This window comes from Lacinutrix iliipiscaria (assembly GCF_042686125.1).
Lineage (GTDB): Bacteria > Bacteroidota > Bacteroidia > Flavobacteriales > Flavobacteriaceae > Oceanihabitans > Oceanihabitans iliipiscarium.
On record NZ_JBHUOV010000001.1, the window covers coordinates 577,920 to 635,590 of the forward strand.

Consider the following 57,671-nt stretch of genomic DNA (forward strand, 5'->3'; position numbering starts at 1 on the left):
AAAAAACACCATGGAACTTTTGTGTTACGTATTGAAGATACTGACCAAAACCGTTATGTTGAAGGTGCAGAAAAGTATATTGTTGATGCTTTAAATTGGTGTCAAATTCCTTTTGATGAAGGTCCAGGAAAAAACGAAAAATTTGGTCCATATAGGCAAAGTGAACGTAAACATTTATATAAGCAATATGCAGATGAGTTGATTGCTTCTGGAAATGCATATTATGCTTTTGACACTTCAGAAACTCTTGATTTTCACCGAAAAGATCACGAAGCTAAAGGCAAAACATTTATCTACAATTGGCACAACAGATTAAAACTAAGCAATTCTTTATCGCTTTCTGCAGAAGCGGTTCAAGCCAAGCTTGATGCTGGAGAAGATTATGTGATTCGTTTTAAATCACCTCAAGATCAAACCTTACATTTAAAAGATATGATTCGTGGAAACATCACAATAGACACAAACATTTTAGATGATAAGGTGTTATTTAAAAGCGATGGGATGCCAACCTATCATTTAGCAAATATTGTAGATGATCACCTTATGGAAATCACACATGTTATTCGTGGCGAAGAATGGTTGCCTTCGTTAGCATTACACCAACAACTATACGATGCCTTTGGTTGGCAAGCGCCAGAATTTGCACATTTACCATTAATTTTAAAACCGACAGGTAAGGGTAAATTAAGCAAACGTGATGGTGACAAATTAGGGTTTCCTGTATTTCCTTTAGAGTGGACAACTCCTGAAGGAGACGTATCTAGAGGTTACAAAGAAGATGGTTATTTTCCTGAAGCAATGGTGAATTTTTTAGCCTTTTTAGGATGGAACCCAGGAACTGAACAAGAAGTATTTAATTTAGAAGCGTTAATAAGCACATTTGATTTAGAGCGTGTAAATAAGTCTGGAGCGCGATTTGATCCTGATAAAATTAAATGGTTTAACCATCAATACATGCAAGAGCAAGATAACGAAATGTTAGCTCAAACCTTTCAGCAAAGGCATTCAGAATTAAAAGATATAGATGTTAATTACATCACTATGGTCGTTGGATTAATAAAAGAACGCGCCACTTTTGTAAGTGATTTTTGGGACTTAAGTGATTTCTTTTTTATTAGTCCAAAAAGTTATGACGAAAAAGCCTATAAAAAGGCCATGAAAGAAGGTACTCGTGAGCTTATGACCGAACTTTCGGTGTTAATACATGCTATTGAAGATTTTGAGTTAGACCAAATAACAACAACAATTAAATCTTGGATTACTAATAAAGAGATTGGCTTCGGGAAAGTGATGATGCCTTTGCGCCTAGCTTTAGTTGGTGCTTTACAAGGCCCAGACGTTTTTGATATTATGTATATGATTGGCAAAGCTGAAACTATAGAACGTATAGAAAACTTAGCCACAACGGTATAATATAAAAGTGCGCTTTTTGTGTTTTTTTAAGTCTTTTACAGTGTTATCATTAAGGTAAAAACCATCATAGATTGATTTCCTTTAAACTTGTCTGTGTTAGTGCCAACGCTTAAATCGTTTTTATTCAACTTATTAAGCATATTGGTAAAACCGTAAATATACTGCGCCTTAAGTCTAAAATGACTAATTCCAGCAGAAAGGCCAATGGTTCCATTAAAATTTAGTTTAGAGATATCGGAAACATCTTCTGCTAATAAGGCATCATAATTATTTATGAGATAGCCTTTATATTTATCCTCTTTCAACTCTAATTCGCCATTGTACTGAAGCATAGGTCCGACGTCTAAAGTCAGATAGCTTTGAATAATTTTAACATGTGCTTTAAGCATGATTTGAGCAGTAAACAACTTATAATCGATAAACTCGTTTGTGGTCGCTAAATCAAAAGGTCTCGCGGATATTCCAACTGTATTTTCTGACAGCTGAATCGTATAACTTATGTTGTACCATTTATGAGGAATATCTACAGTAGCAGATGCTCCACCTAGCCAACCGTTTCCTCTTTTAGTTTCAAAATTATCTGTAAGAATATCAAATTGTGTAATTCCGCCCTCTATTCCAATACCATTTTTTATAGGAACAATACCATGTGGGCGTCTTTGTGCATGACTAACTGTAACAAAACCTATTAAAAGGACTACTAATATTATAAATTGAGTTTTTTTCATTTGTTATGCGTTTGTGAGCAAATATAACTTAAATTAGTAATTAATTATTTTCTAACCTTTTATTTAAATTTGTTATGGGTTCCTTTGTATTTATTCCTATTGTATTTATTAGCTTAATTATATTTATTTCGGCGTTTTTTATTGTTAAACAACAAACCGCTGTTATTATTGAACGTTTTGGTAAGTTTCTTAGTATTCGTCACTCAGGTTTACATCTTAAAATCCCTTTAGTAGATAGGATTGCTGGGCGCTTAAGTTTAAAAATTCAGCAACTTGATGTTATTATAGAAACAAAGACTTTAGATGATGTTTTTGTCCGTTTAAAAGTCTCTGTGCAATACAAAGTGATTAAAGACAAAGTTTATGATGCCTTTTATAAATTAGATTATCCGCATGATCAAATTACATCTTATGTCTTTGATGTGGTACGTGCCGAAGTTCCAAAAATGAAGCTTGATGATGTCTTTGTAAAAAAAGACGATATTGCCTTAGCAGTTAAAGCTGAATTAAATGATGCGATGTCTGATTATGGTTTTGATATTATTAAAACCTTAGTAACAGATATTGATCCTGATGGACAAGTAAAACAGGCGATGAATAGAATTAATGCGTCTGAACGTGAAAAAATTGCGGCTCAATTTGAAGGTGATGCTGCGCGAATCTTAATTGTTGAAAAAGCAAAAGCTGAAGCAGAAAGTAAGCGCTTACAAGGACAAGGTATTGCAGATCAACGTCGCGAAATAGCACGAGGATTAGAAGAATCTGTAGAAGTATTGAATAAAGTTGGTATAAATAGTCAAGAAGCTTCTGCTTTAATTGTTGTTACACAGCATTATGACACACTTCAGTCTATTGGTCAAGAAACGAACAGCAATTTAATATTGCTTCCTAACTCACCTCAAGCAGGGAGCCAAATGTTAAACGATATGGTTGCTAGTTTTACAGCTAGTAATCAAATTGGTGAAGCCATGAAAAAAGCAAAAAATAAGAAAATCGAATAAACTATAATAACCTTATTAAAAACCCTAAGCACTGCTTGGGGTTTTTATTTGTAATGCTTTATAAGGTTCTTTAAACTCTCTAAATAATTGTCTAGTGCTTTATCATTTACCTCAGGATGTGGACTATTTGCAAGTGTCAATGGATTCTCGTCTAGGTGTTGATACACTTCTGGAAAATTCGTTTCTATTTCCCGAGTAAGCTCTGAAATTTCTGCAAGTAATTGTTGGGTTGTTTTCATAATACCTTAAAAATTAATGATTTAAACAACCAAATCAAAAATATAATCGTTAAAGATTGGTTAACATTTTATTTAAAAGGATGCCGTTCTTGCCATTCTCTTATAGGATTCATGTACTTTACAATAAACTTTAGAAGCGTATTAGCAATAAAATTATTTGTATGGTTTAAGTAGATGTGCATGGTGTGTGGTTTTGCACCAATCGAACTTTTAATTTCCATAGCAGTTCTAGCAAATACAATCGTTTTAAATTTGTTTTCAATACCATAATTAACCATGTCATACAACATATTTAAATACATTTGATACTTGTGTTGTAACTCTTGGTTATATCCTAAAAAGTATGTTTCTAATTCATTATTATTAATAATCAAGGTGTAAAAACCTACCAATTCATTATTTAAATAATATCCAAATACTTTAAAATCATCTTTTAGGTGTACTTTCAAGCTGTAAAAATGATCTGGAGAGAGTTTAAAGGAGTTTACGCCTGCGTTGTCTGAAACATTCTCATAAAGCTTGTAAAGTGTATTAGAATGTCTTTTTATTGCCTCTAAGTCTAATTCTTTATACTGAAGTATTGCGCCCTTTTTTCTAGCGCGTTTATATCGATCTCTATACTTTTTTGTAAACGCGGAAATATAATCTTCTTTCATGGTCCACGTTGAAGGAATAGAAAACAACATATTGGGTTGAACCTGCACTTTGAATAGGTTGTGTGCTTTAAAAAAGTCTAAGTTTGAGTGTATAGGGTCATGTTCAAAATAATCTTTAAACGCAATAATTCTAATTTTTTTATTGAACGTCTTTTTAATGTCTTTAGACAGTTTTTCAATAGCTAAATTTACCTGATTCAAAAAAAGGCCTTGCGTAATTTCTTCAGCAACAAAAAACAAACCATGTTGTCCTGTGTGCATTAAATTACCAACGATAATAGCATTTCCTTTTACAATTTTTGCAATTAATTGTTTAGCCATTTGCATCAATCGATGATCTGACGTTTTTCTAAAAATATCATCAGCATACATTTGAACGCGTTGTAAGATGGCAATACCAATAAGTTTATTTTTATTGAAAACGCACAAATAATAAGACGTAATATTACTTGGTGATGATGTTTCTAAAGCTTTTAAAAAAGGGGTTTTTAAGAAAACATCTGGTGTTGCTAATGTATTCCATGCTTGTGGAAGTTCGTCAATATTATTATAAATATTAAAGTGTATCAAATGAAAAAATAAAAAAGACTGAAAGTTAAATCTTTCAGTCCTTAATTATATTAAAACATTACAAAAATTATAAACCACAAAGCAATGCGCCCATTACTGCTAAAGTTAAAATCCAATAACCAGCGTTAATAAAAATATACTTCGCGCTTTTTCGTTCAAATAAGGCGTTTGTGCCAAGAATAGGTAAAGCACCAAGTACACCAAATATGGTTCCGTGTAAAGCACCATGCTTAAAGGTTCTAAACGCATTTCCATAGTCAGCCATAAAACCATCAAAAGACGGCTTTGCCAATGCAGGGTCTCCTCCTATCATTCCCATTGCTCCCCATTGATGGTTTGTAAATTGCATAAGAAGTACTGCTAATAAGGCTGCAAATAATAAAGCAAGACCAAATATTTTTGCCATATTTCCACCTTTCATTTTCTCTTCGGTCATGCCAGACTCTCTCATCCAAGCATTTCCAAAGACTTTTGGGTTGTACCAGACAGCTCCAATGACTAATGCTGCTACTGCTGCAATAGGGATTGACCAAGGGTTAATTGCTAATTCCATAATTTAAAGTTTTATAGTTAGTGCTTTAAATGTACGGAAAAAACCATAAAATAAAACTTTACAATTCTCATTTAACACTAAAAAACAACATCTATAGCTTTTTAGCTTCAGCAACTAATAGCTCATTTTTATCTTCAAGCGCTTTGTCTATAAAACTTGTAACAGCCTCGTTTTTTTCTAAGCCATTGCGCAACAAAACACCTAATACAAGCATCGCAGCAATACGTGTGCCTGCTTTTTTAACAGCAGTTGCAAACAGAGGTTCAAGCTCTTCATAAGACACCTCTTTTGCTAATTCTTGAATTTCTGCCTTGACTTTTATTTGTTTTTCCTCTGGAAGATTTGTGTATTTTTTTCCTAATTGTTGAATGACACTAATAGCTTTACGTTGCGATTGTTGTTGTGGTTTGGGCTGATTTTGATTGGTATTATCTTTAGGTTTTTGTTTTGCCCAAGAATCACGTAAACCGACCGTTTTATTAAACACTAAGTGCTCTGGAGTGCTATCATCATCTACATTAAAATAGCCTAAGCGTTGAAACTGAAACTGCTCTCCTACTTTTGCTTCAGTCAAACTAGGCTCCACAAAGGCATTAATAATTTTTAAAGAATTTGGATTGATAAATGCCATAAAATCCTTTTCGGGGTGACTGTCTGGCGCTTCATTACTAAATAATCTGTCATATTCTCTGACCTCAACTTGAACAGCATGTTTTATAGACACCCAATGTAATGTCCCTTTGACTTTTTTGTTGGTGTCTTCTGAATACGTACAATGAATTTCTGTAACCTTTCCATCTACATCTTTTACGACCTCATTTGCTTGAATGATATAGGCATTTTTTAATCGAACCTCTCCTCCTAGTTTTAATCGGAAAAACTTATATCCTGCTTCTTCTTTAAAGTCGTCTTTTTCAATATAAAGTTCGTTTGAAAATGGCACTTGTCGCGAACCAGCACTTGAGTCTTCAGGGTTGTTTTCAGCTTCAAACCATTCCTCTTTATCCTCTGGATAATTAGTGATAACAACTTTAATAGGATCTAATACAGCCATGACACGAGGCGCTTTCTTATTTAAGTCTTCACGAATACAAAACTCTAATAAAGACACATCAATAACATTTTCGCGTTTGGCAACACCTACTTTTTCTATAAATTGACGAATTGAATTTGGCGTATAACCTCGTCGTCGTAATCCTGAAATGGTTGGCATACGAGGATCGTTCCAGCCAGAAACAATGCCCTCTTCAACCAATTTAAGTAGTTTACGCTTACTCATTATCGTGTAGCTTAAGTTTAAACGTGCAAACTCGCGTTGTTTTGGTAGTAATGGATACTCGTTTGAACTATAAGGGTATACTTGCTCTTTAAACCAATCATACAATTTTCTATGAGGTTTAAACTCTAAAGAACATAAGGAATGTGAGACTTGTTCAATGTAATCACTTTCACCATGTGTCCAATCGTACATAGGATAGATACACCAATCGTTTCCTGTTCTGTGATGATGTGCATGCATGACGCGATACATAATAGGATCACGCATGAGCATATTAGGATCTTCCATGTCTATTTTGGCACGAAGAACGTGAGTTCCTGCAGGAAATTCGCCATTTTTCATCCTCTGAAATAAATCTAAGTTTTCTTCAACGCTTCGGTCTCTAAACGGACTGTTTGTTCCGACTTGAGTTGGCGTTCCTTTTTGTTGAGCCATAGCCTCACTAGATTGAGAATCGACATAAGCTTTATTATCTTTTATCAATTTTACAGCCCAATCGTAGAGTTGTTGGAAATAATCTGAAGAATACAATTCATTTTCCCATTGGTAACCTAGCCATTTAATATCTCGTTTTATAGCGTCGACATATTCCTGCTCTTCTTTAGCTGGATTCGTATCATCAAAACGAAGATTCACAGGTGCATTGTATTTTTCACCTAAACCAAAACTAATGCCAATCGCTTTAGTATGACCTATATGTAAATACCCATTAGGCTCAGGAGGAAACCGAAAACGCAAATGGGTTTTAGGCATTCCATTTTTTAAATCTTCCTCAATAATGTGCTCTATAAAATGGAGCGATTTGCTTTCTTCAGACATAGTTATTATTCATTCTAAACAGAACTGCAAAATTAGGTAAATTATAATAACATTATAATCATACCTCATGATAAAGTTTGTAACTTGTTCTAGTAATTTGATACTTATAAATAAAACTCATTTTTATGAAACAAATGAACTATAAATGTCCAAAATGCTCAAACACCACTTATGACATTGACCGAATGCAGGCTACTGGAGGAACATTCACGAAACTATTTAATATTCAAAATAAAAGTTTTACTTCTGTGACTTGTAAAAAATGCACTTATACAGAATTCTTTAAAACACAATCAAGTAAAATAAGTAATATCTTTGATTTCTTTACAAACTAAGACAAATTAATGGGAATAATTAAAGTTGAAAATATTCGTGTGTTTGCGCATCATGGCTGCTTAACCGAAGAAACAAAAATAGGTAGTGATTATCGAGTAGACTTAGAAGTAAAAGCTAATTTACAGCCATCTGCTAAAACAGATATGTTAAGCGATACCGTTGATTATGTCTTCTTAAATAAAGTCATACGAGAAGAAATGGCTAAACCTTCACATTTATTAGAAACAGTCGCTAAACGGATTTTAAAACGGATTTTTAAAGAAGATCATTTGGTTAAAAAAGCAACGGTTTGGGTTAGTAAAGTCAACCCTCCAATTGGTGGTGATGTTGAGATGGTTACGATTAAGATGGTACAAAAGCGAAAAAAGTAGAAGTAAATAGCGTAAAAACTATATTTTTTTTACATTTGTCACCTCATTAGGAATAATGAGATGCCTTTCTCTAAAGGTACTAAAGGGTGTCGTGGCCGAGTGGCTAGGCAGTGGTCTGCAACACCATCTACAGCGGTTCGAATCCGCTCGACACCTCTAAAAACCTTCAAGTGTAGACTTGGGGGTTTTTTTGTTTTAATTTTTAAAGAAATGTAATGTGCGCTTAGTTAACGATACCTTTTTAATTGAAAGGCTCTAAATCTGGCGCTATGAATTGCTTTTTAGCAGTTACTGACTCGAAAATATTGGTTTTATAGTGTGATGATAGCAAGCCCTTAAGGTTGTGTGCAAGTTGTTTATTCTCTTTTATAAATTGATTGAAATTACGAGTTTTTGATTTTTTTATAAAGTGATTCACCGCTCTGACGCTAGCAACAGTAACTGTTTCGTTGTATTTATCTTCTGCATCCAGTGCTTTTACATATTGTCTTATTAATGCTTTAACATTATTTACTGCTTTTTCAACACCATATTTTTCTATATGTATCCAAGCGAGTCTTAAATGTGCTTCATGAGAAAAAATACTAGGGTCTAGTGTACAATCGGAAAGCTTTTTTTCAAATTCAAAATCGGTTAACCCTAAATGACTCATGAAGATTTACCTTTTTATGGGATTAATTTGTTCTAATTTATCTTTAATAAGTTCTTTCTCTTCAGGGAAAAAACCTTGGATTAACAGTAATATTCCAAATCCTAAAATCACAAGTGCTACAATTTTTTTGGTTTTAAAAATTCGTCTAGGAGTCAATTTATTCTTTAATGTTTTTGCGGCTGCAATTTTTAATAAATCAACTAAAAAATATACTGTTAATATTGTGCCTAAAAACACCCAAAGTTCTTGTGGTGTTTCTGTTAAAGAGTTTCCTATAACAATAAAACCAAGCCAACCCAACAGCACACCAATATTAATAAAGTTGAGTAAAAACCCTTTTACAAATAGTTTTCCATAGTCTTTTTTAAACTCTACTCTATGGTATTCACGAACAATGTCTCGAAAGGATTTAGAGGTTTTAATGAATGAAATAACACCATAAGCTGTTAATAACACACCTCCAAAAATAAGAAAGCTTGGATCGTCTTTAACTTTTTCTAAAAGCTTACTTGTACTATAAAACGCTACAAGAATAAAAAAAGCATCTGCAAGAATAACTCCAAAATCAAAAATTAATGCGCTCTTAATCCCTTTAGTTGCGCTTGTTTCGAGTAGCACAAAAAAAACAGGTCCAATAGTGAACGATAAAATAATACCAAAAGGAATTGCTGTTAGAATAGCATCTAGCATGTAAAGATGTCTTTCTTACAAATTTAAGAAAAATGATAGGATTATTCTTTAATAATAATTTTTCCTCCTAAAACTGTGTTTTTATCTACATTTTCTGGGTTTCCATACACGTAAACACTTCCTCCTGCTCTTACTTTAGCCTCAACATCTTTAGTCGCATTAACATGAGCCACACCAGCAGCTTTAATAGTTACTTTTGTGTTTTCGGTGATAAGGTCTTCGCCTTCATAAGAACCACCAGTATTTATATCTACAGTTTGGTTTTTAGAATTTCCAGAAGCTTCAATGCTACCACCAGAAACCGCTTTAACTTCAAAAAATTTAAGGTCTTTTACGTTTAATCGCACCTTTCCTCCTTCTTGAGCTTTGACTTTTAATTCAAACTGTTCTATAACATCATTAGACTCAACTACAGCGCCTTCATTTGAATCGATGATTTCTAATGTGGTATAATACACTTTTACTGTGGTTTCATCACCATCAAAAGCTTCTTCTAAGGTCATTCTAATTTTTAGAATATCCTTTTTATGAACGATAACCAGATCCTCAGTATTTTTTCCAGAAACAACAACTCTATTTTCATCAGATTTTATGAGTTGAACTTCGATACGATCGTAAACTTTAATTTCTTTAAACTCTCCAACAACTTTATCTTGATCGTTTTGAGCTGAAAGGGAAATGGTTAGACAGAATAATAATAGTGAATACAGGGTTTTCATCGTTTTATTTTTTTAATTAAGCTACTTTTACTGCAGTTCCTGTTAAAGAAACGGTTACATAATTTGCTGCTGTGAGTTCTATATCAACTTTAATGCCAACCACAGCGTTTGCCTTTAAATTTAAAGCATTTGCTTTAAGGTTTTGAAACGCCATTTCCTTTACTTCGGCAATACTTTCTCCAATAGCTTTATAATATTTTTCTACGTTGAAAGTTAATTTTGCTTTTTGGCTATTTACACCTATTCCAGAAACGAGTCCTAAATAATCGTGTATTTTATGACCTTCGATAGTATTGGTTGTGGTTAAAATCATGCTTTATTTTTTCGAATTGTAAAGTTACAGAATTTGAAATACTATAGCAATGCCTTTTTTAGATTTTGATTAACTCTTAAATTTGTTTTTGCGATTTGCGTTAAGGATTGCAGTGGCATCCTTTTTATTCTGGATTCCTGCCTACGCAGGAAAGACAGCATAAAAAGATATAGCGGAAAGCCTGACCAAGACTTGAAGTCTTGGTAACGCCCAAATTAAAATAATACTAATCTTCTGGTTTTCCTACAAGTAAGAAATCTAGATGTTTTTTGGCTAAATCTGCATTTTTCACCTTAACAAGCACCTCGTCGCCGAGTTGATACATATTTTTAGAATTTCTTCCTATTATAGCATATTGTGCTTCATCAAATTCGTAATGGTCGTCTTTAATATCGCGCATTCTTACCATGCCTTCGCATTTATTAGATATGATTTCGACATAAATTCCCCAATCTGTAACGCCAGAAATTACACCTAAAAACTCTTCATCTTGGTGGTCTTGCATAAACTTAACTTGCATGTACTTTATTGAATCGCGTTCTGCTTTAGTGGCTAGATATTCCATGTTACTGGAGTGTTTACATTTATCTTCATAAACCTCTTCGCTTACAGATTTACCTTTATCTAAATAATGTTGTAAAAGGCGATGCGCCATAACGTCTGGGTAACGACGAATAGGCGAGGTGAAGTGACTGTAATAATCGAATGCCAGTCCGTAATGTCCAATATTATGCGTTGTGTATTCCGCTTTAGACATCGTGCGAATTGTTAATGTATCGACTAAATTTTGTTCTTTTTTTCCGTTAACCTCTTTTAGTAAATTATTTAAAGATGAGGCTACATTTTTTCTATCCTTAAAATTAAGTTTGTACCCAAATCTTGAAACTACACCTTGTAAAGCCGCGAGTTTAGATTCGTCTGGTTCGTCATGTACACGATAGATAAAGGTTTTTTTAGGGTTTTGTTTTCCAATAAATTCGGATACTTTTCGATTTGCTAAAAGCATAAATTCTTCAATAAGCTTATTCGCATCTTTACTTGTTTTAAAAAATACACCTATTGGATTAGCATTCTCATCTAAGTCGAATTTAACTTCAACTTTATCAAAAGAAATTGCACCAGATTTCATGCGCTTTCTTCTCATAATCTTTGCTAATTCATCTAATTTTAAAGTAGCATAAGCAATTTCTGGAGACGTTTTATAAGCTACACCAGTAAGTGAAACTTCCTTAGGAATTGTATTATTTATGTGAGACATCTCGACTGCGCTCGATGTGACATTTATTGTCGCATTTTGTTCAATGATGGCTTGTGCTTCTTCGTATGCAAATCGTGCATCAGAATAGGTTACGGTTCTCCCAAACCATTCGTTTTTTATTTCGGCTTTATCATTGAGTTGAAAAACAGCAGAAAACGTATATTTTTCTTCGTGAGGTCGTAATGAACAGGCATTATTAGATAAGACTTCTGGTAACATTGGTACGACGCGATCTACTAAATACACTGAAGTTGCACGTTCATAAGCTTCATCGTCTAAAACAGTGCCTTCTTGTAGATAATGAGAGACATCTGCTATATGAATACCAACTTCATAGTTTCCGTTTTCGAGAATTTGAAAGGATAAAGCATCATCAAAATCTTTAGCATCTTTAGGGTCAATAGTAAAGGTTAGTACCTTGCGCATATCACGACGTTTTGCTATTTCTTCTTTAGTAATAGAAGTATCTATTTTATTAGCAAATTCTTCAACTTCATGAGGAAACTCATAAGGTAATCCGTATTCTGCAAGAATAGAATGGATTTCAGTATTGTGTTCACCAGGTTTACCAAGGACTTGCAATACGCGTCCGTTTGGTGAATCTGATTTTTCTGGCCAATCATCTAGTGATACTAAGACTTTATCGCCATCTTCAGCCTTGTTGATTTTATTAATTGGTACAAAAATATCTTTGTACATCTTGTTAGAATCTGGTATAACAAAGGCAAAATTTTTCTTGTCGTGAATTTGAATCACACCAACATATTCGCTTTTAGCACGTTTAATAATTTTGGTGATTTCGCCTTCTAATTTGCCACGTTTTCGGCGTTTATACACGTATAATTCGACTTCATCGCCATTAAGTGCTTTGTTAATATTATTTGATGCTATAAAAATATCGTCATCAAAAGCATCAGAAATGACATAACCAGAACCTTTAGCTGTTAAGTCTAAAATTCCTGTATGATATTCTGTGTTTACTATAGCTCGAAACTTACCACGATCAACTTCTTCAATTTCCTGTTTTGCTTTAAGTTGATGTAGTTTTTTTATAATTTGATTTCTGCTACTTGCGTCGTTAACACCAAGCTTAGCAGCAATTTGTTTATAATTAAAGGTTTGGGTTCTATCTTTTTTTAAAATACTTAGAATGGTATTTGTAAGGTTGGAAATCTTATTATGTGATGATTTCCTTTTTTTCTTTTTACTCATGTAATTTTTAGAATGTATTGAATTTCTAAAGTTATGAAATTCGGTTAATTATTTAGGTAATAGAGAAGAAGCGTAGGTATTACCTTGGGACAAAGCTACGGTTTTAAAATTAAATAATGTTAAGTGACTGTTTATTAAGTATTAAATTAAATATATAATATGATTTATTCCTTTTTAAAATTAAAAATAAATGTTATCCACATATATATACATAATTATCTTTTTCTTTTAAAAATTTAAAAAAATAATGATAGTTATTATAGTATGTTTATAAGTGGTATAACTTTTTTAACTTTTAATATGATAACTAATTTATAGCATTCTATTAACAAGTTATTAGAGTATTAAGTCTTTGATTAATAAGCAATTTAAATTTACTATTAACTATTGTTTATAAGTCCTATTAACTATTAAATTTTAATAAATATTTTATTTTTTATGTTAGTATCTAAGCTATTTTTGTTTCATAAGTTCACCAAAAAAAACGGTTATTTTTTTAGGTAATTTCATCGTAGTTTTTGTTTGAAAAATTAACTGGATAATCCTAATTAAAGTTTTAAGAAAATAGAATTAGATATTAACAACTTATGAAACCATTTTAAAGAGTTGTTAAACAAAATGATTTAGTAAACCTAAATAGTATTAATTTAAAATAAGTTATTTTTTTTGTTTATATTAGTATTAGCATAATCTCCTCATTTTTTTCTGTTAATAGTTTTAGCTGAAAAGCTGCACATAAATTATTATCTAATTTTAATTTTAACAGATGAAAAATTTTCACTTTTTTAGACTTACTTTTTTATTAGTTCTCTTTTTTAATATAGAAGTCAATGCGCAATACACAATAATTCCAGATGTAGATTTTGAGCAATATTTAATTGATCAATTTATTGATAGTGAAGGCTCTTTAGATGGTCAAGTATTAACAAGTGATGTATCTAGTATCATTTCATTAGATGTATCATCTACAAGTATTTCTGATTTAACAGGTATACATGATTTCGTAGCACTAAGGACTTTAAAAGCTTCACAAACTAATCTATCTAGTATAGATGTGAATGGTTTAACTAATTTACAGGATTTAGATCTATCTATGGCAACATCTTTAACTTCATTAAATGTTGAAGGATGTACAGGTTTATTAGATTTAGATATTCGTTTTACCAATCTAAATACTTTAGATTTAAGCACATGTACCTCAATATCTACTATTGATCTTTATAGAAGCTTTAGCTTACAACAATTAGATGTAAGTGGTAAAACATCTTTAACGAGTATTATAGCTGATGAATCTTCGTTACGGACTTTAAATGTTTCTGGTTGTACATCTTTAAGTACTTTAAGAATTAATGAAACATCTATTTCAACTCTAGATTTAAGTCACAATCCTTCATTAATTAACTTTAGTGTCTTTGATTCAGGTATTCAATCTATAGATTTATCAAATTGTATTAATCTTGAATCACTTTCTTTAACACAATGTCAGAACTTATCTTCTTTAAACCTTACAAGCATCAACACTATAAAAAGTATTATTTTAAATGAAATCAGTTCTCAAATAATCAGCTTAGATATAAGTAGTTTTAGTGATCTTGAGAGCTTGTATATAGTAGGAACAGCTATTAATAGTATTGATGCGACCAATAGTTTAAATTTAAATTCAATAAGTATTTATGAATCGAGCTTAAATAGTCTTGATCTTAGAAACGGAAATAATAATAATATCACAGAATTATATGTTTCTGAAGTTAATTTAAATTGTATTAGTGTTGATGATGAAGATTACTCTACAACAAATTGGACAAACATTGATGATGATATCTTGTTTAGTAACGATTGCTCAACATTAAGTTCTAATGATTACACCCAAATAGACTATACTTTATATCCAAATCCTAGTACTGATTATATTTATGTTTCAGGTTTAAAACAACACACAAAATATCAAATTTACAGTATAGAAGGAAAAGCTGTAAATTATGGTATATGCACTGCTAATAAACCAATTGAAATTTCTAATTTAGCCTCAGGAATTTATTTTTTAAAGTTGGACGCATTGAAAACAATAAAGTTTATAAAAAAATAAGAACTCATTTTTATTTAGATATTAAATAGTCTCTACAAAGAAGTTTCCTTAACTTTATAGTCATATTTTTAACTCTAATTTTATGAAAATTTCTATAGGAAACGATCACGCTGGAACCGATTATAAGTTTGCTATCCTTAAGCATTTAGAAGCAAAAGGTTTTACAGTAAAAAACTATGGAACAGATACTAATGAAAGTGTCGACTTTCCAGATTATGTACATCCTGTGGCTCAAGATGTTGATAACAAGCGAGTAGATTTTGGTATTTTAATTTGTGGTAGTGCCAATGGTGTTGCTATGACAGCAAATAAATATCAACATGTGCGAGCAGGTATTTGCTGGATGAATGAAATCACTCAGTTAACCAGGCAGCATAATAACGCAAACATTATGTGTATTCCAGCACGTTATACTGCTATTCCACAAGCAATTAAAATGGTAGATACGTTTTTAAATACCGCTTTTGAAGGCGGACGACATGAAAAGCGCGTGAATAAAATTCCTGTTAGTACTTGCTAAATGAGTGGTTCACATTCACATAATCATACACATCATCATGGAGAATTAAGAGGTCGGAATTTACTTTTTTCAATCTTTTTAAATATTCTAATTACAGCTGCTCAAGTTATAGGTGGTGTAGTTTCAGGAAGTTTAGCCTTATTAAGTGATGCCCTTCATAATTTTTCTGATGTTATTTCTTTAGTGGTGAGTTATGTGGCGAATAGATTAGCAAAAAAAGAAGCTTCTTTACAAAAAACCTTTGGTTATAAACGCGCAGAAATATTAGCGGCTTTTATTAATGCATCTACTTTAATTATTGTTGCTGTATTATTAATTATTGAAGCGATTAAACGTTTTCAAAATCCAGAAGCGATTGAATCTAATTTAGTGATTTGGTTATCGTTTATCGCCATATTAGCTAATGGTGTTAGTGTATTATTACTAAAGAAAGACGCAGAAGCCAATATGAATATGAAGAGTGCTTACCTACATTTATTTACTGATATGTTAGCAAGTATTGCTGTATTAATAGGTGGTTTATTGATGAAATATTATCAGTTATTTTGGGTAGATAGTGTATTAACATTAGCTATTGCTATATATTTGATTTGGGTAGGCTTTGATTTACTAAAATCCTCGACAAAAGTCTTAATGTTATTCACACCAGATTCTATTCCTATAAAAGATATTGTAATAGAAATTCAAAAAATTAATAGTATTAAAAACGTACATCATATTCACGTTTGGCAGCTTAATGAAGATGAAGTTCATTTTGAAGCTCATATTGATTTCCAAGACGATATCACCTTAACTCAATTTGATGTTATTTTAAATCAAGTTGAAGCGTTATTGTATCATAAATTTAAAATTAACCATGTTAACATTCAACCAGAGTTTGGTAAATCAGATGTTAAAGATATTATAGTTCAAGACTAAGATATATGCTGAATATTTTAATAAAAACTTTTTCAGAATTAACCACACAAGAGTTGTATGGTTTATTACAATTACGAAGTGAAGTTTTTGTGGTTGAACAAGATTGTGTGTACCAAGACATAGACGGAAAAGATCAAATAGCACTTCATGTGTTAGGGTTTGCTGATGATCAATTGGTGGCTTATACACGCGTGTTTAAACCAGAAGCTTATTTTAAAGATGCGAGTATAGGTAGAGTAGTGGTGAAAAAGGAAGCGCGTCTATTTAAGCATGGATATAGTATTATGGAAGCGTCTATTAAAGCTATTGCTACATATTATAACGAAACAACAATAAAGATTTCTGCGCAAACCTATTTAAATACATTTTATACCAATTTAGGATTTAAAGCAATAGGAGAGGAGTACTTAGAAGATGATATACCTCATATTGCTATGGTTAAAAACTAACGTTTTTCTCCAATGTAGGTAATTAAAATTTCTACTCGTCTATCAAATTCAGGTTTGCCGCCAAGAGGAAATTTTCGTCGCATTCCAACATATTTCATACGTCTTTTATTCACTCCTTTTTTAATAAGATAATTATAAATAAACTTTGCTCTGGCTAAAGATAAATTACGTTGATTGGTTTTTCTGTTAACAGCATCTCTTGAGTTTTGTGTACAACAAACATGACCTTGAATAGTAAAATATAAGTTATCTTCTTTAACTAATAAGTCTGCGATATCTTCTAAAATAGGCTTTGATTCTTTAGTCAGAATAGCATAACCTGTTTTAAAATAAATTTTATCTAACCTAATTTTATCACCTTCCTTTATGTTTCCTGTAGCAATATCATCAGTTGTTTTTAGGTTTTTAGGCATTGGAACCGTTTGCACCACCACCTTTTTTTCTTTAGGCTTAGGTGTTTTTTTAGTAACAATAATTTCAACTTTACGATTTAAACCTCTAATTTGATCTATATCATCTTCTTTAATAATTTTAAGTAAAATTTCACCTTTACCATCAACATTACTTATTAAAGATTCATCAATTTCATTATTAGAAAATACAGTTTTTATAGCTTCTGCACGTCTTTGAGAAAGTGCTAAATTATAGTGTTTGCTTCCTCTATCGTCGCAAAACCCATAAATAGATATTTTTTCAATATTCACACCATCTAATCCTGAAATAAACAGCAATAATCTATTTTCTTCAGTAGATAATACATGAAAATCGTCTGTTTCAAAATACACTTCATGCTTCAGGTTGTTTTGTCCTAAAACATAAATTGGACATATTAAAAGGATGATATATAAAAGTGTTTTTTTCATTTTTTAAGCGAAAAAAGAATTAAGTGATTATCTTAAATAGCTAGCGTATGTTGAAGGATTAGCTAAAATTTCTGTAGCTTTTTTTATTTCTAAATTGTGTATTTTTTTATATTCATATAAACCTTCTCTATAAACATGTTGTTTAACAATTTCATCAGTTAATAAACCTAAAATTTGAGATTTATTTTGATCAATTGCTTTACTTTTAGATTGGCTTAAGTTATGTATTAAGGTGTTATAATCATTTTTAATAGCTTCATCTAGTTCTTCTTTTTTAGCATGCTCTAAAACCTCGGTTAATGATTTTTCAGTTTCAGTTTCAAAAGTAAAATCAGTAGTATTTAAATAGTTTTTAAAATTAGCAAAATCTTTATCTGTTAACTGAAAGTTATTAATGTCTTTTAAGCTATTCTTATAATAATAATCTGTAGCAAAATTAAAAATTAAAAAATCGTTGTAAATAGCATTTGTGATTGGAGAGTTTTTAGTAATTGCTAAATCTTCGTCAGGAAAAACACCACCACCATCAAAAACACTTCTTCCGTTTTTGGTTTTAAAGGTATTATAATTTTCTTGTTTAACGCGAACAGCATTTCCTTGTTGATCTCTATTCCAATAATCAAGGGCTTGAATGCAACGTCCAGATGGTGTATAATATCTTGATATAGTGACTTTTAGTTGTGTGCCATAAGTTAATTTTTTAGGTCTTTGTACAAGGCCTTTCCCGAAGCTTCTAGACCCAACAATGACTGCACGATCTAAATCTTGTAAAGAGCCAGAAACAATTTCACTAGCAGAGGCACTAGAACCATTAATTAAAACCACTAAAGGAATTTCTGTATCTATAGGTTCTTTGGTGGTGAAATAGGTTTTATTGTATTTTTTTACTTTAGATTTCGTGGTTACCACTAATTGCCCTTTAGGGACAAAAAGGTTGACAATATTTACAGCTTCATTTAACAATCCTCCAGGATTCCCTCTTAAATCAAGGATCATACGTTCTGCGCCTTGTATTTTTAAATCTTTTAAAGCGCGTGCAGTTTGCAAAGATGCTTTACCATTAAATTTACTGAGTACAATGTAGCCTGTTTTTTCATCAATCATTGAATAATGAGGAACAGCATTAATTTCTATTTCAGATCGTGTAATTGATGCTGTATTTTCCTTTCCTTGGCGCAAATAAGTTACGTTTACAGAAGAATTAGGAGCGCCTTTTAATAAATTACCAGCATCGTCTTTATAATTAGCGATAGATGTATTATTAATTTTTATAATCTCATCGCCTGCTTTTAAACCAGCCTTATCGGCAGGATAATCTTTATATGGCTCAATTATTACTAATTTATCTTTTAAAGTCCTAACATTAGCACCAATACCTGTGTAATCACCTGTACGTCTAATTCGCTCAGCTTCTACATCTTGTTCATTATAAAATTGAGTATAAGGATCTAGATTGGTAAGCATATTTTTAATGGCAGAATCCATTAAATCAGCAGGATTAGTTTCATCAACATAATTCATGTTGAGTTCCTTAAAAAGGGTTGTGAAAATTTCTATTTGCTTAGCAATTTCAAAAAAATCATTATTAAATGCACTTCCTGTAAAGAAAATGGTTGCTGCCAATACAGGAATAAGAATTCTTTTTTTAAGTCTAGTTTTCATCTGTAACTATTTTTTGTTTTTCTTATTAAGCCATCTTTTAAATAGAAAGATGCAAAAAATTAAAATAAGTATAAAAGGCCAAATGTGTAATAGGCCTAGAAAAAATAAAGATATACCATTAAAACCAGATTTAATAGCATTAACCATTTTTGTACCGTAAGAAACCGTCACACCATTTTCTGCTGTGAGTTTATAGAATTCAATATTTAAGGTACTTAGTGATACTTTATTTTGTAAATATTTTAAACGCCCTTGTTTGGCTTCTATTTCTTCTCTAATAGAGGAAAGTTCACGTTCTATTTCTAAAATTTCCTTTACATTTTTTGCTTTAGAAAGTAGTTCTAAATATCGCGCCTCTAATGTTTTTTTAGCTTTTAAACGCGCTTCTATATCAATAAATTCTTCGGTTACATCTTTAGAAGAAATGCGTTTGGTGTCAAAGTACTCAACATGATTACTAATGGAGTCTATAGTTTTTTGAAAACTAACTGAAGGCATTCTGATAATTAAGTTTCTCGAAAGTCTATTATAAGATTTGTTAGAATTATCATCTTGAATAAAACCATTGTTTTGTTCGACATATTTAATAATGTGCTGGTATGTTTTGTCTAAATCTTGAGTTTGAAAACGTAAAAATGATTCTTTTATAAGTTTTTGGTCTATGGTATTATTTTGAAAAGAAACACTAGACTGAGAGTTTGAAACCTCTTCTAAAGCCATTTCTGAAGAGGCTTCTGTTGCATCATAAGACCCCTCATTTTTACTACTATTATTAGAGCAGGCTAAAGGAAGAATAAGAATAAAAAGAGTAACTAAATATTTCATTTATTTGTTTTCAAAAATTTTTCAAATAGCTGTTTTATAGCTATATCTATTTCAGAAAAAGAGGTTTTTTCTTTACCAATGTACAAAATCATAAACGCATATTGTGTTGTAATGTTGTTAAAAAGCTCATATTTATTGAGTCTATAAGCCTCTCGCATTAAGCGTTTTATTTTAATACGATCTACCGCTTTTTTAAAATTTCTTTTAGGAACCGAAACACCAGATTTTATAGAAATTCCATCAGAAAAGCTTGATTCTATATAAACAAGGCGCAAAGGGTATGCCGAAATAGATTTTCCGTTAGAAAAAAGTTCGCCAATTTGCTTTTCGCTTTTAAGTTTTTCTGATTTGTTATAAGTGAATTTCATATTTGATGATAAGTATACAAAAATAGCAATTACAAATCATTACAGCCTTTTAATTAAAGTATGATATTCATCAAACATTAAAAATATAGAGGCCATAGATGTGAAGATCTTATAGGTTTAAAAGCATACAAGCCTTAAAAAAGAAAACCGCTTAACTTATTGCTAAACGGTTTTATATATAGAATAGATATACTTTATTTATTTTTTGTTATTTTCTTTATCAATATCTGCCATCATTTCTTTAGGGTCTATTTGAACACTACTAACCTCTTTTGAAGTTTCAAAAGTATAAGTTGGATATGCCCAAGCCCAATCAGCTTTAATCGTTGCGTTTGTTGGTTTTTCTCCACGCATCATCTGCAATGGAATATAGATGTTTTCTGAAGTTCCATCTGCATATGTTACGGTGACATCTAAGGGCATTGGCATTAATCCTATACGTTCTAAAGTCACACGATTTCCATCGATAGATTTTACACCATAATCAATAGTATTTGTGGTTTGTGTCCAATCTATTAAATACCAATCTAATTCTAAACCAGAAACTTTTTCTGCAGAGCGAATAATATCCATTGGTTTTGGATGCTTAAAAGCAAAATCGTTAAAATATTTTTTTATGGTTTTCTTTAAATTATCTTCTCCAATAATGTAACCTAATTGCGCTAAAAACACTTCACCTTTACTATATGCCGAAATGCCATAAGCCTGATTAAAATTGTACCTATCTGCATGTGTTGTTTGTGGTTGTTCTTTTCCAGATTTCGCTAAATAGATATAACCTCTATAGGCATTTTCGGCTGGATTCTCTTTGCCGCTTTGATTTATTGTATTCATTGCGTGATCACTAATATAGCTTGTGAAGCCTTCATCCATCCATTCGTGTTTTGCTTCGTTTGTTGCTAATAAAAATTGAAACCAAGTATGCGCTAATTCGTGAGCTGTTACACCAACAAGACTACCAAAGTTACGTTTACCAGTTATTAATGTGCACATAGCGTATTCCATACCACCATCACCACCTTGAATAACTGAATATTGGTCATAAGGGTATTGACCTATATTTTCAGAGAAATATTGCATTAAAGCCACAGTTTTAGGCTGTAGTTCTTTCCAAAATTCTAAGTTTTCAGCAGGCAAATCATTTTTGTAATAGAAATGAAGCATTGGACCATTAGGAACTTGCATGGTGTCATGTATATAATCTGGATCTGCTGCCCAAGTAAAATCATGTACATTAGGAGCTTTATAATGTAGCGTTTTTTTATTTCCAGTTACTTGTGGTTCGCCTTGCAGGTAACCTGTTCCACCAACGACATAGTTTTTGTCAATAGTTAGTTTGATGTCAAAATCACCCCAAACACCATGAAACTCCCTTGCAATATAAGGATCTGCGTGCCATCCTTCATCGTCATATTCAGCAAGTTTAGGATACCATTGCGTCATAGAGAGTGCGACACCTTCTTTATTGTTTCTTCCTGAACGACGAATTTGTACAGGCACTTGAGCATTAAAATTCATATCAAAAGTTACGCTTTCTCCTGGTTGAATAGGAGTCGCTAAATCAACCTCCAACACAGTACCTACAGTTTCGTATTTTAATGGCAATCCGTTTTGCTTTAATGAAGCCACTTTAATGAAGCCAATTTCATTTGGACTTAACTTACTAATTCGATCTCCAACACGTCCGTCAGCATCTGCAATGGTACGAGAACGCACATCCATCTCACTGCCAGGTTGAAAGGCGTTAAAATATAAATGATAATAAACTCTATTTAAAACATCTGGTGAATTATTAGTGTACACTAAATTTTGTTTCCCTTGATATTGATAAGTATTAACATCCATATCGATTTCCATTTTATAATCGACATGTTGTTGCCAATACGAAGAGTTTGAAGTGGATTGAACTGGTGTTGTAGGTGTGTTAGGAGAAGAGTTGGTTTGTGTTGAAGCACAAGACACCAACACGATACTAAAAATAAATAAAAGAACCTTTTTCATCTGATGATTTTTTAATTAAAAAAGGCATCAATAAATGATGCCTTGTGTTTTTTCTGTAATTAATTAGATAATTGTTGTGCCATAATTAAAGCATTATAAGCATTTACCATTTTACCTGATTTTGATAAACCTTCAAAAGGTCTTACATCACTAGAATTACCACCTACAACAACTTTAGTTGCAACAGGAAGCCCTGAATCCATTAGTATTTGCTTCACTTGAGCGGCAGAAAGTTTAGGGTAATAAGAGCGTATTAATGCTGCAACACCAGCAACAGCAGGAGCAGCCATTGATGTACCTCCTTTAGTGTCGTATTCGTTTTCTGGAGTTGTAGAATACACTTTAGCACCAGGAGCAAATACATCAACATTTATTTTACCATAGTTAGAGAATCCTGCAACCATTCCAGAACCATATTTTGGTTCTAGAGCGCCAACAGTAACAAAAGTATTAGAAACCTCTGGACCATTTGCAACTTGATCATTTGGATAAACCGCTTTACTGTCTAAATCGATTCCTTCGTTTCCTGCAGCATTTATAAAAAGAACATCATTTTCGCCAGCATAAGCAATAGCATCTCTTACCCAATCACTATGAGGAGAGAAATATTTACCAAAACTTCCGTTTATAATTTTCGCACCATTATCCACTGCGTAACGTATAGCTAAAGCAATGTCTTTGTCGTATTCATCACCATTAGGTACAGCTCTTAAGCTCATAATTTTAACATTATTTGCAACACCATTTGCTCCTTTACCATTATTACGCTCAGCAGCAATAATACCAGCGACATGTGTACCATGACTTTCACTTTTCTTAACAGGTTTAACGTTTCCGTTTCCGTAACCAGGCTTATCATTTAAATCGTCTGGATTATCACCAGTAGTTCGTCCATTAAACTCTTTATTTAAATTGTAGTTAAGCATGTCGTTAATACTTTCTAAAGCATCACCAAGATCGTTTTTAGCGTCTGCAGTATTATCAAATCCAAAACCATAAATTTGCTTTATAATAGCAATATGTCTGGTTAATTCTTCGTCTGTAGTTTCAATAGAATTAACATCTTTTGGAGTATAATTTTTATTGTTTAAATGTTTAGAAATAGCTTCGTCTGCAGCGATTAAGCTTTGATAAATTTGCTCATACTGTGTTTTATAACCAGAATACTTTTGAAAATCTGAATCATAATCGGCTTGAGCTTCAGCACCACCTTTTCCTGCGGCTAATAATCTTGTTTTTTCCAATTGTTCGTTATAGGCATCGCCCAAAAAGTTCCAGCCATGAATATCATCTACATAACCATTATTATCATCATCTTTATTGTTCCCTGCTATTTCTTTTTTATTGGTCCAAATAACACCATCTAAGTCTTCATGGTCTATATCGATACCAGAATCAATAACAGCAACAATAATTGTTTGTCCAGACTTTCCTTTAAGAACCTCTGTATAGGCTTTATCGACACTCATTCCAGGTATTGTGTCTTTTACAAGATCTAAATGACCCCAAGTGTGTTTTTCGTTTTCAGTTAAATCAGCCTCCTTTAAAGGAATAGAATCGATGTTTTCTATAGGAGTTGATAAGATTTCTGCACCACCACCACAACTGGTTAGCATTAATGTGACACTACCTATGAGTAGTAGAGATTTAATAATTTTCATATAGTTTATTTGTTTATTTAAAAATATCATTACATGTAAAAATTTGATCAAGTCGCACGCCTTTTTCTGTATGTTTTACTGTAATAATTTCATTATGTGCGTCGTGTTCCAAAAATAAGTAATAATTATTATCTGCTGCTAAATTGAGGAATTTTTCTTTTTCATCTAAAGTTAACAAAGGCCTAGTGTCATAACCCATTACAAAAGGAATTGGTAAATGGCCAACTGTTGGAAGTAAATCAGCCATAAAACAAATGGTTTTCCCTTTATAGTTAATCATTGGAATCATTTGTTTTTCGGTATGCCCATTCGCAAAAAAAATATTAAAACCTAAGGCAGAATCTTTTAAAATATCACCATTAGGAAGTGCGGTAAACTTTAATTGACCGCTGTCTTGCATAGGCATAATATTTTCTTTTAAGAAAGAAGCTTTTTCTCGTTTATTAGGATTTGTTGCCCACTCCCAATGGTTTTCATTACTCCAAAAAGAAGCATTTTTAAATGCGGGTTCATAACCTGTTTTGTCTTTGTTCCACTGTATGCTTCCTCCGCAATGATCAAAGTGTAAATGGGTCATGAATACATCTGTAATATCATCACGTTGAAAACCATTAGCATTTAATGATTTATCAATCGTATCATTTCCCCAGAGGTGGTAATAACCGTAAAACTTTTCACTTTGCTTATGTCCCATTCCTGTGTCTATTAATGTAAGTCGGTTTCCATCTTCAATTAACAAACAACGTGCAGCAATATCAATCATATTGTTTGAGTCTGCAGGATTCGTTCTTGACCATAAAGATTTTGGGACAACACCAAACATAGCGCCACCATCTAGCTTAAAATTTCCTGCATTTATAGGGTATAGTTTCATAATTGATGCAAATTACTAAATATGAATCGGAACTTATAAAGTGTTAAGAGTATATTAAGAAATATTTTTTCTTACTTATTAAAAAACTATAATAGTATTATATAACTTTCATAATTGTAATTATTTAGTATTTTCACAAAAAACAAGACATGTTAGAATTAGCTGGAATTATCATTTTAGGAATATTAGCACAATGGGTTGCATGGAAATTTAAAATTCCAGCAATATTACCCTTAATTTTAATAGGTTTATTAGTAGGTCCTATTGCTGCAGAATTTTTATCTGAAGATGGCACCAAATGGATTGAACCTATATGGAATGGTACAAAAGGGTTGTTTCCAGGTGATGGATTGTATTATTTTGTGTCATTAGCGATTAGTATTATACTTTTTGAAGGAGGGCTAACCTTAAAAAGATCTGAAATTAAAAACATTGGACCAGTGATTACAAAACTGATAACGCTAGGTTCTGCGGTGACTTTTTTTGGAGCAGGAATGGTGGCGCATCATCTTTTTGACCTGAGCTGGGAACTATCGTTTCTGTTTTCTGGGTTAATAATAGTTACAGGGCCAACAGTTATTACGCCAATACTAAGAAACATTCCATTAAAAAAGGATGTCTCTGCAGTTTTAAAATGGGAAGGTATTTTAATCGATCCCATAGGTGCTTTAGTTGCTGTATTGGTATTCGAGTTTATTAGTGTTGGAGGCGAAGATGGTTTTACTAAAACCGCACTCATGGAGTTTGGTAAAATTATTCTATTTGGGACTACTTTTGGATTTACTTTCGCTCATGCTTTAGCTTTTGCAATAAATAAAAAGCTAATTCCTCATTATTTACTTAACGTTGTTTCGCTTTCTACTGTTTTACTTGTTTTTGTAGAGTCTGAAGTATTCGCGCATGAATCGGGCTTATTAGCAGTAGTGGTTATGGGAATGGTTTTAGGAAACGGAAAATTAGAAAACATAAAAGAACTGCTTTATTTTAAAGAGTCTTTAAGTGTCTTACTCATTTCTATTCTGTTTATTCTTTTGGCAGCCAATATAAATATTGATGATTTATTATTGCTTTATAGCTGGAAAACAGCTGCACTTTTTGCTATAGTTGTATTCATAATTAGGCCTTTAGCTGTTTTTCTAAGTACAGCAGGATCTAAACTTAAGCTTAATGAAAAACTATTTATAAGTTGGGTTGGGCCAAGAGGAATTGTAGCTGCTGGAATAGCCTCTCTTTTTGGAAGTAAACTAATTAAAATGGGTGTCTCTGGCGCAGAGTATATTACACCATTAGTGTTTATGATTGTTTTAGGAACCGTTTTATTAAATGCGACAACAGCTAGGTTGTTTGCTAAAATTGTTGGTGTGTTTTTAACAAAATCAGAAGGTATTTTAATTATTGGTGCTTCAAAAATTTCAAGGTTACTTGGGCATTATCTAGAATCTAACGGAAGACATGTCGTACTCATTGATAGTAATCAAGGCAATATCGCTAAAGCAAAAGAACTTGGTTTAGAAGCATTTGATACAAATATTTATTCCGATACATTAACTGATAATATAGAATTAAACGATGTTGGTTATTTAATGGCTTTAACAGGGAATTCCGATATTAATAAGTATGCTATTGATAAGTTTAGCGAGCAGTTTGGTGAAAACGGATCTTTCAGATTAGTTTCTTCGGAAGAAATGTTAGACGATAATAACAATCCGCAGGAAGGATTGTTTTCTCACACAGACGATTATAATTCGCTTTCAGAAGTCACTAAAAGCTATCCATCTATTCAAGAAATTCAAATTAATGATAAGGACCATTATAAATCTTTAATCGATATCACTAATAAAAATAAAAATATTATTCCGCTTTTTATTAAAGACGAAGATGGTGAATTAAAAATAATTTCTTCCTACAATACAGAAATCGATGAGATTGGCAAAAATTGGAAACTGGTTTATTTAGGCAAACCTTTTGATGTTGAAAAAACAGATGTGTAATTTACAGTTAGTCATTCAATTTTAACACAGCCATAAATGCTTCTTGAGGAATTTCTACATTACCTACTTGGCGCATACGTTTTTTACCTTTCTTTTGTTTTTCTAGAAGCTTACGTTTACGTGAAATATCTCCTCCATAACACTTTGCTGTAACATCCTTACGCAATGCTTTTGTCGTTTCACGAGCAATGATTTTTGCTCCAATTGCAGCTTGAATAGGAATATCAAATTGTTGACGAGGTATTAATTCTTTTAATTTTTCAGTAATTTTTTTCCCAATTGTGTGAGCATTATCTGCGTGAATTAAAGCTGAAAGTGCATCAACAGGTTGTGCATTTAATAAAATATCAACACGAACTAATTTAGATGGCTTCATTCCAATTGGATGATAATCAAATGAAGCATAACCTTTAGAAACCGTTTTTAATCGATCATAAAAATCAAAAACAATTTCAGCCAGAGGCATATCAAAACTTAGCTCCACACGTTCGGTAGTTAAATAGGTTTGATTTGTAATCATACCACGCTTTTCAATACACAAGGACATGACATTCCCTACAAAATCAGCTTTAGTAATAATGGTTGCTTTTATATAAGGTTCTTCAACTCGATCTAAAGTAGAAGGGTCTGGTAAATCGGAAGGATTATTAACAATGATAATGTCTTCAGGATGTTTTCTCGTAAATGCATGATAACTTACATTGGGAACTGTTGTAATAACAGTCATGTCAAACTCACGCTCTAAACGTTCTTGAATAATCTCCATATGAAGCATGCCCAAGAATCCACAACGAAATCCGAAACCTAAAGCTGCTGAACTTTCAGGAGCAAAGACCAATGAGGCATCATTGAGTTGCAGTTTTTCCATAGAAGTACGAAGCTCTTCATAGTCTTCTGTGTCTACTGGATAAATTCCCGCAAAGACCATAGGTTTTACATCTTCAAAACCAGCAATTGCATTGGTCGTCGGTTTTTTTGCGTCAGTAATAGTATCTCCAACCTTAACCTCTTTAGCTTCTTTTATTCCAGTAATAACATAACCTACATCGCCAGCTTTTATTTCTTGTCTTGGATATTGTTTGAGTTTTAGTGTTCCAACTTCATCTGCAAAATAGTTTTTATTTGTAGCAATAAATTTAATCTGTTGGCCTTTGTGAATAGAACCATTTATAACTCTAAAGTAAGTTTCTACACCACGAAACGGATTGTAAACAGAATCAAAAATTAAGGCCTGTAAAGGTTCTTCAATATTTCCTACAGGTGCAGGAACACGCTCGATTATCGCAGTTAAAATGTCTTCAATTCCCAAACCTGTTTTGGCACTAGCAGGAATAACCTCTTCGGCTTTGCAGCCTAATAAATCTACAATATCATCCGTCACCTCTTCTGGATTAGCGCTAGGTAAATCGACTTTATTTAGCACAGGAATAATTTCTAAATCATTCTCTAAAGCCAAGTATAAATTAGAAATAGTTTGCGCCTGAATGCTTTGTGCCGCATCAACAATTAGCAAAGCGCCTTCACAAGCAGCAATAGAACGAGACACTTCATAAGAGAAATCAACATGACCAGGAGTGTCAATAAGGTTTAAAACATACTGCTCACCTTTATGTGTGTATTCCATTTGTATGGCGTGTGATTTGATGGTAATACCACGTTCACGCTCTAAATCCATACTATCTAAAAGTTGATCTTGTTTTTCACGATCTGTTACAGAACCAGTAAAATCTAACAAACGATCTGCTAGTGTACTTTTTCCATGATCAATATGTGCAATAATGCAAAAGTTTCTAATGTGCTTCATAATCCAGTATCCTCTCTAAAAGATTTGGCAAATATAGTTCATTTATTGTGCGATTTTAACATTGAATGCTTTAAAAGTTTGATGTTGTTTATCGAATTTTAAGGCTTAAAGTTTGTTCCTTTAGCATTAAGTGATACTTTTAAGACATTAATTAATCCCTAAGCCACAATTTTTGAAAGTAATTTACGCATTCTTATTTTTCTTTTTTCCCTTTATATTTTTCGCCCAAGAATATAAGGTTTCGGGTATTATTGTTGATGAAAACAACGTACCTGTAGCTTATGCTAATGTTTTAATATTACAGCAAGTAGAATCAGAGTATGTAAATTTTAAAGGTGTATCTACTAACGAAGAAGGTGTATTTCTTTTTGAAAGTATAACTCAGGGTAACTATCAAATTAAAGCTAGCTTTTTAGGACTTAAAACAGAAACTATAGATTTGAATCTTTTTAAAGATGAAAATTTTTCTATTACATTAAAGGAAGATACAGAAGATTTAGACGAGGTTACAATTAATATAAAGAGACCAACCTTAAAAAAAGAAGTTGACAGACTAGTGTTTAATGTCGAGAGCACAGCTTTAAGTGAAGGCAATATGTTAGAAATGCTTCGTAGCACGCCTGGAGTTTTAGTTTTAAACAATACCATTCAAATAAAAAACACAACACCAACGGTTTATATAAACGATAGAAAAGTACACCTATCTGATGATGAATTAACACAGTTATTAGAAGGCTCTTCGGCTCAAAATATAAAATCTATTGAAGTTATTACGAACCCTCCAGCAAAATATGATGCTGAAAGTGGTGCTGTATTAAATATTGTAATGGATAAAAACTTAATAACGGGTTATAGAGGAACGCTATTTGCCAATTATACCCAAGGCGTTTTTCCTAGGTATAACGCAGGAATGTCTAATTTCTATAAAACCGAAAAAATTAATGTTTTTGCCAACTATAGTTATACTCAAAACAAGATAAATAGAGAGAGTAACGAAGACATAAATTTTCTAGATAATGGAGGAGATATTGTAGAAAAGTGGAACACCAAAACAAAAAGGAATATTTGGTCTAAAACCCATAATTTAAATCTGAACTTAGATTATTTTATAAACGATTCTAATACCTTAAGTTTTTCTGCAAACACGTTGTTCTTGCCATATTTCAAGTATTTAACTCTAGGCGAAACACAAGTAAATGACAATCAAAATAGTGCAATTTATAATTTTGACACGAATAATCAATCAAAAGACAAAAAGCATAATTTTGGTTTTGATTTAGACTATATTCATGAATTTTCAAAGTCTAAGCTTTCAATAAACGCTCATTACACAACTTATGATTATAACAGAAAACAAGATGTTTTAAGCCAATACTTTAATGCTAGCGAGATACCTAATTCAGCTTTTAAAACAAAAGCAAATCAAAACACAGATATAATTACAACTCAGTTAGATTATGAGTTAACATTAAATGAAACCTCATCTTTTTCAACAGGAATTAAGTCTTCATTCATAAACACAGAAAGTGATATTAATCATTTTCAAGTGAATTCTAGTGGCGACGTTTTTGATCCCGAACTGTCTGATGCTTTTCATTATGATGAAGATATTTTTGCTGGATATATTAGCTATCAAAAAAACTGGAAAAAACTCCAGCTATCTACAGGTGTTCGATTAGAGCAAACTACTATAGAAGGAAAATCACCAATTACCAATGAAATAAGTAAACAAGATTATTTTAAGTGGTTTCCTACGTTTAATTTAAGCTATGATGTTTCAGAGAATACAAGTGTATATTTAAATTATAAAAGAAGCGTTGAAAGACCAATTTACCAAGACCTTAATCCGTTTAAGTACTTTTTAAATGACAACACAGTAGTGACAGGGAATCCAAATTTAAAACCAGCATTTATTGATCATATTGTTATAGGCACCTCACTAAACAATGCGATCTATATTGAAGCTTATTATAATTATGGAGAAGACCGCTTTTTGGAGTTGCCAATTCAAGACAATGAAGAGAACCAATTTATTTTTATGCCAACCAACTTAGATCGTACTATTGAGTATGGTTTTGATTTTAACGCTTATTTTAATGTGACAAAAAACTGGTTTGTTTCTTTTTCAACTTCATTTTATAATGTAGAAGATAAGGCTAATTTTAATACTGTTACATTACAAAAAGACACATGGTCCAATTATTCGCTTATTAGTAATGATTTTTCGTTTTTAAAAGACAATAGCTTAACGGCTAATTTCATTATGTACTATATTGGTAAAAACCAACAAGGCTTTCAGGAGATTGACTCTAGGGTTGCTTCAGATTTAGCCATAAAAAAGTCTATTTTCAACAAAAAGGCAGCCATATCATTATCTGCATCAGACTTATTTAACTCACAAGACTTTAGCATAACGTCTAAGTACTTAAATCAAAACAACTCACGGTTTTTTAATCAAGACAACAGATATATAAAGCTTGGTTTTAGCTATAAGTTTGGAAATACGATTCTAAAAACAAATCAACGTAATAAAGAACGTGAAGAGTTGAATCGATTAGAAAAATAATATTGTTTTTAATCTTGCCATTCAGCAATAAAGAGATTGGTGTCATGACCACCACCATTATTTCGGTTCGATGAAAAAATTAAATATTTCCCATCATTCGAAAATACAGGAAAAGCATCAAAAGTTTCACTATGAGTCACGCGCTCTAAATTTTTACCATCAAGATCAATTAAGTATAGGTTGAATGGGAACCCACGCTCAGACTCAAAGTTAGACGAGAATAATATTTTCTTACCACTTGGGTGAAAAAACGGACTCCAATTTGCGTTTCCTAAATCGGTTAATTGACGTAAATCACTACCATCAGCATTACAAATATAGAGCTCCATTTCAGTAGGCTGTACCAACCCTTCAGCTAATAAATCTTTATATTCTTTAATCTCTTCTTCTGTCTTAGGACGAGAAGACCTGAAGATGATTTTGGAGCCATCTGGAGAGAAAAATGCACCACCATCATATCCTAATTCAAAGGTGATTTGTTTTACATCGCTTCCATCTAAATTCATAGTGTATAAATCAATATCGCCATTTCTAGTTGAAGTGAATACAATTTTATCGCCAACAGGAGAAACTGTTGGTTCAGCATCGTAGCCTTTTTCATGAGTAAGTTGTGCTGTAATATTACCTTCTAAATCAGCGACAAAAATATCATAGGTGTCATAAATTGGCCAGATGTATTTTCCGTTTTTACGCAAAGGTGTTTCCGGACATTCATCTGCACCTAAATGAGTTGATGCATAAATAATATGTTTGTTATCAGGTAAAAAATACGAACAGGTTGTTCGTCCCTTACCTGTACTTACCATTGGTGGAATATTATCTTTAAAGGTGTCATCAACATTCATTAAAAACATTTGATCACAGTTTACATCCCAAGATTTATTATTAGATTGAAACACAATTTGTTTATCGTCAAAACTCCAATATGCTTCGGCATTATCACCACCAAAAGTCACTTGTCTGATACTTTTAAAATGTGTTTCTTCAGGATAAATTAAAGAATCTACCCACTTTGTTGCACCAGTTGTTGCGTCTGCGTTTTTAGAACTGTTTTTTTTACACGATAAGAAACTTAAAGCTAGAAGTATATATAGAATGCTTGTTTTGCTCATAATTTTTAAATAAGTGGCTTTTAATGCCTAATTTTGTGCAAAATTAATATTTATTGAAATGAAAAACGCATTTGTACTACTTTTTTTATTAGGATTATTAAGTTGTAAAAAAGAAACAACATTAGAGACCACTTTAAAGGATGATGTAGAATTTTTATCTTCAGATGATTTAGAAGGAAGACAAACAGGAAGTGAGGGCGAACAAAAAGCCGCAACATATATTTCAAAACGATTTAAGGAATTAGGCTTAGAGGCGAAGGGCACAGATGGTTATTATCAAGCCTTTTCATTTAAGCCCAAAACAGATCCGCACCAAGAAGTAAACTATACTGTAAAAGATGGCGATAGCACTATTACAGGAACTAATATTGTGGGTTTAATAAACAATAATGCAGAGAACACGGTTATTATAGGTGCACATTATGACCACTTAGGTTATGGTGCCGAAGGATCTTTGTATAGAGGAGAAAAGGCAATACATAATGGGGCAGATGATAATGCAAGTGGTGTCGCGGTATTGTTAGATTTAGCAAAAAAACTGAACAAAAGTAATACCAACAATAATTACGTTTTTATTGCTTTTTCTGGAGAAGAAATGGGATTGTTAGGCTCAAACTATTTTGTTAAAAATCCAACTATAGACACTAAAGCTGCAAACTATATGATTAACATGGATATGGTTGGACGTTTAAAAGCAGATAGCTCTCTGGCTGTTTATGGTGTTGGGACTTCGCCAATTTTAAAACAGACACTAAATGCACACAACACCAATTTTAAACTTATTCAAAAAGAATCTGGTGTAGGTCCTAGTGACCATACGTCATTTTATAATGCAGATATTCCTGTATTGCATTTTTTTACTGGCCAACATGATGATTATCACAAACCAGGTGATGATTCTGATAAGTTAAATTATGAAGGAATGAAAACCATTTCAAATTATATTTATGAAGTCATTTCTGATTTAAACGATAATGGAAAATTACCATTTAGAAAAACTAAGAATGAAAGCGAAGAAACGCCACGTTTCAAAGTGGGATTAGGTGTAATTCCAGATTATTTATATGATGGAAAAGGAATGCGTATTGATGGGATTAGTGAAGATAAACCAGCTCAAAAAGCGGGATTACTAAAAGGAGATATTGTAATAAAACTTGGTGATAGCAGTATAACTGACATGATGAGTTATATGAAGGCTTTATCAACTTTTGAAAAAGGAAATACAACCAAAGTTGTAGTTGATAGAAACGGAAAAGAGGTTGAGGCCGAAATTTCTTTTTAGCTAAACACCCAACACTTTTGCATCAACTCTAAACGTTGTATCTATTGTAATATCATGAGCCTGACTTATTGTTTCATCAGTTACGGTTTCAACTCGCAACTTAAAGCTGTCAGCTTTTATAAAGGCTTTTAACTCTTGATCTTGGATTTCTAAATTTAACGTCTTGGCATCAGTGTTTTCAATACCAATAAGGTTTGCAATTTCAACCTCTTCAACCGAGTCTGTGCTAATAAAAACATGGATGTCTTTTAAAAAATTAAAATGACCATCTTCAGGAGAAGCCACCGTGATTTTTATTGCTTTTAATCGAATGCTTTCAATTAAATCTTTATGTGTATTGTTGTTTTCGAATGTTGATTCAGAATCAGTCGTTACATCTGGCGTAAATAAACTAAATGGTGCGTTTATAATTGTAGTAGATTCTACAGTATAATTTGTTTGATAATCGAGATCAAACTTTGTTAATTCATCAATAACACTGCAACTCATAAGTAGGATGCAAGCAATCGTAAGTAAACTTAAATGCTTTTTCATAATTTTAGGGCTTAAAGGGTCAAATATAGCATATTTAGTCTAAATTTTTTTATAAGATTCTTAAGCAATAAGGAGGCGAACAAATCAAATACCTTATTTTTGCATAAAAATTAAACCCTTGATAAAAATAGGTAACATAGAACTTCCAGATTTTCCATTGCTTTTAGCGCCAATGGAAGATGTAAGCGACCCTCCATTTCGCGCGTTATGCAAAGAGCAAGGTGCAGACGTAGTGTACACAGAATTTATTTCTAGTGAAGGCTTGATTAGAGACGCTGCAAAAAGTGTAATGAAACTTGATATCTATGAAAAAGAGCGTCCAGTAGGTATTCAGATTTTTGGAGCAAATTTAGACAGCATGTTACAAACTATTGATATTGTTGAAAAATCAAATCCTGACATCATTGACATTAATTTTGGTTGCCCAGTAAAAAAGGTTGTAAGTAAAGGCGCAGGTGCTGGTATTTTAAAAGATATTTGTTTAATGGAAAGCTTAACTGCTGAAATGGTTAAGCGCACCAACTTACCTGTTACGGTTAAAACGCGTTTAGGTTGGGATCACGATTCTATAAAAATTGTTGAGGTTGCTGAAAGATTACAAGATGTAGGTTGCGCAGCCATTTCTATTCATGGACGAACCAGAGCGCAAATGTATAAAGGTGAAGCCGATTGGAAACCTATTGCTGCAGTAAAAAACAATCCTAGAATGCACATTCCTGTGTTTGGAAATGGCGATGTTGATAGTCCCGAAAAAGCCATGCTAATGCGTGATGAATATGGTTTAGATGGCTGTATGGTTGGTAGAGCTTCTATTGGAAACCCATGGTTTTTTAAACAGGTTAAACACTTTTTCGAGACTGGTAAGCACTTAGCTCCAATAAGTTTAGAGGAGCGTGTTGAAGCGGCTAGAAGACACCTTCAAATGGCGATTGATTGGAAAGGCGAGGTTTTAGGCGTTTTTGAAACACGAAGACATTATACCAACTACTTTAAAGGGATTCCGCACTTTAAAGAATACAGAATGAAAATGGTTACCAGTGATGCCTCTGCAGATGTGTTTGCCGCTTTTGATGAGGTGCTTTCCAAGTTTTCGGGTCATCAATTTGCCGAATAGTCATAAAAATTTCCGCAAGAAGGATTGAGGCATTTGTTGAAGCTCTTTTTTGTAAAAAAAAGCGACTGCCGAAAGCCTGTTTGACACTTTTTTTGTGGCAACTTGCCCAAATTAATGTTCTACTAAATGTTTTGTGATTCGTGTAGAGGCGATTTTTGAAGCCAAAATTCCTAATACCGAAATGGTTAAAAATACAATTAGAAAATTGATAGCTTTTAAGGAAACAGGATAGGCTAGTGATGGTGTAATCATGATGAGTGCAAAGGTTTGTTGCAACAACACGAGAGCAAGTCCGATTATAAGTCCGATAACTCCTCCCAGAAGCGTCATTAAAACCCCTTGATAAAAGAAAATTTTACGAATATCTTTTTGAGTTGCGCCAAGATTAAATAGTGTGTTTAGATTTTTCTTTTTATCTAAAATCATCATTATAATAGAGCCAATAACATTAAAGAGCGCGATGATTAAAACCAATGTAAAAATGAGATAAACTGCTAAATATTCTGTGTTTAGCATTTTATAAAGAGCGTCATTAAGTTGTGCTCTATTTTTTAAAATGACTTTGTTTCCTAAAACCGTTTGAATTTGGGTTCTAACTTTTTCTTCGTCAAAGTCTTTTGCGAGTTTAAATTCAATAGCAGAAATTTGATGGTTTTCATAACCAAGAAGTTGTTGCGCAAAATCGAAAGGCGCATAAACGTATTTGTCATTTAGCTCTTCGTTAATGTCAAAAATACCCACGTTTACAGCATTAAAAGTCGTATAAGCTTGATTAGCAGAGGTGATTTGTCCTTTTCCTGGTTTAGGCACATATAAATTTACGCGCTTGCCATAGTCTAAAACACCAAAAGAGAGGTTGCTAGAAATTCCCCATCCTACAACAATTTGATTGGTTTTCTGAGTGAGCCAACCACCTAAAGGAATAACAGAGTCGATATTAGTTACTTTTTCGTAATTCTCATCAACCCCTTTTATATAGGCATTAGGGTAATTTTTATCATCAAAAGCAATAAAGACACGATCTTCAATAATTTTGGAGTAAGAAACGATATCCTCTAATTTATTTAACTGAGACAACTCTTCTTCGGTAACAACAAAAGATTTGCCAGAATGGGCTTCGGCTTTTAAATCAGGATCGACAATGGAAGTAAATTGAAGTGTAAAATCTTTTAAACCAGCAAAACCAGACAGCACAACAAATAAAGAGGCAGCGCCTAAAACAATACCAACAGCAGCAATGATAGTAATAAAATTTATAGCATTGTTGCTGCTTTTGGAGTGCAGATAACGTTTTGCTATGTATAGCGCGAAGTTCACGACACTATGATTTTTTACGCTTTCCTAAAAGATCAGCATCTGTTATAGGGTTTTCTTTTCCTTTTAAAGACTGTTCGATCTTGTCTATATACTCTAAAGAATCGTCGATAAAAAATTCTAAATTGGGCATACGTCTTAGTTGATGTCTTGTGCGCTGAGCTAATTCATGCCTAATCAAAGGCGAATTAGATTTTATGCCTTTAATGAGTTCGGCACCTTTTTCATTAGGAAAAATGCTTAAATAAACTTTAGCAACAGAAAGATCTACAGTGACTTTAACTTTGCTAACAGATATAATTACACCACGCATACCACCTTGAGATGCAGCACCTTGAAGGACTTCTACGAGATCACGTTGTAATACTGAAGCTATTTTTTTTTGTCTCTGACTTTCTTCCACTTTTATAAATTTTATAGATTAATAATTAATAATCAAGAACCATTAATTAATTAAAATTACTTAAAAGGTTATTTCATTGGACAAAAATAACGGTTATTTAAAGATTATCTTACTTTTGATGTTACAAATTTTGTACCTTAAATTATTGAATAGATATAATGAATAAAATAGAACACATAGGTATTGCGGTTAAAGACTTAAAAAAGGCAAATGAATTGTATGCTAAACTTTTTGGTGAACCACACTATAAAATTGAAGAAGTTGAAAGCGAAGGTGTAAACACATCATTCTTTAAAATTGGAGATAATAAAATAGAATTATTAGAGGCAACAAACAATAATAGTGCAATTGCTAAGTTTATAGATAAAAAAGGTGAAGGAATTCACCACATTGCTTTTGATGTTGACGATATAGAAAAAGAAATAAAGCGCTTAAAAAACGAAGGTTTTAAAATCATTAATGATAAACCAAAAAAAGGAGCTGACAATAAATTAGTTGCATTTTTACACCCTAAAAGTACTAGTGGTGTATTGATTGAGTTATGTCAAGAAATTATTTAAAAAATAATTGCTTGTAGAGTTTTAAAATTAATATTAGATTTGCAAACTAATTTGGTCCCATAGCTCAGTTGGTTAGAGCACCTGACTCATAATCAGGTGGTCCTTGGTTCGAGCCCAAGTGGGACCACTTTTTTTGTTTTAATTAAAAAAGATTAATTTTTTTTAAAGAAAATTACAGAACATTGTATTTCATCGGTGTTTTTCTTTATTTGAGGGTCTTTTTTAGTCAAAAAAAATGTTTTTTTTTGTTAACTCGCTTTTTTTTATACTTTTACAGCCGAATGATGAAACAAAATAAAAATATATTTGCCTCAACCTTATTTATTTTAATAAGTCTTGTTGGTGTAGCCCAAACTTCTGGTGGACCACCACCTCCTGCACCACCACCACCACCTGGTTTAAGTATTGATACAGGGATTTATATACTTATAGCTATAGCTATTCTTTATGGTGCTATAAAAACACTAAAAGAAAAGGCTTAGTTTTTATTCAAATCCATTAGTCGACTTACATATTTTCCTATTACATCAAACTCTAAGTTTATTATTGTACCTATTTTAAAGTTTTTGAAGTTTGTGTGTTCAAAAGTATAAGGTATTATGGCAACACTAAAAGAGTTGTTTTTCGAGTTTACGACGGTTAAGCTCACTCCATTTATAGTAATTGAGCCTTTTTCTATAGTAATATTATTGGCCTTGCTATCATATTCAAAAGTGAAGATCCAACTTCCTGAAGTGTTTTCTATTCCAGTGCACACACCTGTTTGATCAACATGACCCTGAACAATGTGACCATCTAATCGTTCACCTAATTTCATTGCTCGCTCAAGATTAACAAGATCTCCTATGCGAATAGAATTCAAGTTAGTTTTGTCAAGAGTTTCTTTAATTGCGGTAACAGTGTAATTGTTTTTTTCAATATCTACAACGGTTAAACAGACGCCATTGTGAGAAATACTTTGGTCAATTTTTAATTCCGAAGTAAAACGACTTTCTATAGTAATTTCTAAATTATCTAGGGTTTTGTTTAATTGTTTTACCACTCCTAATTCTTCAACGATTCCTGTAAACATTATTGTCGATTATTTAGTTAAATTTGCAAGAGTAAAATTACAAACAAAAGTTAGCATTTTTCATGAACAAGGAAGAAAATATAATTGTAGGAATATCGATAGGTGATTTAAATGGAATTGGAGGTGAAATAATTCTTAAAACATTTGCCGATTCTAGGGTACTTGATTTTTGTACACCAGTTATTTTTGCTTCAGTAAAAACAATGACTTTTTTAAAAAACCACTTTAATATAAATGTTAATTTAAATGGGATAAAGCACACAGATCAAATTCTTCATAAAAAAATTAATGTATTAAATGTGTGGAATGAACCTGTAAAAATTGAATTTGGAAAAGAAGATTTAAAAATTGGTGCTTACGCCATTAAATCTCTAGAAAAGGCAACGCAAGCATTAAAAAATGACAAAATAGATGTGTTAGTTACAGCACCAATCAATAAGCATAATATTCAGTCAGACACATTTAAATTTCCTGGACATACTAATTATTTGGCCCAAGAACTTGAGGGTAATAGCTTAATGCTAATGATTGCAAATGATTTGCGGGTTGGTCTAATAACAGATCATGTACCAGTAAAAGATATTGCAACACATATTACCCCTGAACTAATAGTTGAGAAAATTGAAACCGTTTACAATTCACTTAAAAGAGACTTTAGAGTCAATAAACCTAAAATTGCAGTTTTAGGTATTAATCCCCATAATGGAGATAATGGTGTTATAGGAAGTGAAGACGATGATATTTTGCGTCCGACTTTAAAAGCGATAAAAGATTCAGGAAAATTAGTATTCGGTCCTTATGCTGCAGATAGTTTTTTTGGGTCTAATAATTATACCAACTTCGATGCTATTATTGCCTCATATCATGATCAAGGCTTAATCCCTTTTAAGACCCTTTCATTTGGTAAAGGGGTTAATTATACTGCTGGACTAAATAAAATAAGAACTTCTCCTGATCATGGTACAGCTTTCGAAATAGCTGGAAAAAATGAAGCCGACAATAGCTCATTTAAAGAGGCAGTGTATAAGGCTATAGAGATTTTTAAGAACAGAAAAGAATATAAAGCCATTACCCAAAACCCTTTAAAATTCAACCAAAAAAAGATATAAACAAAAAAATGTTCACAACTGTAAATAGGTAAATAAAAATTTATATATTTGCAGGCTCAAAATAGATGTGAAAATGAAGCCGCTGAAAGCATTTACAATTCCATTTGTAGGTTTAAAAGAAGGAAAACACCATTTTGAGTATGATATTGAACAATCGTTCTTTGAATATTTTGAGTATGAAGAGTTTAATGATTCAAACATTAAAGTAAATCTTGTTTTAAACAAAAAAACAACATTGCTAGAATTGAATTTTAAAATTTCTGGAACTGTAAATGTAAATTGTGATTTAACAAACGAACCGTATCATCAAAGTATTGAGAATGAACTTGATTTAGTCGTTAAGTTTGGAGATGAATATAACGATGATAATATTGACATATTAATAATCCCTCATGGAGAATATGAAATCAATGTTCAGCAATATATATATGAACTCATAGTTTTAGGAGTTCCTAATAAATTAATTCATCCTGGGGTTGAGGATGGTACTTTAGATTCTGAGATACTTAAAAAATTAGAAGAGCTTAGTCCTAAATTAACAGAGGACCAAAATAATAAAGAGGATATTGACCCTCGATGGAATACATTAAAGAAACTATTAACGGATAAATAACATAAAAAATGGCACATCCTAAAAGAAAAATCTCAAAAACAAGAAGAGATAAAAGAAGAACGCATTATAAAGCAACTGCGCCACAAATTGCTACATGTCCTACAACAGGTGAAGCTCATTTATACCATAGAGCTCACTGGCATGAAGGTAAATTATATTATAGAGGACAAGTTTTAATTGACAACTCTCAAGAAGAAAACGTAGCGTAATTATTATGCACGCATACAATAAAACGCTCCATATGGAGCGTTTTTTTTATTTTATATTTTTCTTTACGTTAAAAACAACTTAATTTGCAAAGAAATAGGCTAAAAAGCACTAGTTTTATTAAATTCGCGTTTGTTTTAGCCAGGTTTTAACGATTTTAGGCCAAATTAACATCAAAACTATGAGTAAAATCTCAGCAGCAATAACAGCTGTAGGTAAATATGTTCCAGAATATGTATTAACCAATCAAATATTAGAAACGTTGGTTGATACAAATGATGAATGGATTACTTCTAGAACCGGAATCAAGGAGCGCAGAATTTTAAAAGAAAAAGGCAAAGGAACCTCCTTTTTAGCTATAGAGGCAGCTAAAGATTTAATAAAAAAATCTAATCTAAACCCTAAAGAAATTGAGTTAGTCATTGTCGCAACTGCAACTAGAGATATGCAAGCCTCAGCAACAGCAGTATATGTGGCCTCACAAATTGAAGCAACTAACGCTTTTGCTTATGATATTGACGCTGCGTGTTCTAGCTTTTTATATGCCGCATCTACCGCATCAAGTTTTATCGAGTCTGGAAAATATAAAAAAGTATTAGTTATTGGAGCAGACATGAACTCTTCTATGATAAATTACAAAGATAGGGCAACATGCATTATTTTTGGGGATGGCGCTGGAGCAGTGCTTTTTGAAGCAAATACTGAAGGCTTAGGTATTCAGGATGAGTACTTAAGAAGCGATGGTGCTGGAAGAGAGTTTCTTCAAGTTCCAGCAGGAGGATCGATTGAACCTGCTACAGAAGAAACAGTAAAAGCAAATAAACATTTCGTTTTTCAAGACGGAAAAACTGTTTTTAAATGGGCTGTATCTAATATGGCTGATGTATGTGTTAAGGTTATGGAAAAAAACAACCTTACTAATGATGACGTAAATTGGCTAGCTGCACACCAAGCCAATAAAAGAATAATTGATGCGACAGCAAACCGAATGAATCTTGACTCTAGCAAGGTTATGATGAATATTGAAAAATACGGAAATACAACATCCGCAACAATACCTTTACTTTTAAACGATTATGAATCTAAGCTAAAAAAAGGAGATAAAGTTATTCTTGCTGCTTTTGGAGGCGGATTTACCTGGGGCTCAATATATTTAAAGTGGGCTTATAATTCTTAAACTAACTAACAATCATAATTAAAATCTAAATATTATGGATTTAAAAGACATTCAAAATCTAATTAAATTTGTTGCCAAATCTGGAGCAAGCGAGGTTAAATTAGAAACAGAAGACGTAAAGATCACTATAAAAACTGGTAGTGACGATAAAACAGAAACCCAAACATTTGTACAGCAAATACCTATGGGAACACCTATGGCTCAGGCTCCTGTAGCTCAAGTCGCTCAACCTGTAGTCGAGGCTGAAACAGTTGCTCCTGTAGCTTCAGAAGAAGACAATTCTAAATACATCACTATTAAATCTCCTATTATTGGAACGTTATATAGAAAACCGTCTCCAGACAAACCTGTTTTTGTTGAGGTAGGACAATCAATTAAAGAAGGAGATGTCTTATGTATAATTGAAGCGATGAAGCTTTTTAACGAAATTGAATCAGAAGTATCAGGTAAAATCGTGAAAGTTTTAGTTGACGACTCCTCTCCAGTTGAGTTTGACCAACCATTATTTTTAGTAGATCCATCTTAAGTAATTCAGAATTTTAGAATTCGTAATTCAGAATTCAGAATTCATAATTTTTATAATTATGTTTAAAAAAATACTAATTGCCAACAGAGGAGAAATTGCACTACGTGTAATTAGAACCTGTAAAGAAATGGGAATCAAAACGGTTGCAGTCTATTCAACCGCTGACGCTGAAAGCCTTCACGTAAAATTTGCCGATGAAGCTGTATGTATTGGCCCTGCAGCAAGTAGCGAATCTTATTTAAAAATGTCTAATGTTATCGCTGCTGCAGAAATCACAAATGCTGATGCTATTCATCCTGGATATGGATTCTTATCCGAAAATGCTAAGTTTTCTAAAATTTGTGAAGAGCACCAAATTAAATTCATTGGAGCTTCGGCCGAAATGATTGATAGAATGGGTGATAAGGCAAATGCCAAAGCGACTATGATAGAAGCAGGTGTACCTGTCGTTCCCGGAAGTGAAGGCGTTATTGAAAGTTTTGAAGATTGTCAAAAAGTAGCGAAAGAGACGGGCTACCCAGTAATGCTTAAAGCATCAGCTGGTGGTGGCGGAAAAGGAATGCGTGCTGTTTGGAAAAAAGAAGACCTTAAAGAAGCTTGGGATTCTGCCAGACAAGAGTCTAAAGCAGCCTTTGGAAATGATGATATGTACATGGAAAAACTTATTGAAGAACCACGACATATAGAAATTCAAATCGTTGGTGATTCTACAGGAAGAGCATGTCATTTATCTGAACGTGATTGCTCTATACAACGTCGTCATCAAAAATTAACCGAAGAAGTGCCTTCGCCTTTTATGACAACTGCATTACGTAAAAAAATGGGAGAAGCTGCTGTTAAAGCTGCAGAATATATTAAATATGAAGGTGCAGGAACTGTAGAGTTTCTGGTAGATAAACACAGAAATTTCTACTTCATGGAAATGAATACTCGTATCCAAGTAGAGCATCCAATTACAGAGCAGGTCATAGATTTCGATTTAATTCGTGAACAAATTCTTGTGGCTGCTGGTGTGCCAATTTCTGGCAAAAACTACACACCTAATTTGCATTCTATAGAATGTAGAATTAATGCTGAGGATCCTTATAATGGCTTTAGACCTTCACCTGGAAAAATCACGACTTTACACGCTCCAGGAGGTCATGGTGTGCGTTTAGATACTCATGTATACGCAGGATATAGCATTCCTCCAAATTACGATTCTATGATTGCGAAGTTAATTACTACAGCGCAAACACGAGAAGAAGCTATTAATAAAATGAAACGTGCCTTAGATGAGTTTGTTATAGAAGGTATAAAAACGACGATTCCATTTCATAGACAACTCATGGAACATCCAGATTATTTAGCAGGAAATTATACCACTAAATTTATGGAAGACTTTGAAATGAAAGAACAAGTTGAAGAATAAAACAAAAAACCTCTGATTATTAATCGGAGGTTTTTTATTTAATGCTAAATACTTCATCAATAGTTGTAACAACTTGAGGAACCTCATCGACTTTAAAATTCATCTTTATACGATATTGGTTCTTAGAAATTTTCATTATAGATAACTCGCCTTGATTGATAATATAATAACCTGTTTGACCTCTGCAAAAACAGAGTCTTCCAAACAAAGCTTTGATGTTTTTTACGTCATCGTTTTCAAATTCTAAATTATTAGGATCTAATTCCAGATAAATAATTTCACTATAATTTCCATCAACAGTATTTGGAATCTCATTTCTTTTATATTCAAATTTTAAAAGAACTGTTTGACCTTCTTTAATTTTAGGGTATAACACTCCAATACCATCTTTCTCTATAGAAAAAGATTGATTAGGCAATACATTCAAAGAGCAAACTCCATCGTCAGGACAGACTACTGAATTTAAAGAGATTTCATTTTTTGTTGCTGAACCATGTTGTGATCCACATGAAAAAAACAAGAATAAAAAAAAGAATAAGTACTTCATACTCAAAGATAAGTTTTTAAAATGAGTATTAAAGTCTTTGTAGTTTGAATATAACATGGTAAATTTAAGCCTTATAAAAAAATAAAATCATGAAAAAGTATTACTTAAGATTGAACCTTTTGTTATTAATTGTGTTGTTCTTTTCTGCATCTAGTTTTGCTCAAAACAACAAAACGTTATGGACTAAAGCTTCAAAAGAAAGAACATCAGGAGAAGAACTCCTGTTCAGAAAAACACAACCAAACAAGGCGGAATATTTCCAATTAAACTTAGATGGTCTTAAAACGGTTTTATCATCTGCTCCTAGTAGAAAAAACACAACCATCAACGATTCCAATGTGGTTGTTAACTTTCCAAATGCTCAAGGAAATTTAGAGCCATTTAGAGTTTTAGAGGCTTCGATAATGCAACCAGAACTTCAAGCTTATCATTCAGACATGAGATCTTATGTTGGACAAAGTTTAGAAAACCCAACGAAGACCATAAGATTTAGTGTTACACCTAAAGGGTTACACACTATGGCGTTGTCAAGTGAATCAGGCACAGAGCTTATTGATCCATATACTAAAAATTCAAACACTTATATCGTTTATTCAAAGCGTGATTTACCAGCTTTAGAGAATGGCTTTATCTGTGAGTTTGAAGATGAGGGTTTAACTATCGAAGAAGATTTTAATGTCGAAGCAGCAAGAAACGCTAATGATGGCATGTTAAGAGATTACACACTAGCTATTGCGGCAACAATTGAATACTCTGCATTTCATTGGCAGGCAGCAGGCTTACTTGCAGGAGACTCAGAAGCTGATAAAAAAGATGCAGTAATGGACGCTATGATTGTAACCATGACAAGAGTTAATGGTGTTTATGAAAGAGAGCTATCTATTACTATGACATTCGTTAATAATAACAGAGATATCATTTTTATATCTGGAGAAGATGGACTAGATAATGATAATGCTGGAACCTTAATTAACAATAGTCAAACAGTTATTGACGCAAATATTGGATCGGCTAATTATGATATTGGACACACGTTTAGCACAGGTGGTGGCGGTTTAGCCCAATTAAATTCACCTTGTCTAGCAGGAAGTAAAGCAAGAGGAATTACTGGTTTAGGAAGCCCTGTAGGCGACGTATATGATATTGATTTTGTAGCACATGAAATGGGACATCAGTTTGGAGCTCCACACACATTTAACGGTGATGAAGGAGGCTGCGATGGTAATAGATCTGCAACCAATGCTTATGAACCTGGAAGTGGTTCAACAATAATGGCGTATGCTGGCCTTTGTGCTCCTCAAAATGTACAATCTAATAGTGATGATTATTTCCATCAAAAAAGTTTGCAAATGATTTGGGCCTATGTGTCAGGAGGTACAGGAAATACTTGTCCAGATCAAACGAGTACAGGAAATACAGCACCAACAGCAAACGCTGGAGCAAATTATATTATTCCAATATCTACACCTTATATGTTAGAGGGAAGCTCATCAGACGGAACAGGTGAGTCCATAGATACCCACACATATACTTGGGAGCAATACGATTTAGGGCCATCTGGAGTTCCTTCTGAAACAACAGGCTCAGGACCTCTTGTAAGATCGTTTAAAGGTACAAATAACCCAGTGCGCTATATTCCAAATATCCCTGATTTAATAAATTCGGGAGGATCTACTGAATGGGAAAGATTGGTTTCTGTAACTAGAACAATTAATTTTCAGTTAACGGTTAGAGATAACGATCCACGAGGTGGACAAACGCATGCTGATAACATGATAGTTAATACTAACGCGAGTGCTGGACCTTTCTTAGTCACTTCTCAAGCAAGTGACGTTACTTGGTCTCAAGGTAATACAGAAACGATTACTTGGGATGTTGCAAACACAGATATAGGTGCTGTTAATACTCCTACTGTAGATATTTTATTATCGACTAATGGAGGAGAGTCTTTTGATACAGTTTTAGCAACTGGAGTTCCTAATAATGGATCTTATGATATTATTGTGCCAGATGTTTTAGAAGAGAATTGTAGAGTTATGGTTAAAGGAAACGGTAATATTTTCTTTAATATTAATACTGCAAGAATCGCTATTGGTTATAACTTAGTTCCTGGTGAAGAATGTACAACTTATAACTTTCAAGTAAATCACGACTTAGCTCCTAATGCTGCTGCTTTCGAATTATTAGGCGGATTTAATGTGCCAGACTCAGGAATAATTACCGATGTTAATGTCATGTATGATATCACGTCTGGAAATAACGGAAACTTACATATGGCAATGCTTAGCCCATTAAATACTCGTGCTTACCTTTTTGCGGCATCATGCGCTGGAGCAACAGATATGGATGTGGTTTGGGATGATGAAGCTGGAGGTCCTGTCGTATGTGCTAGTCCAACTACAGGAACAGCAACACCTGCAAACATTACACCAGCAGAACCGTTAAGTGGTTTAGATGGTGAGGAAATGAATGGTGATTGGACTTTTATGGCTGCAGATATTGGTAATAATAATATGACCTTTAACGAAGTTAATCTAGAAATTTGTAAAAACGGTTACGTCACTACTGTGGCGCCTTCTAGAGTTAACATGTCTGTAATTCAAGTAGAAGTTGTTAACTCTGTTACCATCTTAGATTCACACTTAAGAGTAACAAGTCCTAACACTGCTGTTGATTCTGATATCGTTTTTACCTTAACGGTATTACCAACTAAAGGAACAATGTATTTAAGCGCTGTTGCTTTAGGCTTGGGAGACACTTTTACCCAACAGGATATTAACGATGGAAACCTTACTTATACAACAACTTCTGCTACTGATGATACAGACAGCTTTAGAGTAGATACCGATGATAGTAACGGAGGAACATTACCAAACCTTTTGGGCCAAATAGAAATCTTAGAAAACTTAAGTGTTGATGAATTTAGTTTTGAAAACTCACTCATTATTTATCCAAATCCAAATGATGGCGTGTTTAACATCAAGCTAAACTCTACATCTAACCAAGACATAAATGTTGAGGTATTTGATATTAGAGGACGTTCTATTCTAAATCAATCTTTTAGCAATACAGGACGATTTAACGAAAGTATAAACCTTAATAACGTTCAGTCAGGAATGTATTTATTAAACATTAATGATGGTGATAAAAAAGCAACTAGAAAAGTTATTATTAACTAATTCATAGCTAGCAATTAAATTAAAACTCCGATTTTTTAATCGGAGTTTTTTTATGGTGTTACCTAGACATTGTCTAGGTCAGGCTTTCAGCAGTCGCTTTTTTACTTATCGTAAAAAGAGCTTCAACAAATGCTTCAATCCTTAACACAGTCAGAAGAACAGAATAAATTCCTATTTTTACTAAAACATAAAATTTTGAACCTCTCCTATTGGGAAATAAAAACCTGGCTAAGCCACATCGACTACACCATTGTTGGTAGTGGTATTGTTGGTTTAAGTTGTGCATTACAGTTAAGAAATCGCTTTCCTAAAGCTAAAATTTTAGTTTTAGAAAAGGGCACCTTACCTCAAGGAGCAAGTACAAAAAACGCAGGTTTTGCGTGTTTTGGAAGCCTTAGCGAGATCATAGACGATTTAAAAACACATACAGAACATGAAGTTGTAGAGCTCGTAAAAAGGCGTGTGGATGGCTTACGTTTGTTAAAACAAACAATAGGGCAAGAGCAAATACAATATCAGGAACTCGGTGGATATGAATTATTTCCAGAAACCGAAACCGTTTTATTTCAAGAGTGCTTGTCTAAAAGAGAAAGCATCAATCAATTATTAGAACCCATTTTTAAAACCAAAGTTTTCAGTTTAAAAGAAAATACATTCCAATTTAAAAACATTAAAGATTTATACATTTACAATCAGTTTGAAGGTCAAATAGACACAGGAAGTATGATGGATGCTTTGCTAAAAAAAGCACAGTCAGCAGGTATTAAAATTCTAAATAATGTTACAGTAGAAAATTGTTCAGATGGTATAGATTCGGTACAATTAAACTGTAACCTTTTCAACTTTTCAACATCAAAACTACTTATAGCAACTAACGGATTTGCATCACAACTCATTCATCAAAATGTAAAACCAGCAAGAGCACAAGTCCTTATTACTAAACCCATAAAAGACTTACACATTAAAGGGACATTTCATTTAGATAAAGGCTATTATTATTTTAGAAATATCGATGAAAGAATCTTATTTGGAGGTGGACGAAACTTAGATTTTAAAACCGAAGAGACTACAGAATTTGCTAACACAAAATTAGTTCAAGATAAGTTAGAAATGCTTTTAAGAACAACAATTTTACCAAACACAGCTTTTGAAATTGAACATCGATGGAGTGGAATTATGGGAGTAGGTAATCAAAAAAAAGCGATTGTCAAACAAATTAGCAACAACATGTTTTGTGGTGTAAGATTAGGAGGAATGGGAGTTGCCATTGGAAGTTTGGTTGGTAAAGAATTAGCAGATTTAGTATCATGAATATCAAAAAAGAGCTATATGAAAAATGCTGTGAGTTTGTTGAAAAGAAATTGAATCATATTCAAAAATCAATTTTAGAAATACAAGAATGTCTTACGACAGAAACTAAAAGTAGCGCAGGAGATAAACATGAAACAGGACGCGCCATGCTACAATTAGAACGCGAAAAAGTTGGTCAACAATTAGCAGAAATTCAAAAGCTAAAAGAAACACTTTCTAAAATAGAGGTGTCAAAACCGCAAAAAGCAATTGCTTTAGGAAGTTTAGTTTATACAACAAAGGCAAGCTATTTTATAGCCATTAGCGCAGGAGAATTCAAAATAGAAGACGAAATATATTATGCTATTTCAGCGAGTACACCAATCGCACAATTATTGCTTGGGAAAACGACAAAAGATAATATTGTTTTTCAGAAATGAAAGTATTTCTATTATTCAAATTAGGTAATAATCTGTAAGCATACTTTATTATCAATTGAAATATTTTCTTTTGAATAAAAGAAAATGCTTTCACCATTAAAATCTGCCTCAATTAAATAATTATGACCTTTAAAATAAGAGTTTTTAACCCTTACTTTTATGCTAGAATCTTCAATAACTTTTAGTTGGTGTGCATATACAATTTGATGATTAATCATATTAAATTCCTCAAAAAAAGAAGCAATTAATGGTGTTTTAGGATTATTAAATAGTTGCTCTGGCGAACTATTTGCAACTATTTTTGAGTGGTTTAAAACCAAGATGTTGTCGGCATAACCTAAAACATCATTTTTATCATGTGTGGCCACAATACAAGTAATATTTTTTTCTTTTAAATACTTAAAAAGGCTTCGTCTTAAAGATTGCTTTTTAAAATTATCGATATGACTAAAGGGCTCATCTAGTAAAATAATTTCGGGTTGTTTTGCTATGGCTCGCGCTAAGGCAACACGCTGCTTTTGCCCACCACTTAATGTTTTGACTTTGGTTTTAGCAAAGTCAGTTAGCTCTACAACATCAAGTAATTCTGCTACACGTAATTGTTTTTCTTCAGGAAAAAAGTTTGAGAGAAATTTACCAATATTTTCTTCAACAGAAACAAATGGCATTAAATCAAATTCTTGGGCGACATACTTCATAAAGTCATAACCAATAACTAAATTAAATTTTGGACCAAGAATTTCTTTATCATCCCAAAAAATAGTTCCTTTATTAAGGTCATATTCGCCATATAACACTTTAAGCAAAGTGCTTTTCCCAGAACCGCTTTCACCAATGATTGAAATATGTTCACCTTGTTTAGCCGAAAATGAAATGTCTTTTAAAACAGGTGTTTGGTTATAAGAAAAACTAATATTTTTGACTTGAAGCATGTAGCAAAAATAGCATAAAAAAATCGCTTGGAATACAAGCGATTTTTTAATTAGGTATAAATAGTTTAGCCTTTTATTTTTTCATTGATTTTGCTTGGTAAAACATCAAAGCCCATATTATACAAAGTAAAACCAAAGATGTCTGCATATTGCTCAATAGTTTTACTTACTGGCGTTCCTGCACCATGACCAGCATCTGTTTCAATTCTTATAAGCGTTGGGTTTTCTCCCGTTTGCTTACTTTGTAATTCAGCTGCAAATTTAAAACTATGCGCAGGAACAACACGATCATCATGATCTCCTGTTGTCACTAGAGTTGCTGGATATTGCACACCAGCTTTTACATTATGAACTGGCGAATAGTTTTTAAGGTATTCAAACATTTCTTTATTATCTTCAGCAGTACCATAATCATAAGCCCAACCAGCTCCTGCAGTAAAAGTATGGTAGCGTAACATGTCTAAAACACCTACACCAGGAAGCGCAACTTTCATTAAATCTGGTCGTTGTGTCATTGTCGCTCCAACTAATAAACCACCATTCGAGCGTCCTGAGATAGCTAAATAATTTGATGAGGTATATTTATTTTCAATAAGGTATTCAGCAGCAGCGATAAAATCATCAAAAACGTTTTGTTTTTGCATTTGTGTACCAGCTTTGTGCCATTCTTTACCATATTCACCACCACCTCTTAAATTAGGCACAGCGTACACACCTCCTTGCTCCATCCATACCGCATTTGCTAAGCTAAATGATGGATTTAAACTAATATTAAATCCGCCATATCCATAAAGGATAGTTGGGTTTTTTCCGTTAAGCTCAAGCCCTTTTTTGTAAGTAATAATCATAGGTACTTTTGTCCCATCTTTTGAGGTATAGAATACTTGTTCACTTTTGTATTCATCTGAGTTAAAATCGATATTTGGTTTCCAGTATAATTCTGATTCACCAGTTTCCATATTATATTTATATATGCTTGAAGGCGTGTTATAATTTGTAAAAGAATAATAATCTATTTTCTCTTCTTTTTTGCCACCAAAACCACCTGCGTTACCAACACCAGGAAGCTTAATTTCTCTAACTAATTCACCATTATAGTCGTACTGTTTAACTTTAGAAATCGCATCAATCATATACTCTGTAAAAAAATATCCACCTCCTTTTGAAGGGCTTAGCACGTGTTTGGTTTCAGGAATAAAATCCACCCAATTTTCAGGTGTTGGATTAGAAGCGTCAACAGTTACAATTTTTTTATTAGGTGCATTTAGATTTGTGACCAAATAGAGTTTGCTACCTACATTGTCTATGACATAAGTATCACTATCGGTATGATCTAATATTGTCACTAATGGATTGTTAGGCTTCGATAAATCTTTAATATATAGTTTGTTTCCAGAAGTAGAAACTCTTGGGGAAATTAAAAGGTATTTATCGTCTTCTGTCACTGAACCGTAGATATATCTATGTTTTTCTGAAGCAACTCCGCCAAAAACCAGTTCATCTTCTTTTTGCGAGGTGCCTATTTTGTGATAAAAAACACGATGTTGATCGGTTTTAGCAGAGAGCTCACTACCTTTGGGTTTTTCATAGCTAGAGTAGTAAAAACCTTCATTTTTAAACCAAGACATGCCGCTAAATTTGATGTCTATTAAAGTGTCTTCAATAATTTTTTTGGTTTCAGAATTCATTACCAAAATTTTACGCCAATCACTTCCTCCTTCAGAAATGGAGTAGGCTAGTAATTTTCCGTCTTTTGAAAAGCTCAATCCACCCAAAGAAGTTGTTCCATCTTCGGAAAAATTATTAGGATCTAGAAATACTTCTGCGTTTTCAGGGTTTTCATCATTTTTATATCGATAAATTACATATTGGTTTTGTAACCCGTCATTTTTATAGAAATAAGTGTAGTCTCCTTCTTTAAAAGGTGAGCCTATTTTCTCGTAATTCCATAATTTTTCAAGACGTTCTTTGAGTTCTTTCCTATAAGGAATATTGTCTAAATAGCTATAAGTAGATTGGTTTTGTGATTTAACCCAACTCTCAGTTTCTTTACTTCTATCGTCTTCAAGCCATCTGTAGGGATCTTTTACTTCAACACCAAAATAATTAGTAACAGTATCAACCTTTTTAGTTTCTGGGTAACTAGTCACTAAATTTCTTTCGGTTTTTTTCTTTTCCTCTTTACAAGACATAATTATTAAAAGTGTAATTAAACAAGCTGCAATTTTTTTCATTGTTTATATAATTTATAATTGCTATAAAAGTAACAAAAAAAGCTCTCCCAAATTAATGAAAGAGCTTTTAAAATGAGTTGGTTAGTTTACTTTTTAATAAATTTTTTGCTTATTGATTTACCTTGAGATTCTAAACGTAAAATATAAGTGCCACTTTGTAAAGTAGAAATTTTAAGCGAATTACTAGATAATTTTTGATTAAGAACACGCTTACCGTTAATATCAAATATAGTTGCTATTTTATCCGTAACGTTGGCAGATGTAGAAATATAAAGAATGTCTTGAACAGGATTTGGGTATATAACCAAATCTACTAAAGCTTCATCTTCAACTGAAAGAGATTGACCTTCGTATATTGTTAATGTTTCATTAATGCTAGGATTGTTAATGGTGTCAATTATTCCAGAAGGCCAATACACAATTATTTGTTCAATTGCAGTATCTGTACCTAATCCAAAATGCGTATTTAAAGAACTCATATATCTAAAGCCCTCACCACTTCTTACATCTCTAATTTTAATACGGTCTCCAGACAGATGTAGTTCTACTCGCGCGCCAATACCATTTATATTGCTCATCCCTTCAGTTGCACCACCTACAGTATTTATTTTAATCCAGTTATTGTCGTTTGCATTATTTCTAAATAAACTACCCGAAAAAGCATCAATAAAACCATCGTCATTTAGGTCGCCAAAAGATCCAGAGCCAGGTAAGTTTATTGTTGTATAGACTTCAAAAGTCATGTCGCCATTTCCTATGAGAAGATTACCGTTGGAAAAAATATCTAAGTTTCCATCATTATCAAAATCATAGGTTTGGTTTTCAATTCCGGTTGCGGTTAATGAAGAGACACCAGAGCTAGAAGTCACATCTGTAAAGCTTCCGGATGAACCCATGTCATTTTGCATTAATTTATGCGTGCCAGAACTTGCACCGACAAAGACATCCATATCACCATCATTATCGAAATCACCCCAAGCAGAAGACCAAGTTTGCATTGAGTCACTTAAGCCAATATCAGCAGCATTTTCTGTATAGCTAATGGTTGTATTATCTGATTCGTATAGCCCATCATTTGTATGCATTTGGTTCGCGCTTCTTTCTGCGCCTCCACCACATTTTGCGATAAACATATCTAAGTCATGATCGTTATCATAATCAATCCAAATAGAGCCATAATTACCACCTGAAAAATAATCACCTAAGTTATATGGTGCATCTCCCATTGTGGTTTGATAGAAGGTCAAATTGCCACTTCCATCGTTTAAATAGTATACATTTGGTTGTACATCATGACAAATAAATGCATCTAAATGGCCATCATTATTAACATCAGCAAAGTTAGAACGTTGAGAAAACACATAATCTCCACTAGAGTATTCTTCAAAAGTTTCAATACCATCAAATGGTCCAACGTCTTCACTTGTATTAATAACAGCTTTCATAAAAGTTACTCCGCCACCAGAACCATAAAGTAAATCTGTATAACCGTCTGCATTATAGTCTGCAGCAGCTAAACTCCATGAAGGAGAATTATCTGCATCTGGTGTAGCGATATTTTTTTCGGTAAAACCACTAACTGCGTCAGGATCTTGAAATAGAATATTAACATTTGTTGAGGAAATTGAAACAATATCGTCTAAAAAATCCCCGTTCATATCAACCACGGCTCGATTGGTTCCTGAAGTGCTCATGCTTTGTATTAAAAATGAGACAGGGGCAGGAGGTGGAGGTGTGTCAAGAGTTGTAAAGTACACTGGTCCAGCCCAAATACTAAAGCCATCAGAGTCACCACAATTGCTTCGGATATACACCTCATAGCTAGTATTAAGTGTTAGACTTGTTGCGTTATAAGATGGAGAATCGGTGTATAAACCAGAACCACTTGGAACGCCAGTACCAGCTATTTGTACCACAATTTCCCAATCAATTTCGCTTCCAGCGGGAGTCCATGAAATATCTGCTGAGGTTAGTGTTACATTGTTAACAGAAAAGTTAGATGGGCTCCCACAAGTTTCATTATAAACAACTACGTTATCTACTAACCAGTACCATGCAAAAACATCATTATCATCATAATGAAATCGAATACGCATATTTTCATTTTTATATTCGGTGATATTGATATGTTGGTAGTCGGGATTGGCAAAACTTCCTGCATTTTCTGTTTGATTTAAAACTGTTACCCAACCACTACCATCAAAAACTTCAACCAGAGCAAAATCTGAACCAATATTATTATAATACTGTATAAAATCTACGTATAAAAAGCTAGCTTCTGAACTATCAAATTCAGGAGATGTTAAGGTTTCAATTAAATGCGGACCACTTCCAGCAGCATCACTATCCACTATAGCTGCATTAGTGCCGTTTAGTGTATTTCCGTTTCTATCACCTGGTCTCCAAGAATCACCAGTGTTATCACCTCCATCTGTAACAGTCCAGCCATCAGGAAATGTTTCAGCATCAAAAGTTTCTTGTAAATAAGTTTGTGCACTTAATGGTAAGCAGAAAGCACAAAGCAGTACTATTAATGTAATTTTTTTCATGATTATATTTTTTATTATTCGCAATCATTTATTAAAGAGTTTATATATTCTTCTATTAAGCGAACACCTTCTCTATGTTGGAGTGTTCTACCTAAAAGTGGCATTCTATATTGTTCTTCTGTAGAGCTCATTCTGAAATAAACTACAGATTCTTGAGGGCTATTGGGTGTAATAATATGAGTTAAATTGTCATCAATATTTGTTTCGGGCTCGACACAAACGCCCATATTTATTAGGTTGTTGTTCTCATTAAACGCAAAGCGCATTGGTCGATATCCGCAATAGCTTTCGTCTGAATGGCAATGGGCACAATTAATATCTATATAAGATCTTGCTCTAGACTCTAATGATTCTGATTCATTTTGCCAATTTACAGAGGTGGTTATATTTGTGGGTAAATTATCTTCTAAATAGCCTTGATTAATCCATTTTTGTAATTGATTTTGATTCCCTTCAGGGTAAGTATAATTCATGTTGAGGTTTTGAGGTTTAGGTCCAATCGCAACAGGTGTTCCAAATTTATTGTGACAGGTAAAACATTCGGCATGTGATGGAATTCGATAATTTACAGAGCGATTACTTCCGTCTTGAATCCAGTCTAAAGCAACAAAACGACCATCAGAGGTAAGGTTTGCTTCAGTTTGCTCATCATTCCAAACATATTTAGCAAATTCCCATTCAGTTTCTTTTTTAATCATTAATCGAGTTTCTAGAATTTTAGTGTTATTGCTTGGCTGAACATTTTCATAGTAGAAATTTTTTATTAAAACTGTGCCTAAAGGAAAATCGAATGAAGTGTAATCATTAACATATTGAGCATTAACCTCTTCTGGCATCCAAACAAAACGTTTCTTTTTTGCATAATCACTAAATAAAGCAGAGTTTAAATCATAAGGTAAGACACCATAAACGGGTTTTAACGCATTTATATCACCTTCAAAAAAGTTATATTCTGAAAGCGTTGGATAAGGGACCTCAGTAATATTAAAAACCACAGGAGATGTAAGGACAGGGTCGGTGGGAATATAATTATCATCTGAAGCACAGGAAAATACTCCAATACTTAATACTATAAATAAGATATATAATAGTAATTTTTTAAACATGCCCCAAATAAAAATGAGCATTAAGTTAATAAATTATATTGAAACTAAGTAAGTTAGGAAAATAATAAAAAAAAACTCCTTCAATAATTTGAAGGAGTTTTTTAAATAGAGTTGGTTAGTTTACTCTTTAATAAATTTTTTGCTTATTGATTTACCAAGAGATTCTATGCGTAAGATATAAGAACCACTTGCAAGTTTTGAAACATCTAAAGAATTATCAGTAAGCTTTTTATTTAGTACTTTCTTACCATTAATATCAAAAACTGTAGCAATTTTATTTGTTAAGTCTACAGGAGTATCAATATTAATGATGTCTTTTACTGGGTTTGGATAAATAACAACACTAGCTAAAGACTCATCTTCAACTGTTAACGTTTGACCCTCATGAATAATAAGGTGTTGATCTGTACTTGGACCTGCAATATTATCTACAATACCAGAAGGCCAGTATACGATAATATTATCTATAGTATCGTTAGCTCCTAAACCAACATGAGTATTCAAGCTATTCATAAATTCAAAACCATCACCACTTCTAACATCTCTGATGTAAATACCAGTAGGTGTGTGTACCTCAACACGAGCACCAATACCATTTATATTACTCATACCTTCTGTAGCACCACCAACAGTAGAGATTTTAATCCAATGGTTATCATTACCATCATTTAAATACACTGAAGAACCTCTATAAGCATCAATAAACCCATCATTGTTTAAATCACCAAAAGCTCCAGTGCCTGAAAACACACCCATATATGGTGTAAATGTCATATCGCCATTGTTTCTTAAAACATTCGAGCCAGATACAATATCTAGGTATCCATCATTGTCAAAATCAAAAGTAACATGTTCTCTTGATGTTGCGGTTAATGCACTAACACCTGAAGATGCCGTTATATCTGTAAATGTATAAGAAGCTGCTTCTCCGTTATTTTCTTTAAGGATATGCGCTCCTGAACTTGCTCCCACAAAAACATCCATATCTCCATCATTATCAAAATCTCCCCAACAAGACGACCAAGTTTGGTTATCATCATCAAGACCGATACTTGCTGCATTTTCAACAAAAATATTATCTTCTCCACCAGTATTGCGGTGCATTTGATTTACGTATCTTGGGAAATCTCCTCCACATTTAGCGATAAACATGTCTGTATTTCTATCGTTGTCATAATCAACCCAAATAGAACCATAATTTCCACCAGAATAATAGGTGGCTAATTGATATGGTGCGCCTTCTTGATTTGAGCGATAAAAGGTTAAATCACCACCACCATCATTAATATAATAGACGCTAGGTGCAACATCATGACAGACAAAAGCATCTAAATGACCATCATTATTTAAATCAACAAAATTTGAACGTTGAGAAGCGACATAATCATTAAAAGTTTCTTTAGTGTAGGTCATGTCTCCATTAGACTTCATGAAGGTTACTCCTCCCCAAGCCGCATAAAGTAAGTCATTAAAACCATCTGCATTATAATCACCTGCAGCTAAACTCCAATCAGGCGTCCAATCGGCATTATCTGTTCCTATATTCATTTCAGTAAACCCACT

At 32.8% G+C, this 57,671-nt stretch carries 52 protein-coding genes and 2 tRNA genes (2 of these 54 cut by a window edge); 25 read left to right on the forward strand and 29 right to left on the reverse strand.

All coding sequences use genetic code 11. The annotated features are described in order from the left end of the window. Positions 1-1,413, forward strand: partial view of a glutamate--tRNA ligase gene (gltX, locus tag ACFS5M_RS02565; RefSeq protein ID WP_183485352.1) — the 3' portion only. The gene continues 96 nt to the left of window position 1, outside the view; 1,413 of the gene's 1,509 nt are visible here — the last part of the coding sequence; its start codon lies beyond the left edge, outside the window; it ends in the stop codon at positions 1,411-1,413. 35 nt (positions 1,414-1,448) lie between these two features. On the opposite strand, the gene ACFS5M_RS02570 is transcribed toward gltX, so the two are convergent. Continuing rightward, complete coding sequence (locus ACFS5M_RS02570) at positions 1,449-2,141, reverse strand: hypothetical protein (RefSeq protein ID WP_183485354.1); 693 nt, start codon at positions 2,139-2,141, stop codon at positions 1,449-1,451. Positions 2,142-2,215: 74 nt separating this feature from the next. On the opposite strand from ACFS5M_RS02570, the gene ACFS5M_RS02575 reads away from it, so the two are divergent. Next, a complete protein-coding gene (locus tag ACFS5M_RS02575; RefSeq protein WP_183485356.1) occupies positions 2,216-3,142 on the forward strand; it encodes an SPFH domain-containing protein in 927 nt (308 codons plus the stop codon). Between the two features lie 44 nt (positions 3,143-3,186). On the opposite strand, the gene ACFS5M_RS02580 is transcribed toward ACFS5M_RS02575, so the two are convergent. The 4 genes from ACFS5M_RS02580 to ACFS5M_RS02595 form a co-directional block, all read right to left on the reverse strand. Next, positions 3,187-3,381 carry a hypothetical protein gene (locus ACFS5M_RS02580; protein WP_183485357.1) on the reverse strand — a complete coding sequence of 65 codons (195 nt, stop codon included), beginning with the start codon at positions 3,379-3,381 and terminating at the stop codon, positions 3,187-3,189. Between the two features lie 68 nt (positions 3,382-3,449). Beyond that, positions 3,450-4,607, reverse strand: coding sequence for a GNAT family N-acetyltransferase (locus ACFS5M_RS02585; RefSeq protein ID WP_183485360.1), 1,158 nt, complete (start codon positions 4,605-4,607; stop codon positions 3,450-3,452). A 67-nt stretch (positions 4,608-4,674) separates the two neighbouring features. Further along, positions 4,675-5,160 carry a DUF1761 domain-containing protein gene (locus ACFS5M_RS02590; RefSeq protein WP_183485363.1) on the reverse strand — a complete coding sequence of 162 codons (486 nt, stop codon included), beginning with the start codon at positions 5,158-5,160 and terminating at the stop codon, positions 4,675-4,677. A 91-nt stretch (positions 5,161-5,251) separates the two neighbouring features. Then, positions 5,252-7,258, reverse strand: coding sequence for a glutamine--tRNA ligase/YqeY domain fusion protein (locus ACFS5M_RS02595; RefSeq protein ID WP_183485366.1), 2,007 nt, complete (start codon positions 7,256-7,258; stop codon positions 5,252-5,254). Between the two features lie 125 nt (positions 7,259-7,383). On the opposite strand from ACFS5M_RS02595, the gene ACFS5M_RS02600 reads away from it, so the two are divergent. The 3 genes from ACFS5M_RS02600 to ACFS5M_RS02610 all read left to right on the forward strand — a co-directional run bounded on the left by ACFS5M_RS02600 (position 7,384) and on the right by ACFS5M_RS02610 (position 8,121). Then, on the forward strand, positions 7,384-7,593 hold the full coding sequence (locus ACFS5M_RS02600) for a zinc ribbon domain-containing protein (RefSeq protein ID WP_183485368.1): 210 nt from the start codon (positions 7,384-7,386) through the stop codon (positions 7,591-7,593). Positions 7,594-7,602: 9 nt separating this feature from the next. Next, positions 7,603-7,965 carry a dihydroneopterin aldolase gene (folB, locus tag ACFS5M_RS02605; protein WP_183485370.1) on the forward strand — a complete coding sequence of 121 codons (363 nt, stop codon included), beginning with the start codon at positions 7,603-7,605 and terminating at the stop codon, positions 7,963-7,965. An 85-nt stretch (positions 7,966-8,050) separates the two neighbouring features. Further along, a tRNA-Cys gene (locus tag ACFS5M_RS02610) sits at positions 8,051-8,121 on the forward strand. An 85-nt stretch (positions 8,122-8,206) separates the two neighbouring features. Here ACFS5M_RS02610 and ACFS5M_RS02615 read toward each other — a convergent pair. The 5 genes from ACFS5M_RS02615 to ACFS5M_RS02635 form a co-directional block, all read right to left on the reverse strand. After that, entirely contained in the window at positions 8,207-8,617 is a 411-nt protein-coding gene (locus ACFS5M_RS02615) for a hypothetical protein (RefSeq protein WP_183485372.1), read from the reverse strand. Positions 8,618-8,623: 6 nt separating this feature from the next. Then, positions 8,624-9,307, reverse strand: coding sequence for a LysE family translocator (locus ACFS5M_RS02620; protein ID WP_183485374.1), 684 nt, complete (start codon positions 9,305-9,307; stop codon positions 8,624-8,626). 41 nt (positions 9,308-9,348) lie between these two features. Further along, positions 9,349-10,026 (reverse strand): head GIN domain-containing protein, encoded by a 678-nt coding sequence (locus ACFS5M_RS02625; RefSeq protein WP_183485376.1) that lies wholly within the window; start codon positions 10,024-10,026, stop codon positions 9,349-9,351. Positions 10,027-10,042: 16 nt separating this feature from the next. Next, the gene (locus tag ACFS5M_RS02630) at positions 10,043-10,339 is read right to left on the reverse strand and encodes a YbjQ family protein (protein WP_183485378.1); all 297 of its coding nucleotides are present in this window, start codon (positions 10,337-10,339) and stop codon (positions 10,043-10,045) included. A 226-nt stretch (positions 10,340-10,565) separates the two neighbouring features. Then, entirely contained in the window at positions 10,566-12,809 is a 2,244-nt protein-coding gene (locus tag ACFS5M_RS02635; protein ID WP_183485379.1) for a ribonuclease R family protein, read from the reverse strand. Between the two features lie 766 nt (positions 12,810-13,575). Here ACFS5M_RS02635 and ACFS5M_RS02640 point away from each other — a divergent pair. The 4 genes from ACFS5M_RS02640 to ACFS5M_RS02655 all read left to right on the forward strand — a co-directional run bounded on the left by ACFS5M_RS02640 (position 13,576) and on the right by ACFS5M_RS02655 (position 16,782). Further along, positions 13,576-14,895, forward strand: coding sequence for a T9SS type A sorting domain-containing protein (locus tag ACFS5M_RS02640; RefSeq protein WP_183485381.1), 1,320 nt, complete (start codon positions 13,576-13,578; stop codon positions 14,893-14,895). An 82-nt stretch (positions 14,896-14,977) separates the two neighbouring features. After that, entirely contained in the window at positions 14,978-15,415 is a 438-nt protein-coding gene (gene rpiB / locus ACFS5M_RS02645; protein ID WP_183485384.1) for a ribose 5-phosphate isomerase B, read from the forward strand. After that, complete coding sequence (locus ACFS5M_RS02650) at positions 15,416-16,333, forward strand: cation diffusion facilitator family transporter (RefSeq protein WP_183485386.1); 918 nt, start codon at positions 15,416-15,418, stop codon at positions 16,331-16,333. Between the two features lie 5 nt (positions 16,334-16,338). Then, a complete protein-coding gene (locus tag ACFS5M_RS02655) occupies positions 16,339-16,782 on the forward strand; it encodes a GNAT family N-acetyltransferase (protein WP_183485389.1) in 444 nt (147 codons plus the stop codon). Here the strand turns inward: ACFS5M_RS02655 and ACFS5M_RS02660 are convergent. From ACFS5M_RS02660 to ACFS5M_RS02690, 7 genes are all read right to left on the reverse strand, one after another. Continuing rightward, complete coding sequence (locus ACFS5M_RS02660; protein ID WP_183485392.1) at positions 16,779-17,645, reverse strand: OmpA family protein; 867 nt, start codon at positions 17,643-17,645, stop codon at positions 16,779-16,781. The genes ACFS5M_RS02655 and ACFS5M_RS02660 overlap by 4 nt on opposite strands. Positions 17,646-17,672: 27 nt before the next feature. After that, the gene (locus ACFS5M_RS02665) at positions 17,673-19,307 is read right to left on the reverse strand and encodes a S41 family peptidase (RefSeq protein WP_183485395.1); all 1,635 of its coding nucleotides are present in this window, start codon (positions 19,305-19,307) and stop codon (positions 17,673-17,675) included. A gap of 6 nt (positions 19,308-19,313) precedes the next feature. Next, the gene (locus tag ACFS5M_RS02670) at positions 19,314-20,132 is read right to left on the reverse strand and encodes a DUF4349 domain-containing protein (protein WP_183485398.1); all 819 of its coding nucleotides are present in this window, start codon (positions 20,130-20,132) and stop codon (positions 19,314-19,316) included. Further along, positions 20,129-20,500: a ribonuclease P protein component gene (locus ACFS5M_RS02675; protein ID WP_183485401.1), complete on the reverse strand. Its 372-nt coding sequence runs from the start codon at positions 20,498-20,500 to the stop codon at positions 20,129-20,131. The genes ACFS5M_RS02670 and ACFS5M_RS02675 overlap by 4 nt, the downstream gene beginning before the upstream one ends. Before the next feature lie 198 nt (positions 20,501-20,698). Beyond that, on the reverse strand, positions 20,699-22,501 hold the full coding sequence (locus ACFS5M_RS02680) for a M1 family metallopeptidase (protein ID WP_183485403.1): 1,803 nt from the start codon (positions 22,499-22,501) through the stop codon (positions 20,699-20,701). A 59-nt stretch (positions 22,502-22,560) separates the two neighbouring features. After that, complete coding sequence (locus ACFS5M_RS02685; protein ID WP_183485406.1) at positions 22,561-24,162, reverse strand: S8 family peptidase; 1,602 nt, start codon at positions 24,160-24,162, stop codon at positions 22,561-22,563. Between the two features lie 13 nt (positions 24,163-24,175). Continuing rightward, positions 24,176-25,036, reverse strand: coding sequence for an MBL fold metallo-hydrolase (locus tag ACFS5M_RS02690; protein ID WP_183485409.1), 861 nt, complete (start codon positions 25,034-25,036; stop codon positions 24,176-24,178). A 149-nt stretch (positions 25,037-25,185) separates the two neighbouring features. Here ACFS5M_RS02690 and ACFS5M_RS02695 point away from each other — a divergent pair, with 149 nt between their 5' ends. Then, entirely contained in the window at positions 25,186-27,027 is a 1,842-nt protein-coding gene (locus tag ACFS5M_RS02695) for a cation:proton antiporter (protein WP_183485412.1), read from the forward strand. A gap of 7 nt (positions 27,028-27,034) precedes the next feature. Here ACFS5M_RS02695 and lepA read toward each other — a convergent pair whose 3' ends face one another. Next, a complete protein-coding gene (gene lepA / locus ACFS5M_RS02700) occupies positions 27,035-28,831 on the reverse strand; it encodes a translation elongation factor 4 (RefSeq protein ID WP_183485414.1) in 1,797 nt (598 codons plus the stop codon). A 172-nt stretch (positions 28,832-29,003) separates the two neighbouring features. Between lepA and ACFS5M_RS02705 the strand changes: the two genes are divergently transcribed. Then, complete coding sequence (locus ACFS5M_RS02705; RefSeq protein ID WP_183485416.1) at positions 29,004-31,397, forward strand: outer membrane beta-barrel family protein; 2,394 nt, start codon at positions 29,004-29,006, stop codon at positions 31,395-31,397. 8 nt (positions 31,398-31,405) lie between these two features. Here the strand turns inward: ACFS5M_RS02705 and ACFS5M_RS02710 are convergent, their stop codons facing one another. Next, entirely contained in the window at positions 31,406-32,509 is a 1,104-nt protein-coding gene (locus tag ACFS5M_RS02710; protein ID WP_183485418.1) for a TolB family protein, read from the reverse strand. Between the two features lie 58 nt (positions 32,510-32,567). Here ACFS5M_RS02710 and ACFS5M_RS02715 point away from each other — a divergent pair, with 58 nt between their 5' ends. Continuing rightward, on the forward strand, positions 32,568-33,791 hold the full coding sequence (locus ACFS5M_RS02715) for a M20/M25/M40 family metallo-hydrolase (RefSeq protein WP_183485420.1): 1,224 nt from the start codon (positions 32,568-32,570) through the stop codon (positions 33,789-33,791). Here the strand turns inward: ACFS5M_RS02715 and ACFS5M_RS02720 are convergent, their stop codons facing one another. Then, complete coding sequence (locus tag ACFS5M_RS02720; RefSeq protein ID WP_183485422.1) at positions 33,792-34,325, reverse strand: hypothetical protein; 534 nt, start codon at positions 34,323-34,325, stop codon at positions 33,792-33,794. A 118-nt stretch (positions 34,326-34,443) separates the two neighbouring features. On the opposite strand from ACFS5M_RS02720, the gene dusB reads away from it, so the two are divergent. Continuing rightward, complete coding sequence (gene dusB, locus ACFS5M_RS02725) at positions 34,444-35,439, forward strand: tRNA dihydrouridine synthase DusB (protein WP_183485425.1); 996 nt, start codon at positions 34,444-34,446, stop codon at positions 35,437-35,439. Positions 35,440-35,550: 111 nt separating this feature from the next. On the opposite strand, the gene ACFS5M_RS02730 is transcribed toward dusB, so the two are convergent. Beyond that, complete coding sequence (locus ACFS5M_RS02730; RefSeq protein ID WP_183485428.1) at positions 35,551-36,756, reverse strand: ABC transporter permease; 1,206 nt, start codon at positions 36,754-36,756, stop codon at positions 35,551-35,553. Positions 36,757-36,760: 4 nt separating this feature from the next. Beyond that, on the reverse strand, positions 36,761-37,156 hold the full coding sequence (rbfA, locus tag ACFS5M_RS02735) for a 30S ribosome-binding factor RbfA (RefSeq protein ID WP_183485431.1): 396 nt from the start codon (positions 37,154-37,156) through the stop codon (positions 36,761-36,763). A 158-nt stretch (positions 37,157-37,314) separates the two neighbouring features. On the opposite strand from rbfA, the gene mce reads away from it, so the two are divergent. The 3 genes from mce (at position 37,315) to ACFS5M_RS02750 (ending at position 38,198) form a co-directional block, all read left to right on the forward strand. Next, positions 37,315-37,716 carry a methylmalonyl-CoA epimerase gene (gene mce / locus ACFS5M_RS02740; RefSeq protein WP_183485433.1) on the forward strand — a complete coding sequence of 134 codons (402 nt, stop codon included), beginning with the start codon at positions 37,315-37,317 and terminating at the stop codon, positions 37,714-37,716. A 53-nt stretch (positions 37,717-37,769) separates the two neighbouring features. Beyond that, a tRNA-Ile gene (locus ACFS5M_RS02745) sits at positions 37,770-37,843 on the forward strand. A 157-nt stretch (positions 37,844-38,000) separates the two neighbouring features. Continuing rightward, positions 38,001-38,198, forward strand: a complete 198-nt coding sequence (locus ACFS5M_RS02750; protein WP_379897794.1) for a hypothetical protein — start codon at positions 38,001-38,003, stop codon at positions 38,196-38,198. Here the strand turns inward: ACFS5M_RS02750 and ACFS5M_RS02755 are convergent. Continuing rightward, positions 38,195-38,788 (reverse strand): riboflavin synthase, encoded by a 594-nt coding sequence (locus ACFS5M_RS02755; protein ID WP_183485437.1) that lies wholly within the window; start codon positions 38,786-38,788, stop codon positions 38,195-38,197. The two genes, ACFS5M_RS02750 and ACFS5M_RS02755, sit on opposite strands and share 4 nt — an antisense overlap. Before the next feature lie 62 nt (positions 38,789-38,850). Here ACFS5M_RS02755 and pdxA point away from each other — a divergent pair, with 62 nt between their 5' ends. The 6 genes from pdxA (at position 38,851) to accC (ending at position 43,831) form a co-directional block, all read left to right on the forward strand. Then, positions 38,851-39,897, forward strand: a complete 1,047-nt coding sequence (gene pdxA / locus ACFS5M_RS02760; protein ID WP_183485438.1) for a 4-hydroxythreonine-4-phosphate dehydrogenase PdxA — start codon at positions 38,851-38,853, stop codon at positions 39,895-39,897. Positions 39,898-39,970: 73 nt separating this feature from the next. Continuing rightward, positions 39,971-40,510 carry a YceD family protein gene (locus ACFS5M_RS02765; protein WP_183485440.1) on the forward strand — a complete coding sequence of 180 codons (540 nt, stop codon included), beginning with the start codon at positions 39,971-39,973 and terminating at the stop codon, positions 40,508-40,510. 8 nt (positions 40,511-40,518) lie between these two features. Further along, the gene (gene rpmF, locus ACFS5M_RS02770; protein ID WP_183485442.1) at positions 40,519-40,719 is read left to right on the forward strand and encodes a 50S ribosomal protein L32; all 201 of its coding nucleotides are present in this window, start codon (positions 40,519-40,521) and stop codon (positions 40,717-40,719) included. 179 nt (positions 40,720-40,898) lie between these two features. Then, a complete protein-coding gene (locus ACFS5M_RS02775) occupies positions 40,899-41,894 on the forward strand; it encodes a beta-ketoacyl-ACP synthase III (RefSeq protein WP_183485444.1) in 996 nt (331 codons plus the stop codon). 34 nt (positions 41,895-41,928) lie between these two features. Then, entirely contained in the window at positions 41,929-42,420 is a 492-nt protein-coding gene (gene accB / locus ACFS5M_RS02780) for an acetyl-CoA carboxylase biotin carboxyl carrier protein (protein ID WP_183485447.1), read from the forward strand. Positions 42,421-42,478: 58 nt separating this feature from the next. Continuing rightward, positions 42,479-43,831 carry an acetyl-CoA carboxylase biotin carboxylase subunit gene (gene accC / locus ACFS5M_RS02785; protein WP_183485450.1) on the forward strand — a complete coding sequence of 451 codons (1,353 nt, stop codon included), beginning with the start codon at positions 42,479-42,481 and terminating at the stop codon, positions 43,829-43,831. 34 nt (positions 43,832-43,865) lie between these two features. Here the strand turns inward: accC and ACFS5M_RS02790 are convergent, their stop codons facing one another. Beyond that, positions 43,866-44,378: a hypothetical protein gene (locus ACFS5M_RS02790; protein WP_183485453.1), complete on the reverse strand. Its 513-nt coding sequence runs from the start codon at positions 44,376-44,378 to the stop codon at positions 43,866-43,868. An 89-nt stretch (positions 44,379-44,467) separates the two neighbouring features. On the opposite strand from ACFS5M_RS02790, the gene ACFS5M_RS02795 reads away from it, so the two are divergent. The 3 genes from ACFS5M_RS02795 to ACFS5M_RS02805 all read left to right on the forward strand — a co-directional run bounded on the left by ACFS5M_RS02795 (position 44,468) and on the right by ACFS5M_RS02805 (position 49,287). Further along, the gene (locus ACFS5M_RS02795; RefSeq protein ID WP_183485456.1) at positions 44,468-47,557 is read left to right on the forward strand and encodes a reprolysin-like metallopeptidase; all 3,090 of its coding nucleotides are present in this window, start codon (positions 44,468-44,470) and stop codon (positions 47,555-47,557) included. A gap of 195 nt (positions 47,558-47,752) precedes the next feature. Further along, positions 47,753-48,868 carry an NAD(P)/FAD-dependent oxidoreductase gene (locus ACFS5M_RS02800; RefSeq protein WP_183487207.1) on the forward strand — a complete coding sequence of 372 codons (1,116 nt, stop codon included), beginning with the start codon at positions 47,753-47,755 and terminating at the stop codon, positions 48,866-48,868. Continuing rightward, complete coding sequence (locus ACFS5M_RS02805; RefSeq protein WP_183485458.1) at positions 48,865-49,287, forward strand: 3-oxoacyl-ACP synthase; 423 nt, start codon at positions 48,865-48,867, stop codon at positions 49,285-49,287. The genes ACFS5M_RS02800 and ACFS5M_RS02805 overlap by 4 nt, the downstream gene beginning before the upstream one ends. 20 nt (positions 49,288-49,307) lie before the next feature. Here ACFS5M_RS02805 and ACFS5M_RS02810 read toward each other — a convergent pair whose 3' ends face one another. From ACFS5M_RS02810 to ACFS5M_RS02830, 5 genes are all read right to left on the reverse strand, one after another. Further along, a complete protein-coding gene (locus tag ACFS5M_RS02810) occupies positions 49,308-50,219 on the reverse strand; it encodes an ABC transporter ATP-binding protein (RefSeq protein ID WP_183485461.1) in 912 nt (303 codons plus the stop codon). Positions 50,220-50,284: 65 nt separating this feature from the next. Next, positions 50,285-52,453: a prolyl oligopeptidase family serine peptidase gene (locus ACFS5M_RS02815; RefSeq protein ID WP_183485464.1), complete on the reverse strand. Its 2,169-nt coding sequence runs from the start codon at positions 52,451-52,453 to the stop codon at positions 50,285-50,287. A gap of 86 nt (positions 52,454-52,539) precedes the next feature. Next, on the reverse strand, positions 52,540-55,002 hold the full coding sequence (locus ACFS5M_RS02820) for an FG-GAP-like repeat-containing protein (protein WP_379897801.1): 2,463 nt from the start codon (positions 55,000-55,002) through the stop codon (positions 52,540-52,542). A 14-nt stretch (positions 55,003-55,016) separates the two neighbouring features. Then, positions 55,017-56,129 carry a hypothetical protein gene (locus ACFS5M_RS02825; protein WP_379897803.1) on the reverse strand — a complete coding sequence of 371 codons (1,113 nt, stop codon included), beginning with the start codon at positions 56,127-56,129 and terminating at the stop codon, positions 55,017-55,019. A 99-nt stretch (positions 56,130-56,228) separates the two neighbouring features. Beyond that, positions 56,229-57,671 carry the 3' portion of an FG-GAP-like repeat-containing protein gene (locus ACFS5M_RS02830; RefSeq protein ID WP_183485467.1) on the reverse strand. It continues 609 nt past the right edge of the window, so the window shows 1,443 of its 2,052 coding nt (coding positions 610-2,052); the start codon falls outside the window, past its right edge — the gene reads right to left on this strand; its stop codon occupies positions 56,229-56,231.

Excerpts from the sequence above, each read along its gene's own strand:
- rpiB (WP_183485384.1), top strand. The coding sequence starts at position 14,978 with ATGAAAATTTCTATAGGAAACGATCACGCTGGAACCGATTATAAGTTT.
- ACFS5M_RS02655 (WP_183485389.1), top strand. The coding sequence starts at position 16,339 with ATGCTGAATATTTTAATAAAAACTTTTTCAGAATTAACCACACAAGAG.
- ACFS5M_RS02825 (WP_379897803.1), bottom strand. The coding sequence starts at position 56,129 with ATGCTCATTTTTATTTGGGGCATGTTTAAAAAATTACTATTATATATC.
- ACFS5M_RS02720 (WP_183485422.1), bottom strand. The coding sequence starts at position 34,325 with ATGAAAAAGCATTTAAGTTTACTTACGATTGCTTGCATCCTACTTATG.
- ACFS5M_RS02615 (WP_183485372.1), bottom strand. The coding sequence starts at position 8,617 with ATGAGTCATTTAGGGTTAACCGATTTTGAATTTGAAAAAAAGCTTTCC.
- pdxA (WP_183485438.1), top strand. The coding sequence starts at position 38,851 with ATGAACAAGGAAGAAAATATAATTGTAGGAATATCGATAGGTGATTTA.
- ACFS5M_RS02590 (WP_183485363.1), bottom strand. The coding sequence starts at position 5,160 with ATGGAATTAGCAATTAACCCTTGGTCAATCCCTATTGCAGCAGTAGCA.
- ACFS5M_RS02755 (WP_183485437.1), bottom strand. The coding sequence starts at position 38,788 with ATGTTTACAGGAATCGTTGAAGAATTAGGAGTGGTAAAACAATTAAAC.
- ACFS5M_RS02595 (WP_183485366.1), bottom strand. The coding sequence starts at position 7,258 with ATGTCTGAAGAAAGCAAATCGCTCCATTTTATAGAGCACATTATTGAG.
- accB (WP_183485447.1), top strand. The coding sequence starts at position 41,929 with ATGGATTTAAAAGACATTCAAAATCTAATTAAATTTGTTGCCAAATCT.
- ACFS5M_RS02580 (WP_183485357.1), bottom strand. The coding sequence starts at position 3,381 with ATGAAAACAACCCAACAATTACTTGCAGAAATTTCAGAGCTTACTCGG.
- ACFS5M_RS02600 (WP_183485368.1), top strand. The coding sequence starts at position 7,384 with ATGAAACAAATGAACTATAAATGTCCAAAATGCTCAAACACCACTTAT.
- ACFS5M_RS02675 (WP_183485401.1), bottom strand. The coding sequence starts at position 20,500 with ATGAAATTCACTTATAACAAATCAGAAAAACTTAAAAGCGAAAAGCAA.
- ACFS5M_RS02660 (WP_183485392.1), bottom strand. The coding sequence starts at position 17,645 with ATGAAAAAAACACTTTTATATATCATCCTTTTAATATGTCCAATTTAT.
- ACFS5M_RS02625 (WP_183485376.1), bottom strand. The coding sequence starts at position 10,026 with ATGAAAACCCTGTATTCACTATTATTATTCTGTCTAACCATTTCCCTT.
- ACFS5M_RS02650 (WP_183485386.1), top strand. The coding sequence starts at position 15,416 with ATGAGTGGTTCACATTCACATAATCATACACATCATCATGGAGAATTA.
- ACFS5M_RS02695 (WP_183485412.1), top strand. The coding sequence starts at position 25,186 with ATGTTAGAATTAGCTGGAATTATCATTTTAGGAATATTAGCACAATGG.
- ACFS5M_RS02805 (WP_183485458.1), top strand. The coding sequence starts at position 48,865 with ATGAATATCAAAAAAGAGCTATATGAAAAATGCTGTGAGTTTGTTGAA.
- ACFS5M_RS02715 (WP_183485420.1), top strand. The coding sequence starts at position 32,568 with ATGAAAAACGCATTTGTACTACTTTTTTTATTAGGATTATTAAGTTGT.
- ACFS5M_RS02690 (WP_183485409.1), bottom strand. The coding sequence starts at position 25,036 with ATGAAACTATACCCTATAAATGCAGGAAATTTTAAGCTAGATGGTGGC.
- ACFS5M_RS02575 (WP_183485356.1), top strand. The coding sequence starts at position 2,216 with ATGGGTTCCTTTGTATTTATTCCTATTGTATTTATTAGCTTAATTATA.
- ACFS5M_RS02795 (WP_183485456.1), top strand. The coding sequence starts at position 44,468 with ATGAAAAAGTATTACTTAAGATTGAACCTTTTGTTATTAATTGTGTTG.
- ACFS5M_RS02670 (WP_183485398.1), bottom strand. The coding sequence starts at position 20,132 with ATGAAATATTTAGTTACTCTTTTTATTCTTATTCTTCCTTTAGCCTGC.
- ACFS5M_RS02635 (WP_183485379.1), bottom strand. The coding sequence starts at position 12,809 with ATGAGTAAAAAGAAAAAAAGGAAATCATCACATAATAAGATTTCCAAC.
- ACFS5M_RS02775 (WP_183485444.1), top strand. The coding sequence starts at position 40,899 with ATGAGTAAAATCTCAGCAGCAATAACAGCTGTAGGTAAATATGTTCCA.
- ACFS5M_RS02685 (WP_183485406.1), bottom strand. The coding sequence starts at position 24,162 with ATGAAAATTATTAAATCTCTACTACTCATAGGTAGTGTCACATTAATG.
- lepA (WP_183485414.1), bottom strand. The coding sequence starts at position 28,831 with ATGAAGCACATTAGAAACTTTTGCATTATTGCACATATTGATCATGGA.
- ACFS5M_RS02815 (WP_183485464.1), bottom strand. The coding sequence starts at position 52,453 with ATGAAAAAAATTGCAGCTTGTTTAATTACACTTTTAATAATTATGTCT.
- ACFS5M_RS02820 (WP_379897801.1), bottom strand. The coding sequence starts at position 55,002 with ATGAAAAAAATTACATTAATAGTACTGCTTTGTGCTTTCTGCTTACCA.
- mce (WP_183485433.1), top strand. The coding sequence starts at position 37,315 with ATGAATAAAATAGAACACATAGGTATTGCGGTTAAAGACTTAAAAAAG.
- rpmF (WP_183485442.1), top strand. The coding sequence starts at position 40,519 with ATGGCACATCCTAAAAGAAAAATCTCAAAAACAAGAAGAGATAAAAGA.
- ACFS5M_RS02810 (WP_183485461.1), bottom strand. The coding sequence starts at position 50,219 with ATGCTTCAAGTCAAAAATATTAGTTTTTCTTATAACCAAACACCTGTT.
- ACFS5M_RS02570 (WP_183485354.1), bottom strand. The coding sequence starts at position 2,141 with ATGAAAAAAACTCAATTTATAATATTAGTAGTCCTTTTAATAGGTTTT.
- ACFS5M_RS02665 (WP_183485395.1), bottom strand. The coding sequence starts at position 19,307 with ATGAAAACTAGACTTAAAAAAAGAATTCTTATTCCTGTATTGGCAGCA.
- ACFS5M_RS02765 (WP_183485440.1), top strand. The coding sequence starts at position 39,971 with ATGAAGCCGCTGAAAGCATTTACAATTCCATTTGTAGGTTTAAAAGAA.
- ACFS5M_RS02620 (WP_183485374.1), bottom strand. The coding sequence starts at position 9,307 with ATGCTAGATGCTATTCTAACAGCAATTCCTTTTGGTATTATTTTATCG.
- folB (WP_183485370.1), top strand. The coding sequence starts at position 7,603 with ATGGGAATAATTAAAGTTGAAAATATTCGTGTGTTTGCGCATCATGGC.
- ACFS5M_RS02680 (WP_183485403.1), bottom strand. The coding sequence starts at position 22,501 with ATGAAAAAGGTTCTTTTATTTATTTTTAGTATCGTGTTGGTGTCTTGT.
- ACFS5M_RS02710 (WP_183485418.1), bottom strand. The coding sequence starts at position 32,509 with ATGAGCAAAACAAGCATTCTATATATACTTCTAGCTTTAAGTTTCTTA.
- ACFS5M_RS02640 (WP_183485381.1), top strand. The coding sequence starts at position 13,576 with ATGAAAAATTTTCACTTTTTTAGACTTACTTTTTTATTAGTTCTCTTT.
- ACFS5M_RS02630 (WP_183485378.1), bottom strand. The coding sequence starts at position 10,339 with ATGATTTTAACCACAACCAATACTATCGAAGGTCATAAAATACACGAT.
- ACFS5M_RS02750 (WP_379897794.1), top strand. The coding sequence starts at position 38,001 with ATGAAACAAAATAAAAATATATTTGCCTCAACCTTATTTATTTTAATA.
- ACFS5M_RS02790 (WP_183485453.1), bottom strand. The coding sequence starts at position 44,378 with ATGAAGTACTTATTCTTTTTTTTATTCTTGTTTTTTTCATGTGGATCA.
- accC (WP_183485450.1), top strand. The coding sequence starts at position 42,479 with ATGTTTAAAAAAATACTAATTGCCAACAGAGGAGAAATTGCACTACGT.